We start from the raw sequence: 56,079 nt of genomic DNA, 5'->3' as shown, positions 1-56,079 counted from the left end.
GTCGCAACCAATCACCGCCGCCACACCGCGCTCATGGGCGCGGGCGGCAAGGTCTTTGGACAGCAGCGGCACCTGTGGATAACGTTCTTCCAGGTACTCGATGATCGCTGGCGACTGAATCAACAGATCGCCTTCGTCCGTGCGCAGAGCCGGCACCCGACCCTGCGGGTTGATGCCCAGGTAAGGCGGCTGCCGATGTTCGCCACCTTGCGGTGCAATCAGGTTGATCGGCAGCGCCTGGTAGTCCAGGCCCTTGAGCGCCAATGCGATTCGCACCCGAAAAGACGAGGTCGAACGGTAGTAGGTATAGAGTTCCATGACCCGATCCTCTTAGCGCGCCGACAGCACTTTGCCGCGGCATTCGCCGAAACCGATAGAGGCAAAACCTTCACGGCTGCAACGGGCACGCAGGATGATTTCGTCGCCGTCTTCCAGGAATTTACGCACCTCGCCCGACGCCAGTTCGATCGGCTTTTTACCGCCCTCGGTGATTTCCAGCAGGCTGCCGAACTGACCGCTTTCGGGACCGGACAAGGTGCCCGAGCCGAACAGGTCACCGGCCTGCAACTGGCAACCATTGACGCTGTGGTGCGCGACCATTTGCGCCACGGTCCAGTACATGTGTTGGGTGTTGCTGAGCGTCAGGCGATGGGCCGGCAACTTCTGCTCGCGCAGGCCTTCGGTGAGCAGTAGCACTTCGAGTTCGATGTCGAAACCGCCAGCGGCTTGATCGCGCTTGTCGAACAGGTACGGCAGCGGCTGCGGATCGCCTTCAGGGCGCGCAGCTTGCGGGCGACGGAACGGCTCCAGCGCTTCGGCCGTCACCACCCACGGTGAAATGCTGGTGATAAAGCTTTTCGACAGGAACGGCCCCAACGGCTGGTATTCCCACGCTTGAATGTCACGCGCCGACCAATCGTTGAGCAAGCAGAAACCGGCGATGTGATCAGCGGCATCACCGATGGCGATCGAGTCGCCCATCTCGTTGCCTTGGCCAATCCAGATGCCCAGTTCCAGTTCATAGTCCAGACGCGCGCACGGACCAAATGTCGGCTCGGTCTGACCGGCCGGCAAGGTCTGGCCTTTCGGACGGCGAACGTCGGTACCGGACGGACGAATGGTCGAAGCGCGGCCGTGATAACCGATGGGGACGTACTTGTAGTTCGGCAGCAGCGGGTTATCGGGGCGGAACAGTTTGCCGACGTTTTGCGCGTGCTCGATACCGACGTAGAAGTCGGTGTAATCGTTGATTTTAGCTGGCAGGTGCATCTCGCAATTCGCCGCCAAGGGCAGCAGTTTTGCGCCTTGGGCCTCGATTTTTCCGTGCAGGGTGCTGCCTTCGGTGAACAGTTCCAGCAGACGTTGGCGCAAGGCAACGCGAGCGTCGCGACCCAGTTCGAAAAACGCATTCAGTTGACCGCCACGGGTCGCTTCGACGGCCGCTTTCGCAGCACCATCGAACAGCCCGGCCTCCAGCGCCGCCTCCAGATCAAAAATATGCTCGCCGATCGCCACACCGCTGCGCGGGGCTGAACCGTTCACGCTGAACACACCCAACGGCAGGTTTTGCAGCGGGAAATCGGTGTGGCCGTTGGCGGAGGCAACCCAGCTACGAGTGATGGAAGTCTGAGTCATGGGTTATCTCCGGGTCGGGTCGAAAGTGGCAGGCAGCGTGGCCCAGCAGGCATCGTAGTTTGTTTGCAGTTGCGGGCAATCCAGGGCGAAACGGCTCGGGCGCAATACCTGGCTGGTCTCGAACATGAAGGCCATGGTGTTGTCGATTTTCGCTGGCGCCAGTTCCGCATTGATCGCCTTGGTGCAGGTTTCACCGTCGGGACCGTGTGCACTCATGCAGCTGTGCAAGGACGCACCGCCGGGCACAAAGCCTTCGGCCTTGGCATCGTATTCGCCTTTGATCAGCCCCATGAACTCGTTCATCAGATTGCGGTGGAACCACGGTGGACGGAAGGTTTTCTCGGCGACCATCCAGCGTGGCGGGAAGATCACGAAGTCCAGGTTGGCCAGGCCATGCACACTGGTTGGCGACGTCAGGACGGTGAAAATCGAAGGGTCCGGGTGATCGAAACTGACCGTGCCGATGGTATTGAAACGGCGCAGGTCATATTTGTATGGCACGTTATTGCCATGCCAGGCGACCACGTTCAGCGGCGAATGATCCAGCTCGCAGCCCCACAATTGACCAAGGAACTTCTGCACCAGCGTGGTCGGTTGCTTGAAATTTTCGTAATGCGCAACCGGCGTCAGGAAGTCCCGCGGGTTGGCCAGGCCATTGCTGCCGATCGGCCCCAGGTCCGGCAGACGCAACGGCGCACCGTGGTTCTCGGCGATGTAACCGCGCGCTTGCGGGTCGAGCAGTTCGACGCGAAATTTCAGCCCGCGTGGCAATACGGCGATTTCCAGTGGTTCCAGATCCAGCACGCCGAGCTCGGTAGCAATTCGCAAGCGCCCCTGCTCCGGCACCAGCAGCAGTTCGCCGTCAGCGTTGAAGAAAACGCGCTCCATGGAGCGGTTCGCGCGGTAGCTAAGGATGCTGATCCCGGCCGGTTTTTCCGCGCCCGAGTTGGCGGCCATGCTCACCAGCCCATCGATGAAATCGGTCGGCTCGGCGGGGATGTCCAACGGGTTCCAGCGCAGGCGGTTGGGCGTCACTTCACCCAATGGGCCGCCGGCCAGTTGCCGATCCAGTTTGACGAACGCCGGGTGATTGGCCGATGGCTGAATGCGGTACATCCATGTGCGCCGCGCTTCACTGCGAGCCATGGTAAACGCGGTGCCGGAGAACAATTCAGTGTAGAGGCCATAGGGGGCTTTTTGCGGGGAATTCTGGCCGACGGGCAGTGCGCCGGGCAACGCTTCACTGCTGAACTCGTTGCCGAAGCCTGACTGGTAAGCCAGCGCTGGCGCGGTTGAATCAGGGTTCATGGAACCTCCTGAACAGGGAGTAGGCAGTGGCCTGTCACTCTGTTGCAGAGGTTCGGCACGCCTGGGTTATTTTTATCGTAATTTGATTACGCATAACGTAATTTGATTGGTATTGACCGTCAAGCTATAAAGACGCCCATTCGTCCCGGGATCAGACCGCCTCCATGGAAACGCCGCGCAACAACGACAAGCAGAAAGTCCGCTCGGCCGAGGTCGGCACCGACATCCTCAAGGCCTTGGCACAGTTGTCGCCATCGACCTCGCTGTCGCGCCTGGCCGAACACGTGCAGATGCCGGCGAGCAAGGTCCATCGCTATCTGCAGGCGCTGATCGCCAGCGGCTTTGCCGAGCAGAACACCGCCACCAACCACTACGGCCTCGGGCGTGAAGCCTTGCGCGTCGGTCTTGCCGCACTCAACAGTATGGATGTGCTGAAAGTCGCTGCCCTGCCGTTGGCCGAACTGCGCGATGAACTGAACGAAACCTGCTTTTTGGCGGTGTGGGGCAATCAGGGTGCGACCGTGGTTCACATCGAACCGGCGGTGCGCGCGGTGACGGTGGTGACGCAGTTGGGTTCGGTGTTGCCATTGCTCAGTTCATCCACCGGTTTGGTGTTCGGCGCGTTTCTGCCAAAGCGTGAAACCGTCGACTTGCGCGAGCAGGAACTGCAAACCGCCAACGTTCATACGCTGGCGGACGATCAGGCCTACACGGCATTGTGCGAACAGATCCGCGAGCGCGGTCTGCATCATGTGCACGGGTTGCTGATGCCCGGTGTCGATGCGTTGTCAGCGCCGGTATTCAATGCCGTCGGGAATGTTGCAGCCGTCATGACCATTGTCGGCCCGACGTCGTTGTTCCACGCAGACGAAAACGGCCCGGCGGCGCAGCGATTGCTGGCGGCGACGCGGGCCGTGAGTTGGCGGATGGGGTATGGGACATCCCGTTCTATTTGATCTCTGTCGACCTCAGTATCCAGCCTGCACAGAGTAAAGAGAAAAATTAATGCACTGTGGTTTTGCTGGTATTGACGTCTTGTTCACCCAGCACGTCTTGAACGATTTCGAGCAGTCTTTCATGACCGAGTTTCTGCCCCGTGGCCTTAGATACCATGCTCACAACGGTTTTTGCATCACCAAACAACTGGATCAAACTCTTCTGGGCATTCGTGACCACTTTTGCACCCCGAGTTGCCTGCCCCAGGCTCACCAGTCCGATCAATGCGTCCTTGAAGTATTTAAACGAGGCATCGTAATCGCCATAGTAATGTGCCTTTACGCCATCGTAGAAATTTTTACCCAGCTCTACAATCGTCACCAACACACCGACAGGAGGAATAACTAAACTAATAACAGTGGCAGCCAACATCACATTATCATAAATCAGGCCCGCAATAATCTCATTAAGACTGGTGGTTTGTTCATCGACATCATCAATGACCCGATTCACTTTAATTTCATGTGAAGCTCGCAGATCCCTGACCCTGGACATGTACGAAGGCACAGGCGCCGCAACTGTGTCAGCACGACTCTGAAGCAGATCAAAATAGTCGTTGACCACCTTTTTATCCGCGACTTTTATTCGATTGATGTAATAACTCCTGAACGGACCAAAACGAAGTCTGACAGCGGAAGCAAAATGACCGATGGGGCGAAACGCCGCACCATCCGGTGCATCCGGAGTATAAAGAAAATCTTCAAGTCCTTTAGCAGTCTTAATCCTGAATATATAAACACCCGCCACCTCACGAGTTTTTAAAATATTAAATCTATAGACACTTTCCTCATTGACTACAGGATTCTCATACAATTGTCCTTGCGGAACTTTCAGATCAAGAATAAGTTTTTCAACACTTCTAAACTGATCACCGTCCAATCCAGCATCAAAGAACTGAGTCAGTAAGGCCTGATGCATCTCTACAGTGCACACGTTTGAAGTTTACTTCTCGTCTGAAGGTGTAGGATGAATGACGCTCAGCCAGATAATCAGATTTCAGAAAGTCAATATATTTTCTCCCGAGCGAAGTGTTTTAGACCACGAGGCAATATCTCGTATATCGAGCTTGTCGAGGGGGGTGGACAGCTCTCCAATAAAATTTAGGATACTGCCCTGGAACGGGTTGAGGACTATTATTAGGCTCAAAGCTACGCCCCTCGACAATCAGTTCCGTCAGACTCATCTGCTCATCCGAGCTTATTTGCACATAAACCATATCGGGATCGACATTGACGTAACTCCCGCGAGAACGAAGTACCGCCTCTACCCTTTCTTTAATAAGTTCCCGGGAATATTCCTCAAAGGAAGGAAACGCCGTTTCGCGGGACTCTACAGTGTAAAGCGCTTTGAGCTCTGTATTTAGACGAGCATGTTGCTGACGCAACAGTCGCGGCACATTTCGGTAATAGGCCGGAGCTGCCTGATTGATTTTCGCTAACGACCAATCATAATTCAGCCCCACAAAACGGGTCAGTGGTATTCGCGTCTCTCTATTTAAAACCATGGACTTGAGGTTACTCAGAATCGGTTTTATAACGTGCTGACGCAGCCTTTCCCCCACACTTGGAACATCATTGGCATTCATAAGCGAAGCCGCATAACCAGAATCGCTATTCATCCATTCCCCAAGTTTTTCCTTAAAGGCATTAAACTCAGCAAAACAGAAGGACCTCATATTCCCCTTTTGGGGTTTTCAAGAAGACCAGTTGTGTACCAAACGATTTTTGCGCCCCCCAGAACAGCATGACATCATTCAAACAATGGGACGCTCCGTCGAAGTACACGCCATTAATCTCAACCGCCAATTCACCTTGCAATCCACGCTCAACCAACCGGACATCGTTATCGTTGATCTTTCCGGTGTATCGAGCTATCCACAGTGCGAGTTCCAATTTACTCGACAATCGATTGAGACAGGCATCGTGATAGGCCTGTGACGGATAAAAGGGCGCCGCCTCCACAAAATCACGTCGTACATCGACAGTCTGCAACCAGTATTCAAGCTTTTCGGGAGTCAAGCCAGGAATTGCCTGAGCGCCCTCGAAACGCATCTGGACCCTGTGTCCACCATCGTGCAATCCGAAAATAATCTGTTCTGTCAGGGTCCTTGCGTCCTCCTGAACGATCGTCCGACCACCGATTTTGAGCTCATACCGGCTATGAACTTTTATCGTATCGGGGTTGATTTCAACGCCGAACGCACTGCGGGCCAATCTTTAACCTTTCTGCGAGCATACAAGGTCAGGGAAAAGTGCTCATCGGACTTAACTTGAAACTCGGCGTCGTAATTATCCGCCGATTCTTCAAGTTCCTCATCACCGCAGCTGAACGTTCTTGTCCGACGCTTTTAACCAGTCCGGCCAACCGGCACGATTGACTGCCGCCTTCAACACCTCGAATTGAGCTGTCCAGTTTGATTTCACCGCGTCCAGTCGCTGAGTCGCTTCCAACTCAACGAGCAAATTCGGGCTATGGCTATCACCAAAGTTTAAAAGCCTCGAAAAATCATCGCGCTGTTGCTTTAGACGACTATCGACACAAAATTCGAATATATCCTCTTGCACATTCTTATAGGACACACTGGTTTTCGAGACAGACCATCGCGAACACAATGCCGCATGCATATCATTACTCGTGACGAAAAATTCGAAACCGCTTTCTGGCGTGTACACCACACAAGTGTGCCAGTCGTCATCCAGAGAAAGTTCTGAAGGTGTCAGCCCGTTCATATTGACTACAAAGCTGGAAGGAAACGTCGCCGGAATTTTGTTTGGTACTTCTAATACGATGCGGTATAAAGCAGTACCCTTCCCCGACAGCAGGAGTTCCGAAACCCGTCGCCCTTGGGAAGAGTCCAACACTCCTCCAATAGTACTCAGCGACAGTTGGGCCATCAACGCATGCGCCTGCAATTGCTTCAAGACATCTTTGTTCGTCGAAGCCGGATTATCAATCACTCCGGCATTGGTCAGCCAGTATCGATCAACGCTTGCGCGATGCTCCGACCTGAGATCACTTATTGTTTTTACCAGAATGCGTTCGACCGATTGAATACTGAGGCCTTGAACAGCGTATGCATTATTTGTAGTGTTCGGTCGTGTGTATACACCATCCACCCCAAAAATATAGTTAGGAGATATATTCTTTTCCAAACACTCGAAAAAAACATCCAGCAAAGTACCTGATGGACGAGTTTTCTGCTCAGCTGTGTAAGCACCTCTGGTAATAAAAATATTTTCAGCATTCAGCGCCACATTATACTCATGCACTTTCAGCGCTAACCGGTCACGGGTCATTTCCTTAAATGAAGGAACATCACCCAGAAACGCCAAAAGTTGCTCCCCCACCTGCCGAACCTTCGCCAACTCAGTGGAAGCCTGCACGGTTCCTTGCGGAGCATCGAGCATCAAACTGTTATAACTTGCACTCATCTTAGTTATCCTTGATAGAGAAAGACCAGAAGCAACTTCATGTCACTTCACCTGCAGAGGCCCAACCCTAATAACTTTTCACCGCGCTGAAAACACCAAATCCATTTCAAGTAATTTAGTCATCAAACAATAATATTAAAACAACCACAACCCCCCACATTTAACACAACCTTAATAACTTCGCCTTTGCCACTGCTTGCGTTCTCCGGGCAACACCCAACTTCCCATGAATTCGGCGCGCATGAGTCTTAACCGTATGTAAGGAGATATAAAGCTGCTCAGCTATTTGCTGATTGGAATTCCCTTGAGCAATTAACGCGAGCACTTCCAACTCGCGTCGGCTGAGCGGGCCTGCGTCCACGACAGACGGCAAATCGCTTACTTCACGTTCAAAATCCGGTTGTCGCAATTTCAATTCACGCAACGCTTGGTGGAGACCATGACGCTTAACCAATTGCTGACCGCACTGTAAAGCACGCTCAGCAAGGGAACTATCCCCCATCAACCAAGCGACTTGCCCCAGTGCCAACTGCAGTTCTGCCTCCAGGCTTAACATGCCTCTCTGTTGCGCCTGATCTATCAATCCAAACAGTTGAATTTGCGGCTGGTTTGCTTGGTGCAAACAGGTTTGCGCTAAAATCAGCAGGTATTCAATGCGTGGTATGAGATCAAGGGTGGCGGGTGACGCCTGTCGCGCCTGAGGCCCACGATAATGACGCAAGACCCGCGTCAAGGCCTCAACCGCTAATTCGGGACGGCCCTGCTGGAGCCAGATTTGACTGCTGATTTGCAACAGCACACCGCGGTAAACAGTGTCGGGAATCTGCCGCTGTTGCATCAAGCGTTCGGCGTCGCGCAGATGGACAAACGCCTGGGCATAGTCGCTCTGATTGGCCGCCACCTGAGCCAAACCGAGGAACCCATAAAGCACCCGTTTGTCGTGACTGCGCAGACAGATCTGCATCCCGGCTTCGAAATATTCGGCGGCCTGTGCATCCAGGCCCTGAGACAAGTTCAAGCGCCCACGGCGCAAGGCAATTCGCCCAAGCAAGGGCCCGGCGATCTGCTGCTGTTGAGTGAGTAGGCCATGTACATTCGCGAGCAAACTTTCGGCACGTTGAGGAGCGCCACGTTGCTCCAGTAATTGCGCGTGATCGAGTTCAAGCAGACCTTCGAACACCAGCGAGCCTTGTGCTCGTGCCAGGCACAACGCATCGCGGTTTATCGCCTGCGCCAAATCAAGTTCGCCCCTGAGCAGGGCTTGTTGCGTCAAACCCGACAGGCACATCAAACGTACGGGCCAGAGGTCAGCACCGAGCACGCTTAGCGCGTCGAGAAAATGCGCGCGTGAACCCTCCATGCGCCCTTGCAAATGCAGTAGCCAGCCTTGCTGGGCCTGCCAGCGCGCAATCAATTGCCGCTGAAGGAGCGCCGACGGTTGAGGGGTGAATCGAGACAGATGTTCGATGCATTCGGCCGCTTGCTCGAATCGACCCGCAAACAGCAAGGCTGCGGTGATCAACCCGACCAATTGCGGCGAGCCGAGCGTCAGTTCGTCGCCGTGCTGCTCATGCAAACGCAGCAACAGGACCACTGTCTGCTCCTCGAATAGATGCTCGAAACTGAAGTGCTGCAGCAGGCTGACCGCGACTTCGAATTCTTCGGCCAGCAAGGCCTGCTCGAAGGCGGCTTTCCAGTCCTGTTCAGCCGTGAACCATTGGCAGGCACGTCGATGCCAGGAACGACCGGCCGGCCATTGCTCATTGCGTATCGTGTGAGTGAGCGGAGCGAAAATTTGCAGCCAGTCTGCCGAGTCCTGCCAAGGCTCGATAAAGCAGCCCAGTTCCTGCAACACCTTCAGGTACGCGCAGCCTTCACCGGCCCCAAACAGGTGATCGCAAAGGCTTGCATTGAAACGTGGCAAATGCGCCAGGACCCGCCAGACCTCCGCCAATTCCGGGGTCAGCACAGCGAACAACTCGTGCTCCAGGTAATCAAGCAACGTGTCCGTTTGCCCTTGAAGTGTGTTGTTGCGCGACCAATCACATTTTTGCAGCAGCGCAATCCGTACGCCCGCACACCAGCCGCCACTGCGCTGGATGATTTTACTGGCGGCGTTGTTGGCGTCTGCCTGCGGCAGATGGCGCAACAGTGCGGCGATCTCGGTTTGATTGAAGGCCAGCGTCGAGTGCTCACATTCATACAATTCGTCATCGAGCAGCAACCGCGGCCAGTTGCATTGCGGGCGCCGACGAGCGCCCATCCACCAGGTCAACATCGGGCTGCTGACCGCCAGCATGCGATCCAGCAACAAGTCCAGTTCGGGGTTCGGGACGCGGCAATAGTCGTCGAGAAACAGCCAGGTCGGCGTCTGCAATCGCGCCAGTTGCCCCAGCAATTCAGTTTCGCCTGACGAGGCCAGCCCCAGCGTCTCGGCCAGACGTTGTCGAAAATCAGCGGTGCTCATTGCCACGCCAGACAACGGCAACCAACACACACGACACTGCGGCGGTGCCTGCAACAGGCATTCGGCGAGCAGTGCGGTCTTGCCACTGCCCGCTGGTGCGCAGAGCAATTTCACCCGCGCCGTGGAGGCCAGCAGCGGCTCGGTCAAACGCTCACGCGACAGATGATGGGAGGACAGTCTGGGCAAAAATCCAGAACGGTCCAGACACGGAGTCATGGCGGTCATTGCGGCGTGCCTTTTTATAATTGTCCGCCAACCCTAGACCTGTCCAAGCCGCTTGTTGAGAAGTATTCAGCACGCTGATTGGCGCCCATAAAAAAGGCGACCAAGCGGTCGCCTTTTGTCCTGCGAAGGTATCAGCTCCGTTACCGAACCCCTTCGGCACGCAACGCCGAGGGAGTGAAGTCGTTAACCTTGGCTTCAAAGGCAAACTCAAAACTGTGTTTCTCTTCGTTCTTCATGCCCAGTGCAATGTACCGGCCGGCAATGATGTCGTAGAGCGCTTCCAGCGTGTAGGCCTGGGCCTGGTGATCGTAGTAATACTGAGCGTGACCCTCCGCCACTCGCCACAGTTGCCCGCGACCGTCGTAGTGATCCACCAGCGCCACTTGCCAGCTGTCTTCGTCGATGTACATGTGGCGCTTGGCGTAGATGTGGCGCTCGCTCGGCTTGACCGTGCCGATCACTTCCCAGACGCGGTGCAGTTCATATCGGGTCAGGTCCTGGTTAATGTGGCCGGCCTTGACGATGTCGTCGTACTTGAGGCTCGGCGAATCCAGTTTGTAGCTGTTGTAAGGGATGTACATCTCCTTCTTGCCGACCAGTTTCCAGTCGTAGCGATCGGGTGCGCCGGAGAACATGTCGTAGTTGTCGGAGGTACGCAGACCATCAGCAGCGGTGCCCGGGCCGTCATAGGCCACTTGCGGGGCACGACGCACACGGCGCTGGCCGGCGTTGTAGATCCACGCCAGACGCGGCTCTTTCACCTGATCGAGGGTTTCGTGCACCAACAGTACGTTACCGGCCAGACGTGCCGGTGCGGTCACCGACTGTTTGAAGAAAGTCAGCACGTTGGCGGCTTTGTCCGCGTCCATGTCCTTCATCAGTTGCGGGACGGCGATTTCTTCTTCGAAGCGGATCGGCGTGTAGCTGCCGTTGGTTTGCGGGGTCACCTGGGTGATGATGCGTTTGAGGTTGCCGCCGTGGTAACGGGTGATGTGGTTCCACAACACTTCGACGCCATTCTTGGGAATCGGGAATGCGTAGTAACGGTTGCCGGTGAAACCCGCCAACCCGTTACCGTCATTGATGGTGCTCACGCTCAGTGCACTGCGCTTGGCTGACTCGTAGATCTCTGGCGGCACGGCCACAGTGCGGTGGGTCGGGTAGACCGGAATCTTGTAGGTTTCCGGGTAGCGTTTGAACATCGCCACCTGGCCTTCCGACAACTTGTCCTTGTACTTGTCGACCGTCGCGGGGGTGATTACAAACAGGGGTTTTCGTTGCCGAACGGGTCAGCCAGAAAACCTTTGCTGTCCACCGCACCGGCGTTTTTCGGGATGCCGCCGGTCCAGGCCGGAATAGAGCCGTCAGCGTTGCCGGCCTTCTCGGCGCCCAGCGGCGTGAGGCTGGTGCCCAGTTTGTTGGCTTCTTCCGGCGACACCGCCGCCATTACGTTGACTGCCAGCAAGCTCAGGGCCAGGGCGCCACATTGCAGAATCATCTTGCGCATTGAAATCATCCTTTCTCAGCCAGATCAGAAGTTCACGCCGAAGCTCAGCGCCACGAAGTCGCGGTCTTCGAGGACGTTGAAGTCACCACCAAAAAAGTCGGTGTAGCTCAGGCTCGCGGTATAGGTGTTGCGGTAGTCGGCATCGACACCGACGCTGACCGCCTTGGCGCCTTCGTTGAACAGCCCGTTGGGGCCGTAGCCGGCGACATCGTGCGACCAGGACAGGTTGGGTTTGAGGTTGATCCCGGCGAACACGTCGGCGTAATCAAGGATTGCCCGCGCGCGGTAGCCCCAGGAGGTCGAAGTGACAAACCCGTCAGTTTCGCCACCAAAACCGTATTGCCCGTAGACCGAATCACGGCCGTAACGCAAGTGACTGCGTCCCTCCAGGCCACCGACATGAACCACCGCCGCTTCGCCGACCACGGTGAGCCGCTGAGCCCCCAGTACCTGATCGAAGAACTGCGTCAGCGAGCTCTGGATTTGCGTGACTTCCTTGCGACGGTAGCCTTTGTTGTCGGCACCGGGCGTCGAGACGATCGGCGATGCCAGACCACCGGCAATCGGGTTGAGCATCGCCAGTGTCAGGTCGTTGGTGTTGACCTGTACGGGCGCGTTCGGGCGATAGCTGATCTCGCCACTCCACGCGGTACCGGTGGACAACGTGGTGGAGAAACTCGCGCCATAAAGACGAATGTCCTCCGGATAATCGAGGTAATACTGACCGCGTCCCAGCATCACACTTTGCGCCAGCCCCGAGCCGCTGCCAGGTGCCAGCCGGTTGGCGGCGGCGACCATGCCCGGCAGGCTGGCCAGTGTCGATGCGCCTGCGGTGACGGTGCCCACCGTCGGTGAGCGGCTGTGGTAGTTCATGAAATACAGGCCGTACTCGGTGTCATCACCGAGCCAGCGCAATGCCGTACCCCACTGCCCGGAATCCCGCGCATCGCGGTCGCCGCCACGGGGAACGACCACGCCTTCGCGAGTCACCAGAATCGGTTGGCCGAACGCAGCGGCCAGCGGTGCCAACGGGGCAATCGCGGGATTGCCGACGGTGTAATTGTTGTTGCAACCATCGGCCGCCACGTCGACAGCGAAGAACGTGCCGCAGTTGTCGAGAACGGTCTGGTCCCACTCCAGTTGGTAGAAACCTTCCACCGAGGCTGATCCGTCAGGCCTTGGGAAACGTACAACATGTTTACCGGGATCAGGCCTTCCTTGATCTCGGCGCCCGGACGACGAAACGCAGAGACGTCGATCGGGTTGATGCTGTTGATCGAGTTGCCGATGAAGGTACTTTCCCCCAGCTGACCACTTGCTTGCCGGCGCGCACGCTGCCTGGGCGGTCGACAATGTTGTAGTTGTGATAAACGAAGGCGTCGAGGATTTGCCCGCCGGAAGACTTGGCGCCTTCCTTGCGACCCTTGTTGCTGATCGGCTTGAAGTCGCGGTCTTCATCTTCCAGTTCGAAGTCGTACCAGTACTTGCCGCGAACGAACACACCGGTGTCGCCGTATTTCAGTTCGAGGTCGTGAATCCCTTTGAAGATTTTGGAAAAGGTTTCACCCTTGCTGAAGTTCAGCCGCCCGTCATCACCGGTCGATGACTGCCCGGTCCCGCCGTTCACGGTGCCGACCAAAGACTTGTCGGCATCGCGCATGCCCCAACTCGCGCCGATGGACAGCGAGGAGTCAAACGTCCCCTCGATCTCTCCAATGTTGAATGAAACAGCCTGCGCCTGGGCACAGCAACCCAAGGCCACCGCAGCGGCCAGCGCTTGCGGCGTGAAGATGGCGCGCATTGTTGTTTTTGTCATGCGTCTTCCCCGGTGAGTGACAGAAGGCCCCACCCTACTGCCGCAACCCGAGAGCGATAAGCGCACCAAAGAGGTATTCGGGATGTACCTCTAAAGGATGAATGACCCGCAGGGACGCGGGTTTGCGCGGGGTATGGATGGGCTGGATGGTGGGTTATCAGTCAGATGCATGCGACCTCGTAGCCGCCATGAAAATCCGGGACTGTTGCTGGGGCTGCAACACTGCATGTCGCGAATCGCTATTTTTCCTTTTAGGTCAGGGGCTTATTCTTTCCGGGCTTTCAGGGGCAACCCGCTGAAGCCGAATCCAGATGAATCGATGCTTATCGATTGATCGCCCTGTGTACACAGACGTTGTTTTGTAGCTCCTGATCCAACGTCTTATTTGGCCGCTGCGTTTGCAGCGGCCTTTTTTATGTCTGTTGAAAAGCCGATCGTCCTGTTCTACGAGAAACATCCGAAAACCACATGGGAAATTTCTTCTTGTACAGAAGTATTCCGACTCGCTTGCTTTAGCCTGCCGAAACTTCACTCAATCTCACACACACTTACTTACAGCCCAATCAGAATCATGCACCAAAGTTTTGCTGTAACTTAAAACAAGTCGACCGTAAGCCGACAAACAGAAATCAGTACAAACCGAATATTTTCACCACCCCATCAATCCCCCATTCAACAAGCACATTCAAAAGGATATGAATATGCAAAAACCCCCAACATGGGAGTTGACCGAAGCTGTTCACACGACTGCAATTGCCCCTTTACACATGCGCATCGTCCCTGCTACTTCATCAGTCATTCCCCACAGCGGCACGTTTGGCCCTCACAACCCCCAACATATTGTAATTGCGAACTCAGATAAAATAGAAACCACCAAAAAGTCGATTGAACAAGCACATCAAACCCGCGCTCATCAACTACCACAAACCATCGAACATGAACTCGCCACCACAAGACTGGAGTTCTCCAATCAACCTCTTTCTCCAGTAGACGCGATCATTCGTGAACTAGGTGTTCGTAACACTCTTCTGCATCGAAAGACCACTGACCTCCATCAAAAAACCAATCTCGCCAATCAGTTTTATGGCGGTGATCCGTTAGGCCGAAACTTGGTTGAGTTCTATCAAAAAGCAACTACCATGGAACAACGGGTCATGCCCAGCGGTATTGCAATGAACACCTGGGCGGCCTCATACGCTGCTGCATACGAGGCCAGGCTACTCGCGCAATCCATTCAGATACTGAACCAGCAACACGTGCAGGTACTTAATTGGCTGGCTGCAGTACAAGCTAATGACCAAACGCAAGCGGCGGCGGCAGAAGCCCAACGAGTAGCTGCCGAAAGCACCAGGATCGTAGCCGAACAGCAACGCCTGAAAGCAATAGCTGATGCAGCACGTCGGGAACAAGAACAAGTCTGGTTGCGCGAACAGGCTCGGCTTGCAGCACTGGCGGAAACCGAACAGTTAGCTATCGAGCAAGCTAGAAAGGCTGCCGATAAGGCGCGCGCCGCGCAACTTAAGGAGCAGGCCCAGGCTCAAGAAAATGCACGAATCGCAACATTGATAACAGCGTTGGCCGAGGCGCAAGCAAATGCACAAGCTGCCGCAGAGCATTTCGCAGCCGAACAGGCTCGTCTACAAGATGAAATGGAGCAACGAATCGAGCAGATACAAAAGCAACTAGAAACAGAAAGGCAGAGCCAGGAGATTCGCTGGAAAGTCATTGATACCGCTACTGCCGTGGCGCAACGGCAAGCTCAACTCGCAACATTGAAGATACAAGAGCAAAAGGAAAAGCAGGCACAGGAGCACCATCGGCAACAGGCGCTTCTGGAAGTGCAGACGGAGACCGAACAACAACAAAATGAGGACCCGGCGCCTACGCCAGAAGTCCATCATGTTTATCCTGCCTCAGGCGCGATTGCGGCATCCGGCCCGGCATTCTCGTTCGCCTCGACCATCATCCGTCTCACTCCTGTAACTTCTTTCGCGATTGTCACTGCGCTGCGCTCAGGAGTAACGGCTGTAACAGCCGCGGTGGCGCACTGCTAAGCCCGGTATTGGTCGGTTTCGCGGTTCTGCTGATGCCTTCGCGCCTAGGCAACGGGGAGCGCTTCACCATGAGTGTTCCACTTGCAGAGTTGACGTCGGAATCCTCACAGACGCTACGCGAAATTGCGGATCGACGGGGGACACTGGATTTACCCGTGGGGTTGGGCATCAGGTCACTCGGCTCAGGCACTGAAGTGTTCGTCGCCACAACCGACGACTTCCACATTCGCTCTGGCGTTCCGGTGCTGCACGCAAATTACGATTTGCTGAATGACGTCTACGAGACCGCACTGCCAGATTCGCCAACGGATTTCCTGACCTGGACACCCGTCATTACGCCGGGGAACAGTTCGACCGAGCAACCGATTGTTCAAACTGAGACTCCGGCATACTCCGGAGCTCCCATCGTACCCATTGAAGGGCGTCTGGATCTGAATCCGATCTTGGTGGAGGGCTGGGACAGGTTCATCATCGTGTTTCCCGACGACTCGGGGATAGCGCCGCTTTATGTCGTGTTTAGCAGTCCTTACGCGGGGGCGCATGTTAAGGGTAAATACAGCGGGCGATTTTTTAACCCAGAGCAGTCCGGAGGTCCAATACTCGATCTGGATTGGCGCACAGCGGTCATCACCCAATCCGGAATTGATGCAGTGAAATTACATATCGCACGTCTCGACCAGTCGGACGCCAATGACATAATGGTTCGACGTCTAGAAAAATCCTGAGTCAACACGGGAAAATCACTGACACGGATCTGCGCTACTACACTCATGAGATACGAGAACTAGATCGTTACAGGGCATTCGGATATAGCGACAGCGCATCCCCTTCCGACGAGTCTCAAATATGGAACAATGCACATACGGCTACTCTTGAGGACTACAAGCTAGGAAGCGAACTGTCACTTTTGTATAACGAAGAAGCAATTGCAGCAATGAATGAACAAGACCAAAGAGAGTACGAAAAAGACATGAGGAGTTTCGAATGATGAACACTATCGAACAAATCATCAAAAACGAATCGGTAGAAGATGTAGTTTCGTTTTTCGCACTTTTCAGATCTGCCCAAGACGTCGACAGAATGTATAGTCGCCACCGTCAGGAGATAGTTTTAAACGGCGAACTGGTAAACACTTACAACTCGCTTTTCAGCAATGGCGTACTGATTAGCGACAAAAATGGAAAAACCGTTAAGGGACCTAACTGGAAGACCCCAAAATTTATGACCGAAAATAAATACTCTTAACAAGCGATTCAGCCACCAAGCCTGAGCTTGGTGGCTCCACGAATTAAAGCGAATACTTCTGCAAATTCCCCATCATTTCCTTCAGCGCCTCAATATTGTCCTTCGGATGCGCCGCCCCTTCAAAATCACAAATCTGCTGCCAGTGCGCCGCCACATCTTCCGGCGAGAAACCCGCACGCGGATCAAACCCGGCGCCCAGGCTGCGCTCCCAGCGCACCTTGCCCATCCAGCCGCCACCGACTTCAAACAGCCCTGAGGTTTCCTGGCAGTTCTCGCTGGCCAGGTACACCACCAACGGGCTGACCAATTCCGGTTTGAGTTGCTCGAACACTTGTGGCGGGATCAGGCCTTCGGTCATCCGCGTGCCGCCGGTAGGCGCGATGGCGTTGACGAGGATGTTGTTCTTGCGACCTTCGATGGCGAGGGTTCGCGTCAGGCCGTACAGGCCGAGTTTGGCCATGCCGTAGTTGGACTGGCCGAAGTTGCCGTAGATGCCCGAGGTCGACGCAGTGAAGATCACGCGGCCATAGTTTTGCTCGCGCATGTGCGGCCAGGCGGCGCGGGTGACTTTGTAGGCGCCTTCGACGTGGACGCGGTAAACCAGGTCCCAGTCGGCGTCGTCCATTTTGTGGAAGGTCTTGTCGCGCAGGATCCCGGCATTGTTGACCACCACATCGATACGGCCAAAAACGTCGAGCGCGTGCTGGACGATTTTGTCGCCGTCGGTAACGGAGTCATGGTTGGCTTCGGCGGTGCCGCCCGCCTCGCGAATTTCGGCAACCACGCGGTCTGCCGCCGACGCATTGGCGCCTTCCCCTTGCGCCGAACCGCCGAGATCGTTGACCAGCACTTTGGCGCCCTGTTTGGCAAACAGCAGCGCGTGTGCCCGGCCCAAGCCGCCGCCAGCGCCGGTAACGATCACGACTTTATCTTCGAAGCGCACAGACTCATTCATTGGAAAACTCCAGCAGGCCAAGGGGACAATGAGTCCGAGTGTCAGGCACGGCGCTGCTGGTCACAATAAACAGGGGTGAGGCTGAATGGTGCTCGATAAGGCAGGGGGATAATCAGGACCACGCGACCCTGCGCGGCGGCAAAATCAGCCGATCGCGAAACTCAAGGTAATGCTTGAGCACTTGCGTCGGCGCCTCGGTCTGCGGGTAATGGCCAATCTCGGCCAGCAGGACCGTGTCCGGATTGGGGATCAGCTCCCGATAGCGTGTGACCATGTGCGCGCCGGAAATCGGATCGACCTCGCCATCAATGACGCGCAGCGGTACTTCACCGCGTTGCATGGCCGCGACCCAACGCTCGCGCTGGACACGCCGCTCTGGAATATAGGCGATAAGCTTGTGCATGATCCGCGGGCCGTGATTGCTCTCGACCAAGCTCCAGAAGTCATCCATTTCACTTTCAGTTGGCCGGGTCATCCGCCCGAAAATCTGCCGAAAACTCTTCACCAGCGCATCTCGCGTGAACGCGCGGCCAATCATCCAGCCCAAAGGGCTGAGCAACAGTTTTTGCGCCAGCAGCGGGCGATGGGTTTCGGGAAACAGGCCGCCATTGAGGAACACACAACTGGCAATGTGAATGCCGGTTTCGTAATGCCGGGCCAACAGTTCCTGCGCCACGCTGTCGCCATAGTCGTGGGCCAACACATGCACGGGCTGCGTAACGCTCAAATGCGCCAGCAATGCCTGCTGCAAGTCGGCCTGTTGGAGCAGGCTGTATTCGTGATCCACCGGTTTGGACGAGTCGCCAAAGCCGAGCATGTCGCACGCAATCACCCGATAGCGCTGCGCCAGTGGCTGCCAGAGGTAATGCCAGTCCCAACTGGCGGTCGGGAAGCCATGAATGAGCAACAGCGGCTCACCCTGCCCCGCCGTCCAGTAGCGGATAGTCTGACCACGAAAGATGAACGTCTGGCCGCGTTTGCGCCAGACACACAGGGGGATCTCGGCGAGTGGCATTAGAGTTTATAACCCGGGTCTTGTTGATCGAGTTTGCGTAGCAGCGCCGGCCAGGCCAGCGCGCCACCCATCCCTTGAGCACTTTTGGTAACACCGGCAATCATCGCCTTGGCACCCGCCAGAATCTGCGGTTCGATGGCGATCAATTCGGCACCGCCGTTTTGTGCCAGCACCTGGATATCGCAGGCGCGCTGGAAGGTAAACATCATCAGGAACGTGTCGGCGATGGTGCTGCCACAGGTCAGCAGACCGTGGTTGTGCAGCATCAGGAAATTGTTTTCACCGAGGTCGGCTTGCAGGCGCGCTTTCTCTTCATGGTTCAGCGCAACGCCTTCATAAGCGTGATAAGCCAGGCTGGACAGCACAAACAGGGACTGCTGACTGATCGGCAAAATGCCCTGCTTCTGCGCCGACACCGCCACGCCGGCTGCCGTGTGGGTGTGCAGCACGCAGACCACATCGTGGCGAACTTCATGCACGGCGCTGTGAATGGTGTAACCGGCCGGATTGATCTCGTAAGGACTGTCCATCAGTTTGTTGCCGGCTTGATCGACCTTCACCAGACTTGATGCAGTGATCTCATGGAACATCAGTCCAAACGGGTTGATCAGAAAGTCTTCAGTGCCCGGCACCTTGGCCGAGATGTGCGTAAAGATCAGGTCGTCCCAGCCATGGGCGGCGACCAAACGATAACAGGCGGCCAGATCGACGCGGGTTTGCCATTCGGCGGCGCTGACCTTATCTCTGACACTGTGGGGCGACTGGACGGGGGCAACATTCACGGCAAGACCTCCTGTTCTTATTGTTGTGCTGTCGTTACACCAGTCTAGTCAGCCCCCGGGCTTCGTGTAGTTGCATTGGCAGCCAGCTTGATGGCCGTGCGAGTCAGTGACGCAATGAGCTTGGATCCATGTCAAAGGACCGACGCTGGTAACCGTGTAGCAACAGATTCGGCGATTTCGCCAGAACCCTGACGGGCCTCGTTTTCACTGCAGAACGCTGACCAATTCCGCCAGCCACGGCTCGGCGTCGGTTTCCGGGGTCACCGTTTCGCTGGCGTCCAGACGTAGCATCGGCAGCACTTCGCGCAGCCCCAGTTCACTGAACAATTCACGCATCTGCTCGCCGCCGCCGCAGAAGGTGTCGCCATAGCTCGCATCGCCCAGGCCGATGACCGCGCCCGGCAGACCGCGCCATGCTGCGGGCAATTGATCGCGAATCATCGAATACAACGGTTGCAGGTTGTCCGGCAATTCACCCATGCCGGTGGTCGAGGTCACCGCCAGAAACGCTTGCGGTTCGAAAGCCAGGACATCGGCCAGTGACGCACGCGGGTTGTGCAGGGTTTCGAAACCGGCGGCTTTCAAAATATTCGCGGCGTGACGGGCGACTTCTTCAGCCGTGCCGTAGACCGAGCCGGAAAGGATGGCGACTTTCATCAATCTGATCCTGAAACTGAGTGAAAGACCGGATATTAACAGCACGACCTGTATTGTTCTTTTAGAATGCAGGCTCAATCAAACCGGAAAGGATTCTCCGATGATCAATGCTCAACTGCTGCAAATGGCAATCAACGCTTCCAACGACGGCATCGTGATTGCAGAAAAGGAAGGCGACCAGGACAACATCCTGATTTACGTCAACCCGGCGTTCGAACACCTGACGGGGTACACCAGCGAAGAGATCCTCTACCAGGATTGCCGTTTCCTGCAGTCAGGCGATCGGGATCAGCAAGCGCTTCCAACCATTCGCGAGGCGCTGAGCACGAAAGGCTCCTGCCGGGAAATCCTCAGGAACTACCGCAAGGACGGCACGCCCTTCTGGAACGAACTGTCGCTTTCGACGGTGAAAGATCCGGGCAATGGGCAGGTTTATTTTGTCGGGGTGCAAAAAGACGTCACGATTCAAGTCAAAGCGCAGCAGCGTGTTGCACAGCTGGAAACACAGCTGGCCGAGGCACTCGCCGAACTTGCTGCGCTGAAAGCGACGAACGGCGCAAACAAAACCGCGAATTAGTGGTCATTAACTACAATCACCAATGCCTTTGTAACTAATTCTTTCGAGCAAGCCATGCAACGTGACGCACTCCTGACCCAGGATGAACTGGACTTCATCCAGACCATGCAACACAACCCGCAACTCAATGTGCGGGATGCGACGTCGAGCTTGCTCGTTAATGGTGGTTCACAAATCCGTGATTTGCTCACGCGCCTCGCGGCTCATGAGCAAGTCACCATCCAGGCCAATTTCGAAAATCAGCAAATGACCTTTCCGCTGCACCTGGTGGAAGACGAGTTTCATGCGCTGCATTTGCGTTTGGGTGTACCAAGCATTTACGAAGACGGGCCGATGGTCCGACCCTGGCGCCTGGTGCTCGATGAGCCGGTGGCGCTGGAGAATGCCAAAGGCCAGCCCGGCACGATGTATGTGCACGAAGTCTCTTGCAAAGGGGTTTTGCTGGAAGTTCGCAACAAGACCAAACCACCCAAGCACTTCGCCCTGTGGTTCAGCCCCTCAGGCTATGAACGGATTGCGTTGCGCGGCACGTTTGAGCGTGAAACCGAGCACGGTTTCTATGCCTATGAACTGGGCCAGTCCGACAAAGATGAAACAGAGCGCCTGCGCCAGTTCATCCTTCAGCAGCATCGCCTGACACACCCTGCGTTGCATGTCTGAATCTCAGGTATCGAGGTTGCCCGCCAGGAACTGTTTCAGACGCTGGCGCATCACCGCGCCTTCATTACCCAGACAGCCAATCGACGAACCGGCCAGGCTTTCCTGAGCCAGTTCCGACGTATCCCCGGCAAGAAACAACTGGCAATCCAGGCTCATCGCCAGACGATTGAGCCGTCGTGGCAGATCAGTTGAAGGCACGTGATTGGAAAAAAGCACCAGCGCTTGCGGTTTTAGCTGCTGGCATACCAGCGGCAACTCATCGAATGGCTGACCAATCGTCAGCAGCCGAACCCCCATTTCATTACTGCTCACGAACAGAGCGGCCACCAACAACTCTAGTTCTCGGCACTGACCTGCTAATGCACTGACGATCACCCGCCGGGGTTGCGCGTTACGCATCAGCAGCAAACGTTGCAATACGCGAACTCGCAGAAACCCATCAAAAAACAGCCATTCGCTGGTGCAACCGAATTGATCCTGGCGTTGTAACAACAACTTCCAGAGCGGCATCAGAATGTCCTGAAAAACGACTGCCTGGGAGTAGGTGGAAAAAATCTGCCCGTAGACTTGATCCAGTTGAACATCATCAAAGGAACTCACCGCCGCTTGGACCTGTTGCTGCCAATGGGCGTAATCGGCCTGAACGACTTCCTTGGGGATGAACTGCGCCAGTGCCTTGGGAGGTTCGGTCCTGGCCAGAATCTTGCCAACCTTGCTGACCGCGACACCGCGGTCAATCCAGCCAAGGATGCTGCGAACCCTCTCGACATCGACCATCGAGTACAGCCGATGCCCACTTTCGGTGCGGGTGGGCTGAATCAGGCCATAACGTCGTTCCCATGCCCGCAGCGTGACGGGATTTATGCCCGTCAGGCGCGCCACCTCACGAATGGGAAACAGCTCTTCGCGATTGATGGAAGGATCTGCCTCAGTGGCAGGAGGAGCGTCAGTCAGGACAGGCATTGGATGATGTACGTCCGGCGCGCAAAATTGGATCCCATTCTAACTCCATTACCCCCTCCATGTTCAACACATGCAAACCATGAAAGTCTCTGGTGTATTGGTCAGATTCAGGAATAATCCTTGCTTGTCTCAAGACGCAGTCCGACACCCTGGTGCTGCGCCTGGCGAAACGCCTATCCGGTGTAACGCAAATGCCCTACGGAGATACAAAATGTCTACCTCCCCCGTCACGCTGATGGTGGCGCGTCGCGTCGCCGATGGCCGTTATCAGGACCTGATTGCCTGGCTGCGCGAAGGCGAACAACTGGCCACCGATTTTCCCGGTTATCTCGGCTCGGGCGTGCTCGCTCCGCCAGCCGGTGATGACGAGTTCCAGATTATCTTCCGCTTTGCCGATGAGCAGACCCTGCACACCTGGGAGCATTCCGCCTCGCGTACTGCATGGCTAGGCCGTGGCAGCGATTTGTTCGCCCATCCAACCGAGCATCGGGTCAGCGGCATTGAAGGCTGGTTCGGCGCGGTCGGTCAGCGCCCGCCACGCTGGAAACAGGCAGCGGCGATCTGGTTGGCATTCTTTCCGGTGTCCTTGTTGTTCAACTTTGTACTGGGGCCTTTGTTGAGCGAACTGAGCCTGCTGCCGCGGGTTTTCATCAGTACGTTGTGCCTGACGCCGTTGATGGTCTACTTCTTCATTCCCTTGTCGACCCGCCTGTTGGCCAACTGGCTGAACACCACACCGACACGGCCGTTGCCCGCCCAGCCGTCCACGCAAAACCGCTAAGCTCACTACCACAATAGGTGCATGCCTCCCGTCGCTGGTATAGTTTTGCTCTTACCGCGACGCGAGCCGTTCATGACCCCTTCCGCAGCCCCAATCCTCATCACCGGTGCCGGCCAGCGTGTCGGCCTGCATTGTGCGCAGCGTTTGATTGAAGACGGCCATCGGGTGATCTTCAGCTACCGCAGTGAGCGCCCCGGTGTCCAGGCATTGCGTGATCTGGGCGCCATCGCGGTGTTTGCCGACTTCTCCACTGAAGCCGGGATCCTCGCGTTCATCAGCGACCTGAAAACCCATACCGACAGCCTGCGGGCGATTGTCCACAATGCTTCCGAATGGCTGGCCGAAACGCCGGACACCGAGGCCGAAGCCTTCAGCCGCATGTTCAGCGTGCACATGCTTGCGCCCTACCTGATCAACCTGCACTGTGCCGACTTGCTGCAACGCTCAACTCCGGCAGACATTGTGCACATCAGCGATGACGTGACCCGCAAGGGCAGTAGCAAGCACATCGGTTACTGCGCCAGCAAAGCCGGGCTCGACAGCCTTACCCTGTCCTTCGCCGCGAAATATGCGCCGACAATCAAGGTCAACGGTATCGCCCCCGCCCTGCTAATGTTCAATCCCGAGGACGACGCGGCCTATCGCGCCAAGGCGCTGGCCAAATCCGTCCTGGGCATTGAGCCCGGCAGCGAAGTGATCTACCAGAGCCTGCGCTACTTGCTCGACAACCCGTATGTCACCGGCACCACCCTGACCGTCAACGGCGGACGGCACATCAAATAAGAGGCCTCGCGAGGATATTTCATGACGTTATCCCTGTCCCAGAGCTATCGCGAGATCCTCATCGGTCTCGGTGAAAACCCGGATCGCGAAGGCCTGATCGACACGCCGGCGCGTGCGGCAAAAGCCATGCGCTACCTCTGCCATGGCTACGAACAAAGTGTCGAAGAAATCGTCAACGGGGCGCTGTTCGCCTCCGACAATGATGAAATGGTCATCGTCGACAACATCGAGTTGTACTCGCTCTGCGAGCATCACATGCTGCCCTTCATCGGCAAGGCCCATGTGGCTTATATTCCTACGGGCAAGGTGTTGGGCCTGTCGAAAATTGCGCGACTGGTGGACATGTTTGCCCGGCGCCTGCAAATCCAGGAAAACCTTACCCGGCAAATCGCCGAAGCAGTACAACAGGTGACCAATGCCGCCGGTGTTGCGGTGGTCATCGAAGCGCGACACATGTGCATGATGATGCGCGGCGTCGAGAAACAGAATTCGACCATGAACACCTCAGTGATGCTCGGCGCCTTCCGCGAGTCGAGCAATACCCGCCAGGAGTTCCTGCAATTGATTGGACGGAGCAAGTCGTAATGCCACAACTTCAACCAGGTATGGCGCGCATCCGGGTCAAGGACCTGTGCCTGCGGACCTACATCGGAATCAACGAGGATGAAATCCTCAACAAGCAGGATGTGTTGATCAACCTGACCATCCTGTATGCGGCCCAGGAAGCGGTGCGCGACAACGATATCGATCACGCGCTGAACTACCGCACCATCACCAAGGCGATCATTGCCCACGTGGAGGGCAATCGTTTCGCCTTGCTCGAACGGCTCACCCAGGAACTGCTGGACCTGGTAATGACCAACGAATCGGTGCTGTACGCCGAGGTTGAAGTCGACAAGCCTCATGCACTGCGATTCGCCGAATCAGTGTCGATTACCCTGGCGGCGAGCCGCTGAGTGCGTCTGGCGCATTGGCCGTCAGACTTTTATCATCCGCGCCACGATTTGACCGACAGAGCTCGCCATGAACGATCAACAACGCCTGGAACTTGAAGCCGCCGCCTTTCGCCGGCTGGTGGCCCATCTGGACAGCCGCAAGGATGTACAGAACATCGACCTGATGAACCTCTCCGGTTTCTGCCGCAACTGCCTGTCCAAGTGGTACAAGGCCGCCGCCGACGAACGCCAGATCGACGTCAGCCTCGATGACGCCCGCGAAGTGGTCTACGGCATGCCGTACGCCGAATGGAAAGCCCGATACCAGCAAGAAGCCAACGCCGAACAACAGGCGGCGTTTGCCAAAGGAAAACCCAATGAGTGATTTGAACACCCTGCGCGCCAGCCTCAAGAGCGGCGAACACGTTTTTGCCGACACCCTGGCGTTCATCGCCGCCGGTTACGACTATCAACCGCAGGCTTTCAACAACGGTGGTGTGGAAAACGCGGCCGGTCAGAATGAAGGTTCGTGCAAGACCCTGGGTCTGGCGCTGCTGGAAGGTCTGAGCGATGAAGAAGCGCTGCTGGCGTTCGGCGAGCATTACCGTTCGGTGGTCGCAACGCCTGATGGCAGTGATCACGGCAATATCCGCGCATTGATTGCCCATGGGCTGGCCGGGGTGAAGTTCACTCAACAGCCGCTCACTCGCCGCTAAACGCTTTTCTGTAGGAGCAAGCTTGCTCGCGATGGCGATCACAGAGACGCCATCGCCGGCAAGCCGCGCTCCTACAAGAGCCACAACACATCCCGACTTTTAAGATTGACCCGGCAACTTTATTTCGTTTGCCGGGCAGCGCTGCTCACGGCTTAGATAAAAAGAAGCATCCCTTCTTCAGAGTCGGTCATCCATGAGCAGCGAATCCATCAGCCGGTCGATCAACATCGTTCATCCTGTCACGCTCAGCCACGGCAAAAATGCCGAGGTCTGGGACACCGATGGCAAACGCTACATCGACTTCGTCGGCGGCATCGGCGTACTCAACCTCGGCCATTGCCACCCGCGCATCGTCGACGCCATTCGCGAGCAAGCCACCCGGCTGACCCACTACGCCTTCAACGCAGCACCGCATGTGCCTTACATCAAACTGATGGATCGCCTGACTGCGTTCATTCCCGTGGACTATCCGGTCAGCGGCATGCTCACCAACAGCGGCGCGGAAGCGGCGGAAAACGCCCTGAAGATCGTTCGCGGCGCCACCGGCCGCACCGCCGTGATCGCGTTCGACGGCGCCTTCCACGGCCGCACGCTGGCCACCCTGAACCTCAACGGCAAGGTCGCGCCCTACAAACAGAAAGTCGGCGTATTGCCGGGGCCGGTGTATCACCTGCCCTTCCCGAGCCAGGACAACGGCGTGACCTGCGCCGAAGCCTTGAAGGCCATGGACCGCCTGTTCAGCGTCGAAATCGACATTGATGACGTGGCGTGTTTTATCGTTGAACCGGTACAGGGCGAAGCGGGCTTCCTGGCGATGGACGTGGAGTTCGCCCAGTCGCTGCGACGGTTGTGTGATGAAAAAGGCATTGTGCTGATCGCCGACGAAATCCAGTCAGGCTTTGGTCGCACCGGCCAGCGTTTTGCGTTCTCGCGGCTGGGCATCGAACCGGACCTGATTCTGCTGGGCAAAAGCATCGCCGGTGGCGTACCACTGGGTGCGGTGGTTGGGCGCAAGGCATTGCTCGACACCTTGCCCAAGGGCGGACTGGGCGGCACCTATTCGGGAAACCCCATCGCCTGCGCCGCCGCGCTGGCGACCCTGGATGAGATGACCGACACACAGTTGCAAGCCTGGGGGGCGCAGCAGGAAGAAGCGATTGTCAGCCGCTACAAAGCTTGGTGCGACAGCAAATTTTCACCGTATCTGGGTCGTTTGACCGGTGTTGGCGCGATGCGCGGAATTGAACTGGCTCATGCCGATGGCACACCGGCACCCGCCCAGTTGACGCAACTGCTGGCGTTGGCGCGAGACGCCGGTTTGCTGCTGATGCCCAGCGGCAAGTCGCGCCATATCATTCGACTGTTGGCGCCATTGACCACCGAAGCGGCGGTGCTGGAGGAAGGCCTGGATATTCTTGAAGCGTGCCTGAACAAATTGGCCTGAACCCAAAATCCCTGTGGGAGCGAGCTTGCTCGCGATGGCGGAGTGTCAGTCAACATCAATGCTGAATGATTAACTGCTATCGCGAGCAGGCTCACTCCTACAGGTTCTTTGATTGGTCACTGAATCGCGGGCATAAAAAAACCGGCTGCGAAGCCGGTTTTTTCATTTCAACGATCTCAGAACTTGGCGTTCTGCAGGTCGTCCAGGTAACGCTCGGTGTCCAGAGCGGCCATGCAGCCAGCGCCGGCCGAGGTGATGGCCTGACGGTAAACGTGGTCAGCCACGTCACCGGCGGCGAAGATACCTTCGATGCTGGTCGCTGTTGCGTTGCCTTCACGGCCGCCTTGCACCACCAGGTAGCCGTCTTTCAACGTCAGCTGACCTTCGAACAACGAGGTGTTCGGGGTATGGCCGATGGCGATGAACACGCCGTCGACTGTCAGTTCGTCGAAGCTGCCATCGTTGTTCTTCAGGCGTGCACCGGTGACGCCCATGTTGTCGCCCAGTACTTCGTCCAGGTTCGCGTTCAGCTTCAGGATGATCTTGCCTTCGGCAACCCGGGCATTGAGCTTGTCGATCAGGATCTTCTCGGCGCGGAAGGTTTCACGACGGTGGATCAGGGTCACTGTGCTGGCGATGTTGGCCAGGTACAGCGCTTCTTCAACCGCGGTGTTGCCACCGCCGACCACAGCCACCGGCTTGTTGCGATAGAAGAAACCATCGCAGGTCGCGCAGGCCGAAACGCCTTTGCCCATGAACGCTTCTTCGGATGGCAGGCCCAGGTAGCGAGCGCTGGCACCGGTGGCGATGATCAGGGCGTCGCAGGTGTACTTGGCGCTGTCGCCGATCAGGGTGTAAGGCTTGGAAGCAAAGTCCACGGCATTGATGTGATCGAAAACGATCTCGGTCTCAAAGCGCTCGGCGTGTTCTTTCATGCGCTCCATCAGCGCCGGGCCGGTCAGGCCGTGGACGTCGCCCGGCCAGTTGTCGACTTCGGTGGTGGTGGTCAGTTGACCACCGGCCTGCATGCCGGTGATCAGCAGTGGCTTGAGGTTGGCACGGGCGGCGTAGACCGCAGCGCTGTAACCGGCAGGGCCGGAACCGAGAATAATCACTCGCGAATGACGGACTTCAGACATGACCTGCTCCTGTTGACCGGCCCTGAACATCAGGCGCGGAACGCCGGGTTGCCGGCGGGAATAAAAAAAGGACCGTGGTTACCTTGGGGAAGGCTTGAGTTCGACAGTCCTGCAAAAAGATTGGGTGCAGCGTATCGAGGGGGCGAAGATTAAGGAAATACGGTTTAACAATCCAGCTCATAGGTGGTCTCTATCCCACCGCAGCGACTATATAAACGTCTTTGTTACAGTGAATGTCGATTCAGCGACCGCGCTTTCCCCCTTCCGACAAAGCCGGTAAGGTCGGCGCGTTTCCCTCTGCCCGGAGCACGTTATGCCCGCACCCGCCCTGTCCGGCCCGCAATACCTGCGCGAAGGCCTCAAGCTGGTCCTGAGCCCCAGCCTGCGTTTGTTTGTCTTGTTGCCGCTGGCAATCAACCTGGTGCTGTTCGTCGGATTGATTTATCTGGCCGGCCATCAGTTCAGTCTGTGGGTCGATACGCTGATGCCGACCCTGCCCGACTGGCTGAGTTTTCTCAGCTACATCCTCTGGCCGATTTTTGTGGTGCTGGTGGTGTTGATGGTGTTCTTCACCTTCACCATGCTCGCCAACGTCATCGCCGCGCCGTTCAATGGCTTCCTTGCGGAGAAAGTCGAAGTGGTGGTGCGTGGCACCGACGACTTCCCGACTTTCAGCTGGGGCGAACTGATCGCAATGATCCCGCGCACCCTCTCCCGGGAAATGCGCAAACTCGGCTACTTCCTGCCACGGGCAATCGGGCTGTTTATCCTGTCCTTCATCCCGGTGGTGAACATCATTGCAGCACCGCTGTGGCTACTGTTCGGGGTGTGGATGATGGCGATCCAGTACATCGACTACCCGGCGGATAACCACAAACTCGGCTGGAATGAAATGCTCGCCTGGCTGCGGCAGAAGCGCTGGCAGAGCATGAGTTTCGGCGGCAGCGTGTATCTGGTGCTGCTGATCCCTGTGGTGAACATTTTGATGATGCCGGCCGCCGTGGCCGGGGCGACGCTGTTCTGGGTGCGTGAGCGCGGGGCGGAAAATCTGGTGGCCCAGCGCTGACCGAGTCACAAATCCATCATCAAAGCGCCACAATGACGACATGGCCTCAGCCGACACTGAGGTCATGACGACAGCTCTGCATATCACTCTGATCACCGAAACATTCCCTCCGGAAATCAACGGCGTGGCCAACACCCTTGGCCGTTTGTGCGACGGTTTGCGCGCGCGCGGGCACCAGGTGGAATTGGTGCGGCCTCGCCAGGGGGGGATCAGCAGTTGAGCAGTGACGATGATTTGCTGTTGTGTCGAGGCTGGCCGCTACCGGGCTATCCCGGCCTGCAATGGGGCCAGTCGTCGATGCATAAACTGTTGAGGCGCTGGACGCGTCATCGCCCCGACGTGCTGTACATCGCCACCGAAGGGCCTCTGGGCTTGTCCGCATTACGCGCAGCACGGCGATTGGGGATTTCGGTGGTGAGCGGCTTTCACACCAACTTTCAGCAGTACTCCAGCCAATACGGGCTCGGGTTGTTGACTCGTTTGCTGACGCACTACCTGCGCTGGTTTCACAACCGCTCGACCCTGACCCTGGTGCCGAGCCCCAGTCAGCGACTGGAACTTGAACGCCGACATTTCGAGCGTCTGGCCTTGCTTTCCCGGGGTGTCGACAGCCAATTGTTTCATCCGAGCAAAAGGCAGGTATCGCTGCGCGAACAGTGGAGCTTGGCCGAGGATGACATTGCGGTCATTCATGTCGGGCGCTTGGCTCCCGAGAAAAACCTGGGCTTGCTCAAACGCAGTTTCGACTCGCTGAAAGCCACTTATCCACAGCGCAACATACGCTTGATCGTCATCGGCGACGGCCCACAACGAGCGGCGCTGGAGCAGGACCTTCCCGAGGCGGTTTTCTGTGGCTCACAACGCGGTGAGGCGCTGGCCAGTCATTACGCATCGGGGGACGTATTTCTGTTTCCAAGCATGACCGAAACCTTTGGCAATGTGGTGCTTGAAGCATTGGCGTCGGGATTGGGCGTGGTGGCGTACGACCAGGCGGCAGCGGCGCAGCATATCCGCCATGGCTACAACGGCGTGCTGGCGATGCCGGGGGATGAAGAGGCCTTTTGTGATGCTGCGGCGTGGTTGCTGGAAGAGCGCGAAACCTTGCGGTGTGTGCGGCTCAATGCGCGCCAGCATGCGAGTCGCCAGGGCTGGGCCGCGATTGTCGAGCAGTTTGAAGGGCAGTTGCGCGGGGCTTGCATGCAGGGGCAACCCCTGCCCGATGCAGCGTTTTTGCCTTAAAAGCATCGCGGGCAAGCCTTGCTCCTACGGTGTTGTGTCGATTCACACATTTGTATTCGACAAAGAACCGTAGGAGCAAGGCTTACCCGCGATAGCGTCAGTGCGGTCGCCGCTTAAACCAGCGACATCAATGCCTCGCGACTGAACGGCAGGATGTCTTCTTCACGACCGTCGCGTACTTTCTGCGCCCAGTCCGGGTCGACCAACAACGCGCGCCCCACGGCCACCAGGTCGAATTCGTCGTTGTTCAAACGCTCCAGCAGCTTTTCCAGACTGGCCGGTTGAGCGATCTTGTCGGTGTTGACCATGAACTGCAGGAACTCGCCGTCCAGGCCAACGCTGCCCACGGTGATGGTCGGCTTGCCCGTGAGTTTGCGGGTCCAGCCGGCCAGGTTCAGCTCGGAACCGTCGAATTCCGGCTCCCAGAAACGGCGCGTCGAGCAGTGGAAAATGTCCACGCCAGCGTCGGACAATGGCTTGAGGAACTCACCCAACGCTTGCGGGGTTTGCACCAGGCGCGCGGTGTAATCCTGCTGTTTCCACTGCGAGAAGCGGAAGATGATCGGGAAACCTTCGCCGACCGCTGCACGCACAGCCTGAATCAGCTCGATGGCAAACCGTGAACGGTTGGCCAGGCTACCGCCGTATTCGTCGGTGCGCTGGTTGCTGCCTTCCCAGAAGAACTGGTCCACGAGATAGCCGTGGGCGCCATGGATTTCCACGCCGTCCATGCCAATGCTCTGGGCATCTTTGGCCGCTTGAGCGAACGCGGCGATCACGTCCTGGATATCTTGTTTAGTCATGCCGTGAACCACGACCTGACCGTCCTTCAATTTTTCCGATGGGCCGTAACCCGGGACGCTGGCGTCCGGCTCAGTGCCAATACGACGCACACTGCCGACATGCCACAGTTGCGGAACGATCTTGCCGCCTTCGGCGTGGACCGCATCGACCACTTTCTTCCAGCCGGCCAATGCGGCATCGCCGTAGAAATGCGGCACATTGGGGTAGCCGTTCGACGCCTTGTGGCCGACGGTCGTGCCTTCGGTGATGATCAGACCCACGCCGGCCGCAGCACGACGACGGTAGTATTCGATCACTTTGGAATTGGGTACGCCACCCGGCGAAAACGAACGGGTCATCGGCGCCATGACAACGCGGGTCGGCAGCTCAAGGGTGCCGAGGTGGAACGGTTTGAACAAGGCTTTGACGGACATGGGGCACTCCACGAAAACGATATCGACGGGACGTAATTTTATGACGACGATAATATGCGGAGTTGCCAGCGATGCACAGCACTATTGATTTGGGTGATTAAGGGTCAAAAGGCAGGCATAAAAAAACGCAGCCGAGGCTGCGTTTCTTGTGAGTTCAGCTCAACGCTTTTTCGATCGCATGAACGATTGTCGGATCATCCGGCGCCGTGCGCGGGGAAAACCGCGCCAGCACACGACCGTCCTTGCCCAGCAGGAATTTTTCGAAGTTCCAGGTAATGTCACCCGGGAATTCCGCACCCTCGCCCGCCAGCAGGCGATACAACTGATGACGCTCATGACCGTTGACTTCCAGCTTGCTGGACAACGGAAAAGTCACGCCATAGTTGAGGCTGCAAAACTCCTGGATCTCTTGCTCGGAACCCGGCTCCTGCCCGGCAAACTGGTTGCACGGCAGACCCAGAACGCTGAAACCTTTGGCTTTGAACTGCTGATAAAGGTTTTCCAGCGCCGCATACTGGGGGGTCAAGCCACATTTGGAGGCGACGTTGACCACCAGCACGACTTGCCCCTTGAAGGGCGCCAGCGGTAGGTCTTGTCCATCCAGGGCTGTCAACTTAAGGTCGTGAAAAGCACTCATGACGAACTCCAAATTCCCGTGTTCTTCTCGAAACAGCCACTTGGCAATGCCGCCAAGGACAGCCGCGGACTAAAAAGGCGCCCTAGGGCGCCTCTCCAGTACTCTGAGCTTAGCGCAGAAAATCAGTGGTGATGGCCACCTTCGCCATGGACGTGACCATGAGCGATTTCTTCTTGGCTGGCATCACGGATGTTGATGATCTTGACCTGGAAATTCAGGCGCTGACCGGCCAACGGGTGGTTGCCGTCAACGGTGACGTCGTCGCCGTCCAGATCGCGAATGGTGACGATCTGCATCTGGCCGTCCGGAGCGGAAGCGTGGAACTGCATGCCCACTTCGAGCTCATCAACGCCTTCGAACATGCTGCGGCTCAGGGTACTGACCAGTTCGGCAGCGTATTCGCCGTAAGCATCTTCAGGTTCAACGGCTACGGTCAGCTCGTCGCCAACGGTTTTGCCTTCCAGAGCCTTTTCCAGGCCCGGGATGATGTTGCCTGCGCCTTGCAGGTAGACCAGCGGCGCGCCGCCGGCGGAGCTGTCGATGACCTCACCAGCGTCGTTGGTCAGGGTATAGTCGATGGAGACAGCCTTATTGGCGGCGATCAGCATGGGGCGAGACCTTTTGCATAAGAATGATGAAAGGCCAAGTTTAGCGAAGCAATCGCGCGAAAGCGAACACAACCCGGACGGAAGGTTCGCGGCGCAGGGCGTAACGGTCACAGGTTTCCATCAAGATGAGGACGGGCATTGGGTGGCCGAGCTTTCCTGCGGCCACACCGAGCACCTGCGTCACCAGCCGCCGTGGCAATCGCGTGCCTGGGTGCTGGACCCCGCGCAACGTATTGAAAAAATAGGCCAGCCCTTTGATTGCGGTTGGTGCGCACAAGGCTCGGTTAGCGATAACCTTGGCGACTGAATTGCGGCAGATCGTCAGATATAGATGATCGCCATTGCCATGCACCCTTAGAGAATTCGCATGCAAACTTTTTTTATCGCGCCCACCGACTTTGGTGTGGGTCTGACGTCTATCAGCCTTGGGCTGGTGCGCACGCTTGAGCGTGCCGGTCTCAAGGTCGGCTTTTTCAAACCGATTGCCCAGCCCCATCCGGGTGATACCGGGCCGGAACGCTCCACCGAACTGGTAGCGCGCACCCACGGTTTGAAGCCACCGCAACCGCTGGGCCTGGCGCATGTCGAGCGCATGCTCGGCGATGGTCAACTCGATGAGTTGCTCGAAGAAATCATCACCCTCTACCAGCAAGCCGCTGTCGGCAAAGACGTGCTGATCGTCGAAGGCATGGTCCCGACCCGCAGCGCCAGCTACGCCGCACGGGTGAATCTGCACCTGGCGAAAAGCCTCGACGCCGATGTGATCCTGGTCTCGGCACCGGAAAACGAAGTGCTGACCGAGCTCTCCGGGCGCGTGGAATTGCAGGCGCAATTGTTCGGCGGCCCAAAAGACCCGAAAGTCCTCGGCGTGATCCTCAACAAGGTCAAGACCGACGAAAGCATGGATGTCTTCGCCACGCGCTTGAAAGAACACTCGCCATTGCTGCGCAGCGGTGATTTCCGCCTGTTGGGGTGCATCCCGTACCAGCCGGAATTGAACGCCCCGCGCACCCGCGATGTGGCTGATCTGATGGGCGCGCAGATTCTCAATGCCGGTGACTACGAAACCCGGCGCATGACCAAAATCATCATCTGCGCCCGCACCATGCGCAACACCGTGGAACTGCTCAAGCCCGGCGTGCTGGTGGTCACCCCCGGCGACCGCGATGACATCATCCTGGCCGTCAGCCTCGCGGCCATGAACGGCGTACCGTTGGCCGGCCTGCTGCTGACCAGCGACACCCTGCCCGACCCGCGCATCATGGACCTGTGCCGTGGCGCCTTGCAGGCGGGGTTGCCGGTGTTGTCGGTGAGCACCGGCTCCTACGACACCGCCAACCAGCTCAATGGCTTGAACAAGGAAATTCCTATCGATGACCGCGAGCGTGCGGAGATCATCACCGACTTCGTCGCCAGCCACCTCGACGCCAACTGGTTGCACCAGCGCTGCGGTACCCCGCGTGAGATGCGCCTGTCGCCCGCCGTGTTCCGCTATCAATTGATCCAGCGCGCCCAGGCTGCCAACAAGCGCATCGTGCTGCCAGAAGGCAGCGAGCCGCTGACCGTACAAGCGGCGGCGATCTGTCAGGCGCGTGGCATTGCCCGTTGCGTGTTGCTGGCCAAACCGGCGGACGTCGAAGCCGTCGCTCGCGCCCAAGGCATCGAGCTGCCACCCGGGCTGGAGATTCTCGACCCGGACCTGATCCGCGAGCGCTATGTCGAGCCGATGGTTGCCCTGCGCAAAAGCAAAAGCCTCAACGCACCGATGGCCGAGCAGCAACTGGAAGACACTGTTGTGATCGGCACCATGATGCTGGCGCTGGATGAAGTCGACGGTCTCGTGTCCGGTGTCATCCACTCCACCGCCAATACCATCCGACCGGCCCTTCAACTGATCAAAACCGCGCCGGGCTGCACGCTGGTGTCGTCGGTGTTCTTCATGCTGTTCCCTGAAGAAGTGCTGGTCTACGGCGACTGCGTGATGAACCCGCACCCGAGCGCCATCGAACTGGCCGAGATCGCCCTGCAAAGCGCCGACTCGGCGGCCGCGTTCGGCATCACCCCGCGCGTGGCGATGATCAGCTACTCCAGCGGTGAATCGGCCAGCGGCGAAGAAGTCGAGAAAGTGCGCGAAGCAACGTTGCTCGCCCACGAGCAGCAAAACTCGCTGTTAATCGACGGCCCTCTGCAATACGACGCCGCCGCCAACGAAACGGTGGCCCGACAACTGGCCCCCAACAGTCAGGTCGCCGGTCGCGCCACAGTGTTCGTGTTCCCCGACCTCAACACCGGCAACACCACCCACAAAGCCGTGCAGCGCAGCGCCGATTGCGTCAGCCTCGGCCCGATGTTGCAAGGCTTGCGCAAACCGGTGAACGACCTGCCGCGCGGTGCGCAAGTCGACGACATCGTCTACACCATCGCGTTGACCGCGATCCAGGCTGCCAACCGACCTATGGATGTTTAAATGCTGGATTTCCTGCCTGCCGCCGTGCGCGGCGTGATTGCATCGTTGTTGTTGGCACTGAACACCATTTTGCTCTGCTCCTTTCTGTTCTGCGTGGCACTCGTCAAAGTTTTGCCGTTTGCCTTCACGCAGCGGATTGCGGGCTGGTTGATGAGCCATACCCATGAAGCCTGGATCAGCCTCAACAAAGGCTGGATGAATCTGGTCCGCCGCACGCGCTGGCACCTCAGCGGCCTGCAAGGCCTGGACTATCAACATTCCTACCTGATCACCAGTAACCACCAGAGCTGGGTCGACATTCTGGTGCTGCAATACGTGCTCAACCGTCGTATCCAACCGCTGAAGTTCTTTCTCAAGCAGGAGCTCATCTGGGTGCCGGTCATTGGTCTGGCCTGGTGGGCGCTGGGCTTTCCATTCATGAAGCGCTACTCCAAGGCCTATCTGGAAAAGCACCCGGAGAAAAAAGGCAAAGACCTGGAAACCACCCGCAAGACGTGCGCGAAGTTTCGCAATAATCCGGTGGGGATTTTCAACTTTGTCGAAGGCACGCGCTTCACTGAAGCCAAACATGCGCAGCAGAAATCACCGTTTCGCTACCTGCTCAAACCCAAGGCCGGCGGCATTGCCTTTGTGCTGGACGCCATGGGCGAGCAACTCGAATCCATCGTCAATGTGACCATCCACTACCCGGCCGGACGTCCCGGTTTTTGGGACCTGTTGTGCGGGAACGTGGCGGACGTGGTGGTGCATTTTCAGGAACTGAAAATCCCGCCGCAGTACATTGGCAAGAATTACGATCAGGACGGCGATTACCGATTGCAGTTTCAGGGCTGGATCAATCAGTTGTGGCTGGACAAGGATGCGTTGCTGGAGCAGATGCATCGGGAGTATCCGGCCAAGTGAACCAGGTTCCGGAAGGGCCTCATCGCGGGCGAGCCATGCTCCTACAGTTTTTCGTCGTGCCATATGGCGCGGCCACCCGAAATCCGTAGGAGCAAGGCTTGCCCGCGATGGCGATCTTGGGGACACAAAAAAACCCGCCGATGATCACTCATCGGCGGGTTTCTTTTTGCGCTTAGCGCTTAGATCGCGCCGCGCTGACGCAGCAGGTCCAGCACTTGCTTGACGCTTTCTTCCAGCGACAGCGATTGGGTGTCGACCACGAGGTCGGCATCCAGCGGCACGTCGTACGGGAAGGAATCGCCCGGGATGTTGTCGCCAGCCGCCGCGTAAAGGCCTTGTGGATCCCGCTCGGCACACACGGTCGGCGAGGCCTGGACGTAAATCGTCAGCAGACGCTCTTTGCCGATCAGTTCCTTGGCCTGTTCACGCCCTTCGGCACTTGGGGCAACGAACGCCGCCAGGGTCAGCAAACCGGCTTCGTTGAACTGACGCGCAACGTGCGCGGCACGACGCCAGTTCTCGGTACGCCCGGCGCGGTCCTGTGGCAGACCTTTGTTCAGGTCGTGACGCAGGTTCTGGCCATCGAGCACAAACACTGCACGGCCCAAGTCGAACAGCTTGCGTTCAACCGCGTAGGCCAGGGTGCTTTTGCCAGCGCCTGACAAGCCGCTGAACAACACGGTGGCCGGTTGCTGGCCGAAGCGCTGGGCGCGTTCTTCGGTGGCGACGTGTGCGAGTTTGCCGTGATGCGTGCTGCTGCCCTGCGCCACTGGCTGAGCGATGATCATGCCAGCGGCGACGGTGCCATTGGTCAAGCGATCAATGACGATGAACGAACCGGTGGTGCGGTTGCTCGCGTAACCGTCCAGCGCGATGGCCGCGTCGAGGCTGATCTTGACCCGACCGATCTCGTTCAGTTGCAAGGCACTGGCAGGGCCTTCTTCCAGGGTGTTCACATCAACGCGGTTGACGATGCTGGTGATCGAACCCGGCACGTATGTCGTGGCGCGCTTGATGTCGTACTTCTTGCCCGGCAGCATTGGCTCTTCGGCCATCCACACCAGCATGGCGTCGAAGCCGTCAGTCACTTGCGGCAGGTTGTCGGCGTGTACCAACAGATCGCCGCGGGAGATGTCGATCTCGTCTTCCATGGTCAGCGTCACCGCTTGACCCGGACCTGCATGCTCCAGCTCACCTTCGAAAGTGACAATGGATTTCACGCGGCTGCTCTTGCCCGACGGCAGCACAACGACTTCGTCGCCCTTGTGCACAACGCCGCTGGCCAGGGTGCCGGCGAAACCACGGAAGTTCAGGTTCGGACGGTTGACGTACTGCACCGGGAAACGCAAATCGGTGTAGTTGCGATCGCTGGCGATCTCGACGGTTTCCAGAATTTCCATCAGCGACTGGCCGGTGTACCACGGCGAGCGCTCGGATTTGTTCACGACGTTGTCGCCCTTGAGGGCCGACATCGGCACGAAGGCCATGGTGGTCGGCTTGAAGGCGATGCCTTCAGCGAACTTCAGGTAATCGGCCTTGATCGACTCGAAGATGCTTTGGTCAAAGCCATTGATGTCCATCTTGTTGACGGCCACCACGATGTGTTTGATACCCAGCAACGAGGCGATGAAGCTGTGGCGACGGGTCTGGGTCTGCACACCGTAACGGGCGTCGATCAGGATGATCGCCAGGTCACAGGTGGACGCACCGGTGGCCATGTTGCGGGTGTACTGCTCATGGCCGGGGGTGTCGGCGATGATGAATTTGCGTTTGGCGGTGGAGAAATACCGGTAGGCGACATCGATGGTGATGCCTTGCTCGCGCTCGGCCTGCAGGCCGTCGACCAGCAATGCCAGGTCGATGTCATCGCCGGTGGTGCCAACTTTCTTCGAGTCGCGGGTAATGGCTTCCAGGTGATCTTCGTAGATCATCTTGGAGTCGTGCAGCAGGCGCCCGATCAGGGTGCTCTTGCCGTCGTCGACGTTGCCACAGGTCAGAAAGCGCAGCATTTCCTTGCGTTCGTGCTGGCCCAGGTAGGCGAGGATGTCCTCGCTGATCAAATCAGATACGTGCGACATGACAACCCCTTAGAAATAACCCTGACGTTTCTTTTCTTCCATCGAGCCTGCGCCATCGTGATCGATGACCCGGCCCTGGCGTTCGGAAGTTCGCGTCAGGAGCATTTCCTGAATGATGTCGGTCAGGCTGATCGCCTCGGACTCGACCGCACCGGTCAACGGGTAGTCGCCCAGCGTACGGAAACGGACCTTCTTCTTGACGATACGCGCCTTGTCTTCATCGCTCAGGTGATTGAGCAGGCGATCGTCGTCGATCATGATCCAGGTGCCATTCATCTCGATGACGTCGCGCTCGGCGGCGAAATACAGCGGCACGATCGGGATGCCTTCGAGGTAGATGTACTGCCAGATGTCCAGTTCGGTCCAGTTCGACAACGGGAACACGCGAATCGATTCGCCCTTGTTGACGTTGCCGTTGTAGACGTTCCACAGCTCCGGACGCTGGTTTTTCGGGTCCCAGCGGTGCTTGGTGTCGCGGAAGGAATACACGCGTTCTTTGGCGCGGGACTTCTCTTCGTCACGACGGGCACCACCGAAAGCGGCGTCGAAACCGTACTTGTCGAGAGCCTGCTTGAGGCCTTCGGTTTTCATGATATCGGTGTGTTTGGCACTGCCGTGGGTCAACGGGTTGATGCCCTGCGCGACGCCATCGGGGTTAACGTGCACCAGCAGGTCAAGGCCGAGTTCTTCAACCATGCGGTCGCGGAACGCGTACATTTCCTTGAACTTCCACTGGGTGTCGACGTGCATCACCGGAAACGGAAGTTTGCCCGGGAAGAATGCCTTGCGCGCAAGGTGCAGCATCACGGCGGAGTCTTTACCGACGGAGTACAGCATCACCGGGTTATCGAACTCGGCGGCGACCTCGCGGATGATGTGGATGCTTTCGGCCTCCAGCTGTTTCAGATGCGTCAGTTTGTCGACCATGGCTACTCACGAAAACGATCTTATGGACGGCCAGCGGGCCGTGTTCGAGCGAGGAATCCTAGCACAGCGACCTCTTCTAATCAGGACGCCAACTAGATCGAAAGGGTATATGAATATACCCCCTCGTTTGGGCTGGTGAATGGCGATCTCCTGTAGGAGCACGGCTTGCCGGCGATGGCGTCCTTGAGATCGCTATCGCGGGCAAGCCTTGCTCCTACAAGGGAGGCAGGTCATCAGATGGGGTTGGGGCAATCGATGAAGATGTGTTCCAGCGCAAAGCGTCGCGCCAGATAGTCCCCCAGCGCCTGCACGCCATAACGCTCGGTGGCGTGATGGCCGGCGGCGATGAAGCTGATGTCGTTTTCCCGCGCGCTGTGGAACGTCTGCTCGGAGGCTTCGCCACTGAGGTACAGGTCGACACCGGCGAGCACCGCCTGATCGATGTACCCCTGGCCACCACCGGTGCACCAGCCAACCCGGCGAATCATCTCGCTACCTTCGATCAGCAGCGGCTCGCGGCCCATGACTTCCTGGACACGGCGGGCGAAATCACGCGGCGTCATCGGTTCACTCAACGAGCCGACCAGGCCGACGACTTTCAGATTATCCGGATCCAGCGGCCCTTCGACCGTAATGTCCAACTGCCTGGCCAATTGCACGTTATTGCCCACGTCCGGGTGCAGATCCAGCGGCAAATGGTAGGACAACAGGCTGATGTCGTGCTTGAGCAAGGTTTTCAACCGACGCTGCTTCATGCCGGTGATGCACGGGTTCTCGCCCTTCCAGAAATAGCCGTGATGCACCAGTACCAGGTCGGCCTGAGCTTCGACGGCGGCGTCCAGCAGCGCCTGGCTGGCGGTGACGCCGCTGACGATACGCATCACTTGCGGCCGGCCCTCGACCTGCAAACCGTTGGGGCAGTAATCCGCAATCTTGGCACTGGCGAGGTAACGGTCGGCTTCTTCAACCAGGGTGCTCAGGGCGACGGCCATAAAAGACTCCTAAATATCCCGTTCAGAGGCGTGCTCGGCCTCGTATAATGCGCGACATTATGGGCGGTCTCATACTGCCTGCAACCTTTCAGGACGTGCTTAATGCTCAAGGCGCTGCGTTTTTCCGGCTGGCCGCTGTTGGCTGGCGTGCTTATCGCTCTTTTGATAATTCAGCGTTACCCGCAGTGGGTCGGGCTTCCGAGCCTAGACGTGAATTTGCAGCAAGCACCGCAAACGACCGGCGTGCAACAGGGGCCGGTGTCCTATGCCGACGCCGTGGTCACCGCCGCGCCAGCCGTGGTCAACCTGTACACCACCAAAGTCATCAACAAACCCAATCATCCGCTGTTCGAAGACCCGCAGTTCCGCCGCTTCTTCGGTGATAACTCGCCCAAGCAAAAGCGCATGGAATCGAGCCTGGGCTCCGGCGTGATCATGAGCCCGGAAGGCTACATCCTGACCAATAACCACGTGACCACCGGTGCCGACCAGATTGTCGTGGCGCTCAAGGACGGTCGTGAAACCCTGGCCCGAGTGATCGGTAGCGATCCGGAAACCGATCTCGCGGTCTTGAAGATCGACCTCAAGTCCCTCCCGTCGATCACCATCGGTCGTTCCGACAACATCCGCATCGGCGACGTCTCGCTGGCCATCGGCAACCCGTTCGGTGTCGGCCAGACCGTAACCATGGGCATCATCAGCGCCACCGGGCGTAATCAGCTAGGCCTGAACAACTATGAAGACTTCATCCAGACCGACGCCGCCATCAACCCCGGCAACTCCGGCGGTGCGCTGGTGGATGCCAATGGCAACCTGACCGGCATCAACACCGCGATTTTCTCCAAGTCCGGCGGGTCGCAAGGCATCGGCTTCGCGATCCCGGTCAAACTGGCGATGGAAGTGATGAAGTCGATCATCGAACACGGCCAGGTGATTCGCGGCTGGCTCGGGATTGAAGTGCAGCCACTGACTCAGGAACTGGCCGAGTCGTTTGGTCTGTCGGGGCGTCCGGGGATTGTGGTCGCAGGGATTTTCCGTGACGGTCCGGCGCAGAAGGCCGGCCTGCAACTGGGTGACGTGATCCTCAGCATCGATGGTGAACCGGCCGGCGATGGTCGTCGGTCGATGAACCAGGTCGCTCGGATCAAACCGACCGACAAGGTCACGATTCAGGTGATGCGTAACGGCAAGGAACTCAAGTTGACCGCAGAAATCGGTCTGCGTCCGCCGCCAGCGCCGGTCAAAGAGAAAGAAGAAGAGTAAGTGATTGATCGTTCCCACGCTCTGCGTGGGAATGCCGCCATGGACGCTCTGCGTCCACTGTGACGCGGAGCGTCACGGGATACATTCCCACGCAGAGCGTGGGAACGATCAGTCAGAGGGGGCTTTTAGAGATCGCCGAGGCCGTCGATCAGCGCCTGATTCTGCTCCGGCGTACCAATCGAAATCCGCAGGAACTGCGCAATCCGCTCCTGCTTGAAGTGCCGGACAATCACGCCCTGCTCACGCAACTTCGCCGCGAGTCCTGCCGCATCATGCTGCGGGTGACGCGCGAAAATGAAGTTCGCCGCCGACGGCAGCACCTCAAATCCCTTCGCCTCCAACTGCCCGACTACCTTGTCGCGGCTGTCGATGACCAACCGGCACGTTTTGTCGAAGTACTCGCGATCCTCGAACGCCGCCGCAGCCCCCACAATCGCCAGTCGATCCAGCGGGTAGGAGTTGAAGCTGTTCTTGATCCGCTCAAGCGCTTCGATCAAATCCGGATGCCCCACCGCCAGGCCAACCCGCAGGCCGGCCAGGGAACGGGACTTGGACAGAGTCTGCGTCACCAGCAGGTTCGGATAACGATCCACCAGAGTGATCGCCGTTTCGCCACCGAAGTCGATGTAAGCCTCGTCTACGACGACCACCGAATCCGGGCTGGCCTTGAGGATTTGCTCCACCGCATCCAGCGCCAGCAGGCAGCCGGTCGGCGCATTCGGGTTAGGGAAAATGATCCCGCCGTTCGGCTTGGCATAATCCGCCGGGTTGATATGGAAGTGTTCGTCCAGCGGCACCGCGTCGAACTTGATGCCGTACAAGCCGCAATACACCGGATAGAAGCTGTAGCTGATATCCGGGAACAGCAGCGGTTGATCGTGTTGCAGCAAGCCGTGGAAAATGTGCGCCAGGACTTCATCGGAACCGTTGCCGAGGAATACCTGGTTGCTCTGCACCCCGTAGTACTTGGCCACGGCTTGTTTCAGCACATCGCTGTTCGGGTCCGGGTACAGACGCAGGTTGTCGTTCAGTTCGGTCTGCATCGCCGCCAAGGCTTTGGGTGATGGACCGTACGGGTTTTCGTTGGTGTTGAGCTTGACCAGCTTTGCCAGTTTCGGCTGCTCGCCCGGCACGTAAGGCACCAGATCTTTAACGAACGAGCTCCAGAATTTACTCATGTTCAGTTTCCCTTTTGCTCGTCGATGATGCGGTATTCGGCGCTACGGGCGTGGGCGGTCAGTGACTCGCCACGGGCCAGCACGGACGCGGTCTTGCCCAGTTCGGACGCCCCCTGCTCGGAGCAGAAGATGATCGACGAGCGTTTCTGGAAGTCATACACGCCCAACGGCGAGGAGAAGCGCGCGGTGCCGGAAGTCGGCAATACGTGGTTCGGACCGGCGCAGTAATCACCCAGGGCTTCGGACGTGTGACGGCCCATGAAAATCGCGCCGGCGTGACGGATCTTCGGCAACCAGGCCTGCGGATCTGCAACCGACAACTCCAGGTGTTCCGGCGCAATGCGGTTAGCCACTTCGATGGCTTGCTCCATGTCGCGCACCTGGATCAATGCACCACGGCCATTGATCGACGTTTCGATGATCTCGGCACGCTCCATGGTCGGCATCAATTTGCTGATGCTCGCGGCGACCTTGTCGAGGAATTCCGCGTCCGGGCTGACGAGAATGGCCTGGGCGTCTTCATCGTGTTCGGCCTGGGAGAACAGGTCCATGGCGATCCAGTCCGGATCGGTCTGGCCGTCGCACACCACAAGAATTTCGGACGGGCCGGCGATCATGTCGATACCGACCTGACCAAACACATGGCGCTTGGCGGTGGCGACATAGATGTTGCCGGGGCCGACCACTTTGTCGACTTTCGGCACGCTTTCGGTGCCGTAAGCCAGCGCGGCCACGGCTTGGGCACCGCCGATGGTGAACACCCGATCAACCCCGGCAATGCACGCCGCGGCCAGCACCAGTTCGTTGATTTCACCGCGCGGGGTCGGCACCACCATGACCACTTCGGTCACGCCAGCGACCTTGGCCGGAATCGCGTTCATCAACACCGAAGAGGGGTACGACGCCTTGCCGCCAGGTACATACAGACCGGCTCGATCCAGCGGCGTGACCTTCTGGCCCAGCACCGTGCCATCGGCTTCGGTGTAGCTCCAGGAATCCTGCTTCTGCTTCTCGTGGTAGCTGCGCACACGTGTAGCAGCTTTTTCCAGGGCTTCGCGCTGAGGCACGGTAATGCGCGTAAGCGCCAGTTCAAGACGTTCGCGCGGCAGGATCAAGTCCGCCATCGAGGCGACTTCCAGGCCGTCGAACTTCTGGGTGAACTCCACCAGCGCCGCATCGCCACGCTCGCGCACGGCTTTGATGATGTCCAGCACCCGCTGATTGACCGAGTCGTCAGACACACTTTCCCAGCTCAGCAGATGATCCAGATGATGCGCGAAATCCGGATCAGCAGCGTTCAGTCGGCGAATTGCAGTCGGTGCGGTCATAGCGAGAGCCTCATAGAATTGGCAAAAACTCAGGCGCCCTAACTTAGCAGTCGTTTCCGCTTGGGCACCTGAGAATTCTGGCTATGAGGCGGATAGACGGGCGCGACTTAACGTCGCGCAGGTAAATCAGCCGCGGTGTCGAGACTCCACTGCCTTGCGCAGGGTGTCGATCAACGCCTGGATTCGGGCGTGTTGCATTTTCATCGAAGCTTTGTTGACGATCAGCCGGGAGCTGATGTCGGCAATGAAATCCTGGGGTTCCAGGCCATTGGCACGCAGGGTGTTGCCGGTGTCGACCACGTCAATGATCTTGTCCGCCAGACCAATCAGCGGCGCCAGCTCCATCGAGCCGTACAGCTTGATGATGTCGACCTGGCGACCCTGCTCGGCGTAGTAACGCTTGGCAACGTTGACGAACTTGGTCGCCACCCGCAGGCGGCCCTTAGGCTCGACATCGCCGACACGGCCGGCAGTCATCAGCTTGCAGAGGGCAATTCGCAGGTCCAAAGGCTCGTACAAGCCCTGGCCGCCATATTCCATCAGCACATCTTTACCGGCGACACCGAGGTCCGCGGCACCATGTTCGACATACGTCGGCACGTCGGTGGCGCGCACGATCAGCAGACGTACGTCAGGCTGAGTCGTGGGGATGATCAGCTTGCGGCTCTTGTCCGGATTCTCGGTCGGCACGATGCCCGCTTCAGCCAGAAGCGGCAAAGTGTCGTCAAGGATGCGGCCCTTGGACAGTGCGATAGTCAACATGGGAAACGTCAGTCCTTATCAAGGTACTCATGTCCGGTCGCAAATGACGCCGGACACACATCGAGCCGGAAACCGGCTCGACTTCAACAATTCAACGGGCATGTCCTTATGCCCATGCAGCAGAAACTAGCCCGGTACGCGGCGGATCTTGGCGCCGAGCATTTGCAGTTTCTCTTCGATGCACTCGTAACCACGGTCGATGTGGTAGATGCGGTCGATCAGGGTGTCGCCTTCAGCGATCAGCGCCGAAATGACCAGGCTGGCCGAAGCACGCAGGTCGGTGGCCATGACTGGCGCGCCTTTGAGCTTCTCGGTACCGGTAACGATAGCCGTGTTGCCTTCGACCTGAATCTTGGCGCCCATGCGATGCAGTTCGTAAACGTGCATGAAGCGGTTTTCGAAGATCGTCTCGATCACGGCGCCCGTGCCTTCGGCAATGGCGTTGAGGGAGATGAACTGCGCTTGCATGTCGGTCGGGAACGCCGGGTACGGAGCGGTGCGCACGTTGACGGCTTTTGGCCGCTTGCCGTGCATGTTCAGTTCGATCCAGTCTTCGCCACAGGTGATTTCGGCACCCGCTTCACGGAGTTTTTCCAGAACGGCTTCAAGAATGGTCGGATCGGTATCCTTGACCTTCACACGGCCGCCGGTCACGGCAGCAGCGACCAGGTAAGTACCGGTTTCGATTCGGTCAGGCATCACTTTGTAAGTGGTGGTGTGCAGACGCTCGACGCCATCGATGGTGATGGTGTCGGTACCAGCGCCGGAAACCTTGGCACCCATGGCGTTCAGGAAGTTGGCCAGGTCGACCACTTCCGGCTCGCGCGCGGCGTTTGCCAACACACTGCGACCCTTGGCCAGGGCAGCGGCCATCATGATGTTTTCGGTACCGGTCACGCTGACAGTGTCGAAGAAGAAGTGCGCGCCGCGCAGGCCACCTTCAGGTGCCTTGGCCTTGATGTAGCCGCCTTCGACGTCGATGACCGCGCCCATCGCTTCCAGACCACGGATGTGCAGGTCCACTGGACGCGAACCGATGGCGCAACCGCCAGGCAGTGCGACTTCGGCTTCACCGAAACGGGCAACCATAGGGCCCAGTACCAGGATCGACGCACGCATGGTTTTAACCAGTTCGTACGGGGCGATCAGGGTCTTGATGGTGCGCGGGTCGATTTCGACGCTGAGCTTCTCGTCGATCACCGGCTCGATGCCCATGCGACCGAACAGCTCGATCATGGTGGTGATGTCGTGCAGGTGTGGCAAGTTGGCCACGGTAACCGGGCCATCACACAGCAGGGTTGCAGCCAGGATCGGCAGGGCCGAGTTCTTTGCCCCGGAGATGCGGATCTCGCCATCAAGACGAGGACCGCCAGTAATAATCAATTTATCCATAAGAATCTCGACGCCCTTGGGCTCAGGTGCGCTCGGCCCAGGCCGCGCTGCTGAAAAATTTCATAGTGACCGCATGGATGCTGCCATCGGTGATCCATGGGTTCAAATGGGCATAGATCTGCTGTTGACGCTTCACCGGGCTCAACGCCGCCAGTTCATCGCTAATCACGTTCAGCTGGAAATTGCAGCCTTCGCCCTCAACTTCTACCAACGTTCCGGGCAGCTTTCCTTCAAGGAAGCTCTTCACTTCTACGGCCTGCATGCTCAACCTCAATCGGCGCCCTGTGCGCGCGGGTCGGACATCATACAAAAAAGCCCCGCGCCTGCGAACCCCGCGAAGCAGGACTCTGACGGGGGCTTCTTAATAGATGCGTTTAGGGATGCGCCAACAGCTCGGTCAATTCGCTGACCTGAGCGATTTCACGCATGTCTTCCGGCATCCCGCGGATGCTCAGCGCCTTGCCGGCGGCCTGCGCATCACGGATGAAGCACAGCAGCAGCGACAAGCCGACACTGCTGGACTTCAACACCGCCGAACAATCGACCACCACTTCGGTCGCGGTACTGGCTTTGATCAGCGCCTGTCCCTGCTTGCGCAAGTCGGGGCCGGTCAGGTAATCCAGCATGCCGCTGAGCCGAAGCTCGCCGGTTTCACTCATGCGAATGGCCGACACACTCATTGGTTAGGGGTCTCGGTCGATGCCTTGGCTTTGGCGACTTCCCCGGCCCAGTTGTTGATAGTCTTGTCCAGGTCGTTGCCATTTCGCTGCATCGCATCAGCGAACTGATCGCGGAACAGCTTGCCAATGTTGATGCCATTGATGATGACGTTACGCAGTTTCCACTCGCCGTTGATCTTTTCCAGCGTGTAAGACACCGGGTAGATCGCGCCGTTGTTGCCCTTGACCGTCATGCCAACACTGGTGCGGTCACCCGACTCGTCCTTGGCAGGATCGACGGTGATGCCCTGGTTGTTGTATTCGAGCAAAGCATTGCCATAAAACTGGAACAGGCCCTTCTTGAAGTTTTCTTCGAAGGTTTTCATCTGTGCCGGTGTGGCTTTGCGCGAGTACTTGACCGTCATGATGCTCTTGGAAATACCCTCGGCATCCACCACAGGTCCGACGATGGTGTTCAACGCCGTGTAGAAATCCTGCGGGTCCTGCTTGTACTTCTCTTTATTCGCCGACAGATCGGCAAGCATCCGGGTGGTGGTGTCCTGTACCAGATCGTGCGCGGAAGGCGCCGCCACGGCGTTAGCCACCAACGGCATCGCCGCGAGTAATACCAACAGGCCACGTCGCAAGGTAGAGATCATTCAAAAGCTCCTCATTTGGCGTCTTTACTAACGGTATTGAGCAGGAATTTACCGATCAGGTCTTCGAGTACCAGCGACGACTGGGTGTCATGGATGGTTCCACCATCCTTGAGCAAGGCTTCTTCGCCGCCCACGCTGATACCGATGTACTTCTCGCCCAACAGGCCAGCCGTCAGGATAGATGCAGTGGAGTCAGCCGGCAGGTTATCTACGCGCTTTTCCAGTTGCATGGTCACCCGACCGGTGAAGCTGTCGCGGTCCAGATCGATCGCCGTGACCTTGCCGATGGTCACACCGGCCATGGTCACTTTAGCTCTGACCGTCAAACCGGCGATATTGTCGAAGTATGCATAAAGTTTATACGTGTCGGTGCTCGGGCTCGGGGACAGGCCACTGACCCGCAAAGCCAGCAACAGCAAAGCCAGGATGCCAGCCAGCAAGAAAAGGCCGACACCGATTTCCAGGGTGCGGTTTTGCATCAGAAATCTCCAAACATCAAGGCGGTCAGAATAAAGTCCAGGCCGAGCACTGCCAAAGAGGCATACACCACGGTCTTGGTAGTGGCACGACTGATCCCCTCGGAAGTGGGCTCACAGTCATAGCCTTGGAATACGGCGATCCAGGTCACGACGAACGCGAAGACGACGCTTTTGATGATGCCATTGAGCACATCGTCAGTGAACGTCACGCTGTTTTGCATGTTCGACCAGTAGGAACCTTCATAGACGCCCAGCCAGTCGACGGCCACCCACGAACCACCCCAGATACCCACCACGCTGAAAATCATCGCCAGCACCGGCAGGGAAATGAAGCCGGCCCACAGGCGCGGGGCAACGATGTATTTGAGCGGGTCGACACCAATCATTTCCAGACTGGACAGCTGCTCGGTGGACTTCATGTTGCCGATTTCGGCCGTTAGCGCCGAACCGGCACGCCCGGCGAACAACAAGGCCGTCACGACCGGTCCCAACTCACGCAACAGCGTCAGCGCGACCATCTGCCCCACCGCCTGTTCCGAGCCGTAGCTGGACAGGATATTGAAGCCCTGCAGCGCGAGCACCATCCCGATGAACACCCCGGAGACCACAATGATCACCAGGGACATCACGCCAACGGAATGCAACTGCTTGATCAGCAGGCCAAAACCGCCGCCGATGCCACCGCGACCGAGCAAGGCATGAAACAGGAAAATCGTCGAACGTCCGAACACCGCCAGTGCGTCGATGGCAGAGTGGCCGAACCGGCGCACGCGTTCTATTAATGAAATCTTGCGCATCAACGCTTCCCCAGAAGATCTGCGCGGTAGTCCGTCGCTGGAAAGTGGTATGCAACAGGGCCGTCAGGTTCACCGGTCATGAATTGGCGGATCCGTGGTTCCTGGGAGTTCATCAGTTCCTCGGGAGTCCCCTGCCCCAATACCTGACCTTCGCCGACGACATAGATATAGTCGGCGATGCTCGCTGTCTCGGCCAGATCGTGGGACACCACGATACTGGTGATGCCCAGGGCATCGTTAAGCAGGCGGATCAGGCGCACCAGCACCCCCATGGCAATGGGATCCTGGCCGACAAATGGCTCGTCATACATGAGAATCTGCGGATCGAGAGCAATCGCACGGGCGAGCGCGACACGACGTTTCATGCCGCCGGACAATTCGTCTGGCATCAAGTCGATGGCGCCACGCAAGCCCACGGCCTGCAATTTAAGCAGGACGATGTCGCGGATCATTTCTTCGGGCAGCTGGGTATGAACGCGCAGTGGAAAGGCGACGTTCTCGAACACATCGAGATCGGTAAACAGGGCGCCGCTCTGGAACAGCACCCCCATGTGCTTGCGTGCATCGAACAGATCGCTGCGCGACAACTTCGGCAGGTTCTGGCCGTTAACCCAGACTTCACCTTTGGTGGGTCGCAACTGTGCGCCCATCAGCCGCAACAGCGTGGTTTTGCCACACCCGGAAGGCCCCATGATGCCGGTGACCTTGCCGCGCGGGATACGGATATCGACGTTATTGAAAATGCTGCGCGTTCCGCGCTTGAAGGTCAGTCCCTTCAGCTCGACCGCGTAGGCGTTATCGGCACTCATCTAAACTCCTTGCGATGCAGCCTCTCACTCGGACGCCTGGCTCTCTGACGAAAGCACATACCTCCCCGGGCAGGCCGAACTGGCGGCGAACTATATCACTGCAAAGGCCAAGCGCCAAAGGCCCAAGCCAGACCATCTTGTGGCAAAAAGCCTCGTTTAGAGGGTATTCGGCAAGCGGGAATGACAAAGCGTGACGAACTTGCGTGAGGGTTTTGATCATTACCGCTATAATCGCCGCCTTTTCATCAGGCTATACGATTTCTGACATGAGCCAATCCAGCGACCTGATTCAATCAGCACAACGCACCATCCGCCTCGAACTGGAAGCCGTAGAAGGCTTGCTGCCCCATATCGACGCTGATTTCGTACGCGCTTGCGAGATGATTCTGGCCAGCAAAGGCCGCGTGGTAGTGGTCGGCATGGGCAAATCAGGGCATATCGGCAACAAGATCGCCGCCACCCTGGCCAGCACCGGCACCACGGCTTTTTTCGTGCATCCGGCCGAAGCCAGCCATGGCGACATGGGCATGATCACGCGTGACGACATCATCCTGGCCCTGTCGAACTCCGGCTCCACCAACGAAATCGTCACCCTGCTGCCCCTGATCAAGCGTCTGGGCATCCAATTGATCAGCGTGACCGGCAACCCGGACTCACCGCTGGCCAAGGCTGCCGAGGTCAACCTCAATGTTCACGTCGAACACGAGGCCTGCCCGCTGAACCTGGCACCGACCTCCTCCACCACCGCCGCGCTGGTCATGGGCGATGCCCTGGCCGTTGCATTGCTGGAAGCTCGCGGCTTTACCGCTGAAGACTTCGCCTTTTCCCACCCGGGTGGCGCGCTGGGTCGACGTTTGCTGCTGAAAGTGGAAAATGTCATGCACGCCGGACAAGAGCTGCCACAGGTTCAACGCGGCACCTTGCTCAAGGACGCCTTGATGGAAATGACCCGCAAAGGCCTGGGCATGACCGTGATTCTGGAAGCGGACGGCAAGCTGGCCGGGATCTTCACCGACGGTGACTTGCGCCGCACGCTGGACCGCAGCATCGATATCCATAGCGCTACCATCGATCAGGTCATGACCGCCCACGGCAAGACTGCCCGCGCAGAGATGCTCGCCGCCGAAGCCCTGAAAATCATGGAAGACCACAAAATCAACGCGCTGGTCGTGGTCGACAGCGAAGACCGTCCGGTCGGCGCCTTGAACATGCACGACTTGCTGCGTGCGGGAGTAATGTAATGAGCTCGGACCTGCTTCAACGCGGCAAACAGATCAAGCTGGCAGTGTTCGACGTCGATGGCGTGCTGACCGACGGGCGCCTGTATTTCCTTGAAGACGGCAGTGAATTCAAGACGTTCAACACACTGGACGGCCAAGGCATCAAGATGTTGATGGCAGCCGGCGTGCAGACCGCTATCATTAGCGGTCGCAAGACCCCGGTCGTTGAGCGGCGCGCAAAGAATCTTGGCATTCCCCACCTGTACCAGGGTCGTGAAGACAAACTGGTGGTACTCGACGAACTGCTTGCCCAACTCAATCTAAGCTATGAACAAGTGGCCTACCTCGGCGACGACCTTCCAGACCTACCGGTGATTCGCCGCGTCGGCCTGGGCATGGCGGTCGCCAACGCAGCCAGCTTCGTGCGAGAACACGCCCACGGCATCACCCAGGCCCGTGGTGGCGAGGGTGCCGCTCGCGAATTCTGCGAATTGATCCTGCGTGCCCAGGGCCGCCTTGATGCGGCCAACGCTGCGTACCTGTGAGCCCATTATGCTAAGCAAAAAGTTTCGCAACATTCTGTTGTTCGGTTGCATTGCGGCGCTGTTCGCCGCAGTCGGCTACTGGAACATCAGCCCGGAACGCTTCCTCGACAAACCTGTGGTCAAGGTCGATGAAAGCGCGATCGACTATTACGCGCTCAACGCCCATAGCGTGCAGTTCCTGCCGGACGGCAAATTGCAATACGAAATGACGTCGGACAAGGTCGAACACCTGAAAGCGTCCGAAGTCACGCTACTGACCAATCCCGACCTGAACATGTTCCGCGGCACCCAGTTTCCCTGGCACGTCCAGAGCGATCACGGGGAGGTCAACCCTGACGGCACTCAGGTCGAGCTGATCGATTCGGTACGCATCACCCGTTTCGACGAAAAAAACCGCAGGACCCTGATTACCACCACCCGTATGACTGTGTTCCCGCAGCAACAATATGCGCAGACCGACCAACCCGTTAGAATCGACGGCGCTGGCGGTGTATCGACAGGCAACGGAATGAAAGCGTACTTGAAAGAAAGCAGGATACACCTGCTATCGAACGTAAGAGGACAGTATGAGGCTCGTTAAAACTCTCCCTATTTTGCTCAGTCTGGGCGCAGCACTGGGAAGCGTGAGCGCCTGGGCTCTGCCGACCGACCAATCCCAGCCTATCCGCATACAGGCCGACGACGCCCAACTGGACGACAAGAACGGTATCGCCACCTATACGGGCGACGTAATCATCACCCAGGGCACGATGAAGGTCACCGGCAACAAAGTGACCATGACCCGCACTCCGACTGGCGACATCGACGTGGTGACTTCGGTGGGCAACCTCGCTTACTTCGAACAACTGCAAACCCAGGGCGACACCAAGCCTGTTCAGGGCTGGGGCGTCACCATCCAGTACCACGCCTCGCAAAACCGTGTCGTGCTGATCGACAAGGCAAAAGTTGTCGACAAGGACAACAACGTCACCCAAGGCGAGAAGATCGTCTACGACACGGCCAAAAAGCTTGCGAGCGCTGGTCGCGCCACGGGCAGCAAGGTCACTGAGGCGCGCCCGCGTATCGACATGGTGATCCAGCCGAAGAAGAAAACCGACGAGCAAAAGGCCCAGTAATGGCAACTCTGAAAGCTCAGCATCTGGCCAAGAGCTACAAGAGCCGCCAGGTCGTGCGCGATGTCAGCCTGTCGATCGACAGCGGTCAAATCGTCGGCCTGCTGGGCCCTAACGGCGCCGGCAAGACCACCTGCTTCTACATGATTGTCGGCCTTGTACAGGCCGATCAAGGGCGCGTACTGATCGACGACCTGGACGTCAGCCACCAGCCCATGCACGGTCGTGCGAAAGCCGGTATCGGCTATCTGCCGCAAGAAGCGTCGATCTTCCGCAAACTCTCGGTGGCCGACAACATCATGGCGATCCTCGAGACCCGCAAGGAACTCGACAAGGCCGGACGTCGCAAAGAGCTGGAAAGCCTGCTGCAGGAATTCCATATCAGCCACATCCGCGACAACCTTGGCATGAGCCTGTCGGGTGGCGAACGCCGCCGTGTGGAAATTGCCCGGGCACTGGCGACTAACCCGAAATTCATCCTGCTCGACGAACCCTTCGCCGGCGTGGACCCGATTTCGGTCGGCGACATCAAACAGATTATCTACCACCTCAAGGCCAAGGGCATTGGCGTGCTGATCACGGACCACAACGTCCGTGAAACCCTGGATATCTGCGAAACCGCGTACATCGTCAACGATGGCCAACTGATCGCCGAGGGCGACTCTGCCACTATCCTTGCAAACGACCTGGTGAAAGAAGTCTATCTGGGCCATGAGTTCCGCCTGTAAGCATCGAGGTGTCTGGCTAGTCGACTGAGCTCCTGGCGCAATTAACACAGCAGTGTGTTTTTTATTGTTACGGCGCTCTAGGCAAACACTTCAGTTTCAGGCATATAATTTGCTTATGTTTGGCGCTCCGGCGCCCTGTAGTGGATGGCGCATGTGCGCCGGCGAATAAGGTGTTAAGCCCCTGCCATGAAACCATCGCTAGTCTTGAGAATGGGCCAGCAGCTGACGATGACACCGCAGCTGCAACAGGCCATCCGCCTGCTCCAATTGTCGACCCTGGACCTGCAACAGGAAATCCAGGAGGCTTTGGAGTCCAATCCGATGCTCGAACGCCAGGAAGAAGGCGACGACTTCGACAACGCCGATCCCTTGGCCGACAAAGCCGAGCAGCCACCCAACGCCGACATTCAGGAACCCTCCTATCAGGAAACCGCCCCCACGGTGGACAACCTCGAGGAAGGTGACTGGAACGAACGCATTCCCAATGAACTGCCGGTCGATACCGCATGGGAAGACGTTTACCAGACCAGCGCCAGCAGCTTGCCGAGCAACGATGACGACGAATGGGATTTCACCACTCGCACATCGGCCGGCGAGAGCCTGCAAAGCCACCTGTTGTGGCAACTGAACCTGGCACCGATGTCCGACACCGATCGCCTGATCGCCGTGACCCTGATCGACTGCATCAACAATCAGGGCTATCTGGATGAAACCCTCGAGGAAATCCTCGAAGCCTTCGATCCGGAACTGGACATCGAACTGGACGAAATCGAAGCCGTCCTGCACCGCATCCAGCAATTCGAGCCTGCCGGCATCGGCGCTCGCAACCTGGGCGAATGCCTGCTGCTGCAACTACGCCAGCTACCAGCCAAGACGCCTTGGCTGGCCGAAGCCAAGCGTCTGGTCACTGACTACATCGATCTGCTGGGCAGCCGCGACTACAGCCAGTTGATGCGCCGCATGAAGCTCAAGGAAGACGAACTGCGCCAGATCATCGAACTGGTCCAGAGCCTCAACCCGCGTCCCGGCTCGCAGATCGAATCCAGTGAAGCCGAATACGTCGTGCCTGACGTTATCGTGCGCAAGGATAACGAGCGCTGGCTGGTAGAGCTCAACCAGGAATCGGTGCCAAGGTTGCGGGTCAACGCGCAATACGCCGGGTTTGTCCGCCGTGCCGACACCAGCGCTGACAACACCTTCATGCGCAATCAGCTGCAAGAGGCCCGCTGGTTCATCAAGAGCCTGCAAAGCCGCAATGAAACCCTGATGAAAGTTGCCACCCAGATCGTCGAGCATCAGCGCGGTTTCCTGGAATACGGCGACGAAGCCATGAAGCCTTTGGTCCTGCATGACATTGCCGAAGCGGTGGGCATGCACGAATCGACGATTTCACGGGTGACCACGCAAAAATTCATGCATACCCCTCGGGGCATTTATGAGTTGAAATACTTTTTCTCCAGCCACGTAAGTACCTCCGAAGGCGGTGAATGCTCGTCCACAGCGATCCGCGCGATCATCAAAAAACTGGTTGCCGCGGAAAATCAGAAAAAGCCGTTGAGTGACAGCAAGATCGCTGGTTTACTGGAGGCACAAGGCATTCAGGTGGCTCGCCGCACCGTCGCCAAGTATCGCGAATCCCTGGGGATCGCGCCTTCGAGCGAACGTAAGCGGTTGATGTAGGGCCACGCCACAGCGTTCCAGTGGCAGGCATTTCTGCCTGCCGCTTTATGCACTGGCAACGAAGGAGAAGCTGTATGCAAGTCAACATCAGTGGACACCAACTGGAAGTGACCGAACCCCTGCGCACCTACATCGGCGAAAAACTCGAACGATTAGAGCGGCATTTCGACAAGATCACCAACGTGCAGGTCACGATGACCGTCGAGAAGCTGAAGCAGAAAATCGAAGCCACCCTGCATATTCCCGGCAATGAAGTGGTCGCCAACGCGGAACATACCGACATGTACGCAGCGATCGATTCACTGACCGACAAGCTGGATAAACAACTCAAAAAGCATAAGGAAAAGACCCAGAGCCTCCTCCAGGGTGCAACCGGTCGTTAACACTCCCAACCCATGATCCGACTTGAAAACATCCTGACCCCCGGCCGTTCCCTCGTGAACGTGCCGGGCGGCAGTAAAAAGAAAGCCCTCGAGCAAATTGCCAACCTGATCGCCCGGGAAGTGCCGGATCTGGAGATGCAAGATGTCTTCGAAGCATTGATCGCCCGTGAAAAACTCGGCTCGACCGGTTTTGGTAACGGCATCGCCATCCCCCATTGCCGTCTGAAGGGCTGCATCTCGCCCATCAGCGCCTTGATGCACCTTGACGCGCCCATCGACTTCGATGCCATCGACGGGGCCCCGGTTGACCTGCTGTTCGTACTGCTGGTCCCGGAAGCCGCCACCGATGCGCACCTTGAATTGCTTCGTCAAATAGCCAGCATGCTTGATCGCAAGGAAGTGCGGGAAAAACTGCGTAGTGCTCCGAGTAACGAAGCCTTGTATAAGGTTGTTCTGGAAGAGCAAAACGGTCAGTAATCATGCGCTTGATCATCGTCAGCGGCCGCTCCGGCTCGGGTAAAAGCACCGTACTCGATGTTCTCGAGGATAACGGCTACTACTGCATCGACAACCTGCCCGCCGGACTGTTGCCGGAACTGGCCGAGCGTGCGTTGATTCATACCGAATTGTCGCAACCACTGGTCGCCGTATCTATCGATGCGCGCAATCTGCCGAGCCATCTTTCGCGGTTTCCCGAGTTACTCGAGGAAGTCCGTAGCCGGCACATCAAATGCGATGTGCTGTACCTGGACGCCGACGTAGAAACCTTGCTCAAGCGGTTTTCCGAGACCCGCCGTCGTCACCCGCTGAGTACCGCCAATCGCTCGTTGGCTGAGGCGATCGAGGACGAAAGCAATCTG

General features: G+C 57.7%; 57 protein-coding genes and 3 pseudogenes (2 of these 60 cut by a window edge). 28 read left to right on the top strand and 32 right to left on the bottom strand.

Translation table 11 applies throughout. The features are described from left to right. The 3 genes in view from maiA to hmgA are tightly spaced (at most 12 nt apart) and all read right to left on the bottom strand, a layout consistent with a single transcriptional unit that may run on beyond the window. Positions 1-318 carry the start of a maleylacetoacetate isomerase gene (maiA, locus tag AB4N76_RS18985; protein WP_460163389.1) on the bottom strand. 318 nt of this gene lie to the left of the window's left edge, so 318 of the gene's 636 nt are visible here — the first part of the coding sequence; it begins with the start codon at positions 316-318; its stop codon lies beyond the left edge, outside the window. 12 nt (positions 319-330) lie between these two features. Further along, positions 331-1,635: a fumarylacetoacetase gene (fahA, locus tag AB4N76_RS18980; RefSeq protein WP_109786091.1), complete on the bottom strand. Its 1,305-nt coding sequence runs from the start codon at positions 1,633-1,635 to the stop codon at positions 331-333. A 3-nt stretch (positions 1,636-1,638) separates the two neighbouring features. Next, on the bottom strand, positions 1,639-2,943 hold the full coding sequence (gene hmgA / locus AB4N76_RS18975; protein ID WP_460163388.1) for a homogentisate 1,2-dioxygenase: 1,305 nt from the start codon (positions 2,941-2,943) through the stop codon (positions 1,639-1,641). 164 nt (positions 2,944-3,107) lie between these two features. Here hmgA and AB4N76_RS18970 point away from each other — a divergent pair, with 164 nt between their 5' ends. Continuing rightward, a complete protein-coding gene (locus AB4N76_RS18970; protein WP_460163387.1) occupies positions 3,108-3,899 on the top strand; it encodes an IclR family transcriptional regulator in 792 nt (263 codons plus the stop codon). A gap of 46 nt (positions 3,900-3,945) precedes the next feature. Here the strand turns inward: AB4N76_RS18970 and AB4N76_RS18965 are convergent, their stop codons facing one another. The 7 genes and pseudogenes from AB4N76_RS18965 to AB4N76_RS18935 form a co-directional block, all read right to left on the bottom strand. Continuing rightward, positions 3,946-4,857, bottom strand: a complete 912-nt coding sequence (locus AB4N76_RS18965; protein ID WP_460163386.1) for a hypothetical protein — start codon at positions 4,855-4,857, stop codon at positions 3,946-3,948. Positions 4,858-4,972: 115 nt separating this feature from the next. Beyond that, positions 4,973-5,557 carry a hypothetical protein gene (locus tag AB4N76_RS18960; RefSeq protein ID WP_460163385.1) on the bottom strand — a complete coding sequence of 195 codons (585 nt, stop codon included), beginning with the start codon at positions 5,555-5,557 and terminating at the stop codon, positions 4,973-4,975. Between the two features lie 34 nt (positions 5,558-5,591). Next, positions 5,592-6,152, bottom strand: a complete 561-nt coding sequence (locus AB4N76_RS18955; RefSeq protein WP_460163384.1) for a hypothetical protein — start codon at positions 6,150-6,152, stop codon at positions 5,592-5,594. Positions 6,153-6,254: 102 nt separating this feature from the next. After that, positions 6,255-7,370, bottom strand: a complete 1,116-nt coding sequence (locus tag AB4N76_RS18950) for a hypothetical protein (protein WP_460163383.1) — start codon at positions 7,368-7,370, stop codon at positions 6,255-6,257. 160 nt (positions 7,371-7,530) lie between these two features. Further along, positions 7,531-10,062: a LuxR C-terminal-related transcriptional regulator gene (locus AB4N76_RS18945; protein WP_460163382.1), complete on the bottom strand. Its 2,532-nt coding sequence runs from the start codon at positions 10,060-10,062 to the stop codon at positions 7,531-7,533. Between the two features lie 140 nt (positions 10,063-10,202). Then, positions 10,203-11,569: pseudogene (locus AB4N76_RS18940) on the bottom strand (DUF1329 domain-containing protein). Positions 11,570-11,593: 24 nt separating this feature from the next. Beyond that, positions 11,594-13,385 (bottom strand): annotated as a pseudogene (locus AB4N76_RS18935) (DUF1302 domain-containing protein). 695 nt (positions 13,386-14,080) lie between these two features. Between AB4N76_RS18935 and AB4N76_RS18930 the strand changes: the two are divergent. The 3 genes from AB4N76_RS18930 (at position 14,081) to AB4N76_RS18920 (ending at position 16,684) form a co-directional block, all read left to right on the top strand. Next, positions 14,081-15,439: a hypothetical protein gene (locus AB4N76_RS18930; protein WP_460163381.1), complete on the top strand. Its 1,359-nt coding sequence runs from the start codon at positions 14,081-14,083 to the stop codon at positions 15,437-15,439. 68 nt (positions 15,440-15,507) lie between these two features. Then, complete coding sequence (locus AB4N76_RS18925) at positions 15,508-16,164, top strand: S-type pyocin domain-containing protein (protein WP_460163380.1); 657 nt, start codon at positions 15,508-15,510, stop codon at positions 16,162-16,164. A gap of 259 nt (positions 16,165-16,423) precedes the next feature. Further along, complete coding sequence (locus tag AB4N76_RS18920; RefSeq protein WP_258667765.1) at positions 16,424-16,684, top strand: immunity protein; 261 nt, start codon at positions 16,424-16,426, stop codon at positions 16,682-16,684. Between the two features lie 43 nt (positions 16,685-16,727). Here the strand turns inward: AB4N76_RS18920 and AB4N76_RS18915 are convergent, their stop codons facing one another. From AB4N76_RS18915 to AB4N76_RS18900, 4 genes are all read right to left on the bottom strand, one after another. Further along, entirely contained in the window at positions 16,728-17,639 is a 912-nt protein-coding gene (locus tag AB4N76_RS18915) for an SDR family oxidoreductase (RefSeq protein ID WP_460163379.1), read from the bottom strand. Positions 17,640-17,751: 112 nt separating this feature from the next. After that, entirely contained in the window at positions 17,752-18,654 is a 903-nt protein-coding gene (locus AB4N76_RS18910) for an alpha/beta fold hydrolase (RefSeq protein WP_460163378.1), read from the bottom strand. Beyond that, positions 18,654-19,436, bottom strand: a complete 783-nt coding sequence (locus AB4N76_RS18905) for a class II aldolase/adducin family protein (RefSeq protein WP_046026778.1) — start codon at positions 19,434-19,436, stop codon at positions 18,654-18,656. Before AB4N76_RS18905 ends, AB4N76_RS18910 begins: the two co-directional genes overlap by 1 nt. A gap of 204 nt (positions 19,437-19,640) precedes the next feature. Continuing rightward, the gene (locus tag AB4N76_RS18900) at positions 19,641-20,093 is read right to left on the bottom strand and encodes a flavodoxin (protein ID WP_460163377.1); all 453 of its coding nucleotides are present in this window, start codon (positions 20,091-20,093) and stop codon (positions 19,641-19,643) included. A 100-nt stretch (positions 20,094-20,193) separates the two neighbouring features. Here AB4N76_RS18900 and AB4N76_RS18895 point away from each other — a divergent pair, with 100 nt between their 5' ends. Together AB4N76_RS18895 and AB4N76_RS18890 are read left to right on the top strand one after the other, a co-directional pair. Beyond that, complete coding sequence (locus tag AB4N76_RS18895) at positions 20,194-20,670, top strand: PAS domain-containing protein (protein WP_046026780.1); 477 nt, start codon at positions 20,194-20,196, stop codon at positions 20,668-20,670. Between the two features lie 54 nt (positions 20,671-20,724). Beyond that, positions 20,725-21,330 carry a hypothetical protein gene (locus AB4N76_RS18890; protein ID WP_046026781.1) on the top strand — a complete coding sequence of 202 codons (606 nt, stop codon included), beginning with the start codon at positions 20,725-20,727 and terminating at the stop codon, positions 21,328-21,330. Positions 21,331-21,333: 3 nt separating this feature from the next. Here the strand turns inward: AB4N76_RS18890 and AB4N76_RS18885 are convergent, their stop codons facing one another. Next, positions 21,334-22,293, bottom strand: a complete 960-nt coding sequence (locus AB4N76_RS18885; protein WP_046026782.1) for a MerR family transcriptional regulator — start codon at positions 22,291-22,293, stop codon at positions 21,334-21,336. 211 nt (positions 22,294-22,504) lie between these two features. On the opposite strand from AB4N76_RS18885, the gene AB4N76_RS18880 reads away from it, so the two are divergent. The 7 genes from AB4N76_RS18880 to AB4N76_RS18850 all read left to right on the top strand — a co-directional run bounded on the left by AB4N76_RS18880 (position 22,505) and on the right by AB4N76_RS18850 (position 26,952). Beyond that, positions 22,505-23,074, top strand: a complete 570-nt coding sequence (locus tag AB4N76_RS18880; protein ID WP_046026783.1) for an antibiotic biosynthesis monooxygenase — start codon at positions 22,505-22,507, stop codon at positions 23,072-23,074. A gap of 72 nt (positions 23,075-23,146) precedes the next feature. Beyond that, positions 23,147-23,857 carry a dihydromonapterin reductase gene (gene folM / locus AB4N76_RS18875; RefSeq protein ID WP_046026784.1) on the top strand — a complete coding sequence of 237 codons (711 nt, stop codon included), beginning with the start codon at positions 23,147-23,149 and terminating at the stop codon, positions 23,855-23,857. A 21-nt stretch (positions 23,858-23,878) separates the two neighbouring features. Then, entirely contained in the window at positions 23,879-24,442 is a 564-nt protein-coding gene (gene folE, locus AB4N76_RS18870) for a GTP cyclohydrolase I FolE (RefSeq protein WP_046026785.1), read from the top strand. Further along, the gene (gene folX / locus AB4N76_RS18865; protein WP_046026786.1) at positions 24,442-24,813 is read left to right on the top strand and encodes a dihydroneopterin triphosphate 2'-epimerase; all 372 of its coding nucleotides are present in this window, start codon (positions 24,442-24,444) and stop codon (positions 24,811-24,813) included. Before folE ends, folX begins: the two co-directional genes overlap by 1 nt. Before the next feature lie 67 nt (positions 24,814-24,880). Next, entirely contained in the window at positions 24,881-25,177 is a 297-nt protein-coding gene (locus tag AB4N76_RS18860) for a DUF1244 domain-containing protein (RefSeq protein ID WP_046026787.1), read from the top strand. Continuing rightward, positions 25,170-25,508: a HopJ type III effector protein gene (locus AB4N76_RS18855; RefSeq protein WP_007944631.1), complete on the top strand. Its 339-nt coding sequence runs from the start codon at positions 25,170-25,172 to the stop codon at positions 25,506-25,508. Before AB4N76_RS18860 ends, AB4N76_RS18855 begins: the two co-directional genes overlap by 8 nt. A gap of 193 nt (positions 25,509-25,701) precedes the next feature. Next, positions 25,702-26,952, top strand: a complete 1,251-nt coding sequence (locus AB4N76_RS18850; protein ID WP_046026788.1) for a 2-aminoadipate transaminase — start codon at positions 25,702-25,704, stop codon at positions 26,950-26,952. 176 nt (positions 26,953-27,128) lie between these two features. Here the strand turns inward: AB4N76_RS18850 and trxB are convergent, their stop codons facing one another. Further along, a complete protein-coding gene (gene trxB / locus AB4N76_RS18845; protein WP_046026789.1) occupies positions 27,129-28,091 on the bottom strand; it encodes a thioredoxin-disulfide reductase in 963 nt (320 codons plus the stop codon). Positions 28,092-28,404: 313 nt separating this feature from the next. Here trxB and cysZ point away from each other — a divergent pair, with 313 nt between their 5' ends. Together cysZ and AB4N76_RS18835 are read left to right on the top strand one after the other, a co-directional pair. Beyond that, positions 28,405-29,157: a sulfate transporter CysZ gene (gene cysZ, locus AB4N76_RS18840; RefSeq protein WP_077430868.1), complete on the top strand. Its 753-nt coding sequence runs from the start codon at positions 28,405-28,407 to the stop codon at positions 29,155-29,157. Between the two features lie 40 nt (positions 29,158-29,197). Continuing rightward, positions 29,198-30,396: pseudogene (locus tag AB4N76_RS18835) on the top strand (glycosyltransferase family 4 protein). Positions 30,397-30,509: 113 nt separating this feature from the next. Here the strand turns inward: AB4N76_RS18835 and AB4N76_RS18830 are convergent. The 3 genes from AB4N76_RS18830 to AB4N76_RS18820 form a co-directional block, all read right to left on the bottom strand. Continuing rightward, positions 30,510-31,613 (bottom strand): NADH:flavin oxidoreductase, encoded by a 1,104-nt coding sequence (locus tag AB4N76_RS18830; protein ID WP_046026792.1) that lies wholly within the window; start codon positions 31,611-31,613, stop codon positions 30,510-30,512. Between the two features lie 154 nt (positions 31,614-31,767). Beyond that, positions 31,768-32,250, bottom strand: coding sequence for a glutathione peroxidase (locus AB4N76_RS18825; protein ID WP_046026793.1), 483 nt, complete (start codon positions 32,248-32,250; stop codon positions 31,768-31,770). Between the two features lie 122 nt (positions 32,251-32,372). Beyond that, on the bottom strand, positions 32,373-32,858 hold the full coding sequence (locus AB4N76_RS18820; protein WP_460163376.1) for an FKBP-type peptidyl-prolyl cis-trans isomerase: 486 nt from the start codon (positions 32,856-32,858) through the stop codon (positions 32,373-32,375). Between AB4N76_RS18820 and AB4N76_RS18815 the strand changes: the two genes are divergently transcribed. The 3 genes from AB4N76_RS18815 to AB4N76_RS18805 are packed head-to-tail and all read left to right on the top strand — an operon-like array spanning position 32,827 to position 36,228. Continuing rightward, positions 32,827-33,165 (top strand): DUF3565 domain-containing protein, encoded by a 339-nt coding sequence (locus AB4N76_RS18815; RefSeq protein WP_460163375.1) that lies wholly within the window; start codon positions 32,827-32,829, stop codon positions 33,163-33,165. The genes AB4N76_RS18820 and AB4N76_RS18815 overlap by 32 nt on opposite strands. Before the next feature lie 60 nt (positions 33,166-33,225). Then, positions 33,226-35,325: a phosphate acetyltransferase gene (pta, locus tag AB4N76_RS18810; RefSeq protein WP_046026794.1), complete on the top strand. Its 2,100-nt coding sequence runs from the start codon at positions 33,226-33,228 to the stop codon at positions 35,323-35,325. Continuing rightward, entirely contained in the window at positions 35,326-36,228 is a 903-nt protein-coding gene (locus AB4N76_RS18805) for an acyltransferase (protein ID WP_046026795.1), read from the top strand. 179 nt (positions 36,229-36,407) lie between these two features. Here the strand turns inward: AB4N76_RS18805 and cysN are convergent, their stop codons facing one another. The 3 genes from cysN to AB4N76_RS18790 form a co-directional block, all read right to left on the bottom strand. Then, entirely contained in the window at positions 36,408-38,306 is a 1,899-nt protein-coding gene (gene cysN, locus AB4N76_RS18800) for a sulfate adenylyltransferase subunit CysN (protein WP_046026797.1), read from the bottom strand. Positions 38,307-38,315: 9 nt separating this feature from the next. Beyond that, the gene (gene cysD, locus AB4N76_RS18795; protein WP_046026798.1) at positions 38,316-39,233 is read right to left on the bottom strand and encodes a sulfate adenylyltransferase subunit CysD; all 918 of its coding nucleotides are present in this window, start codon (positions 39,231-39,233) and stop codon (positions 38,316-38,318) included. A 233-nt stretch (positions 39,234-39,466) separates the two neighbouring features. Beyond that, entirely contained in the window at positions 39,467-40,225 is a 759-nt protein-coding gene (locus tag AB4N76_RS18790) for a Nif3-like dinuclear metal center hexameric protein (protein ID WP_046026802.1), read from the bottom strand. Between the two features lie 102 nt (positions 40,226-40,327). On the opposite strand from AB4N76_RS18790, the gene algW reads away from it, so the two are divergent. Next, positions 40,328-41,488 (top strand): Do family serine endopeptidase AlgW, encoded by a 1,161-nt coding sequence (gene algW / locus AB4N76_RS18785; protein ID WP_046026804.1) that lies wholly within the window; start codon positions 40,328-40,330, stop codon positions 41,486-41,488. A 125-nt stretch (positions 41,489-41,613) separates the two neighbouring features. On the opposite strand, the gene hisC is transcribed toward algW, so the two are convergent. From hisC to AB4N76_RS18735, 10 genes are all read right to left on the bottom strand, one after another. Further along, complete coding sequence (gene hisC, locus AB4N76_RS18780; RefSeq protein ID WP_460163374.1) at positions 41,614-42,666, bottom strand: histidinol-phosphate transaminase; 1,053 nt, start codon at positions 42,664-42,666, stop codon at positions 41,614-41,616. A gap of 2 nt (positions 42,667-42,668) precedes the next feature. Beyond that, complete coding sequence (hisD, locus tag AB4N76_RS18775) at positions 42,669-43,994, bottom strand: histidinol dehydrogenase (RefSeq protein ID WP_046026807.1); 1,326 nt, start codon at positions 43,992-43,994, stop codon at positions 42,669-42,671. A gap of 126 nt (positions 43,995-44,120) precedes the next feature. Further along, positions 44,121-44,756 carry an ATP phosphoribosyltransferase gene (hisG, locus tag AB4N76_RS18770; protein ID WP_007942738.1) on the bottom strand — a complete coding sequence of 212 codons (636 nt, stop codon included), beginning with the start codon at positions 44,754-44,756 and terminating at the stop codon, positions 44,121-44,123. A gap of 126 nt (positions 44,757-44,882) precedes the next feature. Further along, positions 44,883-46,148 (bottom strand): UDP-N-acetylglucosamine 1-carboxyvinyltransferase, encoded by a 1,266-nt coding sequence (murA, locus tag AB4N76_RS18765; RefSeq protein ID WP_046026811.1) that lies wholly within the window; start codon positions 46,146-46,148, stop codon positions 44,883-44,885. A gap of 22 nt (positions 46,149-46,170) precedes the next feature. Next, entirely contained in the window at positions 46,171-46,410 is a 240-nt protein-coding gene (locus tag AB4N76_RS18760; protein WP_007912386.1) for a BolA family protein, read from the bottom strand. A 112-nt stretch (positions 46,411-46,522) separates the two neighbouring features. After that, complete coding sequence (locus tag AB4N76_RS18755) at positions 46,523-46,828, bottom strand: STAS domain-containing protein (RefSeq protein WP_046026812.1); 306 nt, start codon at positions 46,826-46,828, stop codon at positions 46,523-46,525. Next, entirely contained in the window at positions 46,825-47,466 is a 642-nt protein-coding gene (locus AB4N76_RS18750) for an MlaC/ttg2D family ABC transporter substrate-binding protein (RefSeq protein WP_460163373.1), read from the bottom strand. The genes AB4N76_RS18755 and AB4N76_RS18750 overlap by 4 nt, the downstream gene beginning before the upstream one ends. An 11-nt stretch (positions 47,467-47,477) precedes the next feature. Then, positions 47,478-47,945 carry an outer membrane lipid asymmetry maintenance protein MlaD gene (gene mlaD / locus AB4N76_RS18745; protein ID WP_046026814.1) on the bottom strand — a complete coding sequence of 156 codons (468 nt, stop codon included), beginning with the start codon at positions 47,943-47,945 and terminating at the stop codon, positions 47,478-47,480. Then, a complete protein-coding gene (gene mlaE, locus AB4N76_RS18740) occupies positions 47,945-48,742 on the bottom strand; it encodes a lipid asymmetry maintenance ABC transporter permease subunit MlaE (protein WP_046026815.1) in 798 nt (265 codons plus the stop codon). Before mlaE ends, mlaD begins: the two co-directional genes overlap by 1 nt. Further along, entirely contained in the window at positions 48,742-49,551 is an 810-nt protein-coding gene (locus AB4N76_RS18735; RefSeq protein WP_046026816.1) for an ATP-binding cassette domain-containing protein, read from the bottom strand. Before AB4N76_RS18735 ends, mlaE begins: the two co-directional genes overlap by 1 nt. 266 nt (positions 49,552-49,817) lie before the next feature. On the opposite strand from AB4N76_RS18735, the gene AB4N76_RS18730 reads away from it, so the two are divergent. From AB4N76_RS18730 to rapZ, 9 genes are all read left to right on the top strand, one after another. Then, positions 49,818-50,792: a KpsF/GutQ family sugar-phosphate isomerase gene (locus tag AB4N76_RS18730; RefSeq protein ID WP_007942750.1), complete on the top strand. Its 975-nt coding sequence runs from the start codon at positions 49,818-49,820 to the stop codon at positions 50,790-50,792. Further along, positions 50,792-51,316 carry a KdsC family phosphatase gene (locus tag AB4N76_RS18725; RefSeq protein ID WP_046026817.1) on the top strand — a complete coding sequence of 175 codons (525 nt, stop codon included), beginning with the start codon at positions 50,792-50,794 and terminating at the stop codon, positions 51,314-51,316. Before AB4N76_RS18730 ends, AB4N76_RS18725 begins: the two co-directional genes overlap by 1 nt. Before the next feature lie 7 nt (positions 51,317-51,323). Then, positions 51,324-51,896 carry an LPS export ABC transporter periplasmic protein LptC gene (gene lptC, locus AB4N76_RS18720; protein ID WP_046026818.1) on the top strand — a complete coding sequence of 191 codons (573 nt, stop codon included), beginning with the start codon at positions 51,324-51,326 and terminating at the stop codon, positions 51,894-51,896. Further along, positions 51,883-52,431, top strand: coding sequence for a lipopolysaccharide transport periplasmic protein LptA (gene lptA, locus AB4N76_RS18715; RefSeq protein ID WP_046026819.1), 549 nt, complete (start codon positions 51,883-51,885; stop codon positions 52,429-52,431). The genes lptC and lptA overlap by 14 nt, the downstream gene beginning before the upstream one ends. Next, entirely contained in the window at positions 52,431-53,156 is a 726-nt protein-coding gene (gene lptB, locus AB4N76_RS18710) for an LPS export ABC transporter ATP-binding protein (RefSeq protein ID WP_027924532.1), read from the top strand. The genes lptA and lptB overlap by 1 nt, the downstream gene beginning before the upstream one ends. Positions 53,157-53,342: 186 nt before the next feature. Next, the gene (locus AB4N76_RS18705; protein WP_460163372.1) at positions 53,343-54,836 is read left to right on the top strand and encodes an RNA polymerase factor sigma-54; all 1,494 of its coding nucleotides are present in this window, start codon (positions 53,343-53,345) and stop codon (positions 54,834-54,836) included. A 74-nt stretch (positions 54,837-54,910) separates the two neighbouring features. Continuing rightward, positions 54,911-55,219, top strand: coding sequence for a ribosome hibernation-promoting factor, HPF/YfiA family (hpf, locus tag AB4N76_RS18700; protein ID WP_046026821.1), 309 nt, complete (start codon positions 54,911-54,913; stop codon positions 55,217-55,219). Positions 55,220-55,231: 12 nt separating this feature from the next. Next, positions 55,232-55,696, top strand: a complete 465-nt coding sequence (ptsN, locus tag AB4N76_RS18695; RefSeq protein ID WP_046026822.1) for a PTS IIA-like nitrogen regulatory protein PtsN — start codon at positions 55,232-55,234, stop codon at positions 55,694-55,696. A gap of 2 nt (positions 55,697-55,698) precedes the next feature. After that, positions 55,699-56,079: the beginning of an RNase adapter RapZ gene (gene rapZ / locus AB4N76_RS18690; RefSeq protein WP_046026823.1), read on the top strand. 477 nt of this gene lie beyond the right edge of the window; only the first 381 of its 858 coding nucleotides appear in the window; its start codon is at positions 55,699-55,701; the stop codon falls past the right edge of the window.

Source organism: Pseudomonas sp. S2_F03, assembly GCF_054668335.1.
This window is presented reverse-complemented; position numbering and strand designations above follow the sequence as displayed.

Bases quoted from the DNA above. Each gene is read 5' to 3' on its own strand.
- fahA (WP_109786091.1), bottom strand. From the start codon at position 1,635: ATGACTCAGACTTCCATCACTCGTAGCTGGGTTGCCTCCGCCAACGGC.
- hmgA (WP_460163388.1), bottom strand. From the start codon at position 2,943: ATGAACCCTGATTCAACCGCGCCAGCGCTGGCTTACCAGTCAGGCTTC.
- AB4N76_RS18970 (WP_460163387.1), top strand. From the start codon at position 3,108: ATGGAAACGCCGCGCAACAACGACAAGCAGAAAGTCCGCTCGGCCGAG.
- AB4N76_RS18965 (WP_460163386.1), bottom strand. From the start codon at position 4,857: ATGCATCAGGCCTTACTGACTCAGTTCTTTGATGCTGGATTGGACGGT.
- AB4N76_RS18960 (WP_460163385.1), bottom strand. From the start codon at position 5,557: ATGAATAGCGATTCTGGTTATGCGGCTTCGCTTATGAATGCCAATGAT.
- AB4N76_RS18950 (WP_460163383.1), bottom strand. From the start codon at position 7,370: ATGAGTGCAAGTTATAACAGTTTGATGCTCGATGCTCCGCAAGGAACC.
- AB4N76_RS18945 (WP_460163382.1), bottom strand. From the start codon at position 10,062: ATGACCGCCATGACTCCGTGTCTGGACCGTTCTGGATTTTTGCCCAGA.
- AB4N76_RS18930 (WP_460163381.1), top strand. From the start codon at position 14,081: ATGAATATGCAAAAACCCCCAACATGGGAGTTGACCGAAGCTGTTCAC.
- AB4N76_RS18925 (WP_460163380.1), top strand. From the start codon at position 15,508: ATGAGTGTTCCACTTGCAGAGTTGACGTCGGAATCCTCACAGACGCTA.
- AB4N76_RS18920 (WP_258667765.1), top strand. From the start codon at position 16,424: ATGATGAACACTATCGAACAAATCATCAAAAACGAATCGGTAGAAGAT.
- AB4N76_RS18915 (WP_460163379.1), bottom strand. From the start codon at position 17,639: ATGAATGAGTCTGTGCGCTTCGAAGATAAAGTCGTGATCGTTACCGGC.
- AB4N76_RS18910 (WP_460163378.1), bottom strand. From the start codon at position 18,654: ATGCCACTCGCCGAGATCCCCCTGTGTGTCTGGCGCAAACGCGGCCAG.
- AB4N76_RS18900 (WP_460163377.1), bottom strand. From the start codon at position 20,093: ATGAAAGTCGCCATCCTTTCCGGCTCGGTCTACGGCACGGCTGAAGAA.
- AB4N76_RS18895 (WP_046026780.1), top strand. From the start codon at position 20,194: ATGATCAATGCTCAACTGCTGCAAATGGCAATCAACGCTTCCAACGAC.
- AB4N76_RS18890 (WP_046026781.1), top strand. From the start codon at position 20,725: ATGCAACGTGACGCACTCCTGACCCAGGATGAACTGGACTTCATCCAG.
- AB4N76_RS18885 (WP_046026782.1), bottom strand. From the start codon at position 22,293: ATGCCTGTCCTGACTGACGCTCCTCCTGCCACTGAGGCAGATCCTTCC.
- AB4N76_RS18880 (WP_046026783.1), top strand. From the start codon at position 22,505: ATGTCTACCTCCCCCGTCACGCTGATGGTGGCGCGTCGCGTCGCCGAT.
- folM (WP_046026784.1), top strand. From the start codon at position 23,147: ATGACCCCTTCCGCAGCCCCAATCCTCATCACCGGTGCCGGCCAGCGT.
- folE (WP_046026785.1), top strand. From the start codon at position 23,879: ATGACGTTATCCCTGTCCCAGAGCTATCGCGAGATCCTCATCGGTCTC.
- folX (WP_046026786.1), top strand. From the start codon at position 24,442: ATGCCACAACTTCAACCAGGTATGGCGCGCATCCGGGTCAAGGACCTG.
- AB4N76_RS18860 (WP_046026787.1), top strand. From the start codon at position 24,881: ATGAACGATCAACAACGCCTGGAACTTGAAGCCGCCGCCTTTCGCCGG.
- AB4N76_RS18855 (WP_007944631.1), top strand. From the start codon at position 25,170: ATGAGTGATTTGAACACCCTGCGCGCCAGCCTCAAGAGCGGCGAACAC.
- AB4N76_RS18850 (WP_046026788.1), top strand. From the start codon at position 25,702: ATGAGCAGCGAATCCATCAGCCGGTCGATCAACATCGTTCATCCTGTC.
- trxB (WP_046026789.1), bottom strand. From the start codon at position 28,091: ATGTCTGAAGTCCGTCATTCGCGAGTGATTATTCTCGGTTCCGGCCCT.
- cysZ (WP_077430868.1), top strand. From the start codon at position 28,405: ATGCCCGCACCCGCCCTGTCCGGCCCGCAATACCTGCGCGAAGGCCTC.
- AB4N76_RS18830 (WP_046026792.1), bottom strand. From the start codon at position 31,613: ATGTCCGTCAAAGCCTTGTTCAAACCGTTCCACCTCGGCACCCTTGAG.
- AB4N76_RS18825 (WP_046026793.1), bottom strand. From the start codon at position 32,250: ATGAGTGCTTTTCACGACCTTAAGTTGACAGCCCTGGATGGACAAGAC.
- AB4N76_RS18815 (WP_460163375.1), top strand. From the start codon at position 32,827: ATGGAGACAGCCTTATTGGCGGCGATCAGCATGGGGCGAGACCTTTTG.
- AB4N76_RS18820 (WP_460163376.1), bottom strand. From the start codon at position 32,858: ATGCTGATCGCCGCCAATAAGGCTGTCTCCATCGACTATACCCTGACC.
- pta (WP_046026794.1), top strand. From the start codon at position 33,226: ATGCAAACTTTTTTTATCGCGCCCACCGACTTTGGTGTGGGTCTGACG.
- AB4N76_RS18805 (WP_046026795.1), top strand. From the start codon at position 35,326: ATGCTGGATTTCCTGCCTGCCGCCGTGCGCGGCGTGATTGCATCGTTG.
- cysN (WP_046026797.1), bottom strand. From the start codon at position 38,306: ATGTCGCACGTATCTGATTTGATCAGCGAGGACATCCTCGCCTACCTG.
- cysD (WP_046026798.1), bottom strand. From the start codon at position 39,233: ATGGTCGACAAACTGACGCATCTGAAACAGCTGGAGGCCGAAAGCATC.
- AB4N76_RS18790 (WP_046026802.1), bottom strand. From the start codon at position 40,225: ATGGCCGTCGCCCTGAGCACCCTGGTTGAAGAAGCCGACCGTTACCTC.
- algW (WP_046026804.1), top strand. From the start codon at position 40,328: ATGCTCAAGGCGCTGCGTTTTTCCGGCTGGCCGCTGTTGGCTGGCGTG.
- hisC (WP_460163374.1), bottom strand. From the start codon at position 42,666: ATGAGTAAATTCTGGAGCTCGTTCGTTAAAGATCTGGTGCCTTACGTG.
- hisD (WP_046026807.1), bottom strand. From the start codon at position 43,994: ATGACCGCACCGACTGCAATTCGCCGACTGAACGCTGCTGATCCGGAT.
- hisG (WP_007942738.1), bottom strand. From the start codon at position 44,756: ATGTTGACTATCGCACTGTCCAAGGGCCGCATCCTTGACGACACTTTG.
- murA (WP_046026811.1), bottom strand. From the start codon at position 46,148: ATGGATAAATTGATTATTACTGGCGGTCCTCGTCTTGATGGCGAGATC.
- AB4N76_RS18760 (WP_007912386.1), bottom strand. From the start codon at position 46,410: ATGCAGGCCGTAGAAGTGAAGAGCTTCCTTGAAGGAAAGCTGCCCGGA.
- AB4N76_RS18755 (WP_046026812.1), bottom strand. From the start codon at position 46,828: ATGAGTGTGTCGGCCATTCGCATGAGTGAAACCGGCGAGCTTCGGCTC.
- AB4N76_RS18750 (WP_460163373.1), bottom strand. From the start codon at position 47,466: ATGATCTCTACCTTGCGACGTGGCCTGTTGGTATTACTCGCGGCGATG.
- mlaD (WP_046026814.1), bottom strand. From the start codon at position 47,945: ATGCAAAACCGCACCCTGGAAATCGGTGTCGGCCTTTTCTTGCTGGCT.
- mlaE (WP_046026815.1), bottom strand. From the start codon at position 48,742: ATGCGCAAGATTTCATTAATAGAACGCGTGCGCCGGTTCGGCCACTCT.
- AB4N76_RS18735 (WP_046026816.1), bottom strand. From the start codon at position 49,551: ATGAGTGCCGATAACGCCTACGCGGTCGAGCTGAAGGGACTGACCTTC.
- AB4N76_RS18730 (WP_007942750.1), top strand. From the start codon at position 49,818: ATGAGCCAATCCAGCGACCTGATTCAATCAGCACAACGCACCATCCGC.
- AB4N76_RS18725 (WP_046026817.1), top strand. From the start codon at position 50,792: ATGAGCTCGGACCTGCTTCAACGCGGCAAACAGATCAAGCTGGCAGTG.
- lptC (WP_046026818.1), top strand. From the start codon at position 51,324: ATGCTAAGCAAAAAGTTTCGCAACATTCTGTTGTTCGGTTGCATTGCG.
- lptA (WP_046026819.1), top strand. From the start codon at position 51,883: ATGAGGCTCGTTAAAACTCTCCCTATTTTGCTCAGTCTGGGCGCAGCA.
- lptB (WP_027924532.1), top strand. From the start codon at position 52,431: ATGGCAACTCTGAAAGCTCAGCATCTGGCCAAGAGCTACAAGAGCCGC.
- AB4N76_RS18705 (WP_460163372.1), top strand. From the start codon at position 53,343: ATGAAACCATCGCTAGTCTTGAGAATGGGCCAGCAGCTGACGATGACA.
- hpf (WP_046026821.1), top strand. From the start codon at position 54,911: ATGCAAGTCAACATCAGTGGACACCAACTGGAAGTGACCGAACCCCTG.
- ptsN (WP_046026822.1), top strand. From the start codon at position 55,232: ATGATCCGACTTGAAAACATCCTGACCCCCGGCCGTTCCCTCGTGAAC.